Raw genomic sequence first — 55,216 nt, 5'->3', positions numbered from 1 at the left:
GTCCCAGCTCGTAATGAACTAAGACATTATGCGGTATTAGCCGTCGTTTCCAACGGTTATCCCCCTCGTCAGGGCAGGTTCCCAGCCGTTACTCACCCGTCCGCCGCTCGACGTCCAGCAAATCCACCGAAGCTTCAATGCTGCCGTTTCCGCTCGACTTGCATGTGTTAGGCCTGCCGCCAGCGTTCAATCTGAGCCATGATCAAACTCTTCAATTTAAGTTTGGTGTTTCCGTAGAAACTGCTCAATGAATACTGATTACTGTTTATCTCCGAAGAGACAAACGAATTGACTGTGCCGAACAACTGTAAAAGTTGTCGTTTGGTCACTCAGTTCATCGAATAAATCTTTTTGTCTATTCTTAACGAGTGCCCACACAGATTGCATAGGTCAAATTGTTAAAGAGCGCGTTGACTTCGTGGTCGGCATTTCGTGACTTGCGTCTCGTTGCCCCGTCAACAGGAAGCGCATTATAGAGATCTCAGTTTTTCCCGCAACCCCCAAATATAAAAAAAAAGCGCCTCGCTACCTGTTTGCTCACAAAACAAGCAAAGGTAGCCAAAAGGCGCTTTTCTTGGTGGCGAGCGCATAAGGTGGCTGGTCCTCACGCGCCCTTGTGTGCTCAATCGTTAGTGCGAGTGTGATTGCCGTCTTTCTTCCGCGCGCTCTTTAGCTCGGCAGTAGCGTACTGAGCCCCACGCCATCAGCAAAAGAACAAAAGGGATCGCTCCAGCTGTCCATTGTGCCCAAGTATAGTAGGCAAGTGTTTCTATGATGATGACATGGCCAAGGATCAATAAAGCCGCGCAAATTATCGCAACGACCATCATACTGAGTTCTGATTTCATCCTTTCCCCCTTAATGTTGTGCACGCATTGAGTCTATCGAGGGAGACACGCTGAGGATTAGTACAAATAGTTCAGTATTCAGCTGTGACAGTTGATGGCACAGATAAAGCTGAGAGCGATGTCGCAATCTGTTTGAGCCCCTCCAAGCTTTGAGGATTATTTAGCGCCCCTGTGTTTTGCCTACCCACAACCGACACATTGAGTCGAAAGCAGTGATTGAAGCGTCCGTCACTGGCAAACAGTGCCCCCGGTGCGATAGTCACGCCATATGGCCTCAAAGCTTGAAAAAGTACATGCGTATCGACGCGCTTATCGAGCTCAACCCATAAAAAGTAACCCCCTTTAGGCTGACTAATCCGTGTAGAGGCCGGTAGTAATGCCTTAAGTTCTGCTCGAATCAAGGCTTGACGGGCAAACAAGGTTTCGCGCAATCGCCGTAGATGCGAATCATAACCACCTTGCTTTAAATAATCGGCAATCGCCAACTGGTTGGGCGCGCCCACAGCCAAGCTCGAGACAGACTGACGCTTCTCTATTTGCATCGCATAACACCCTGCCGCTATCCAACCAACACGGAATCCGGGGGCCAGCTGTTTCGAAAACGAGCCACAGTGCAGTACGCCGCCCTGTGTATCATACGCTTTAAGCGGCATCGGTCTGGCTTCGGCGAAGAAAAGCTCCCCATAGACGTCATCTTCTATTAACGGCACTTGATACGTTGCCAATAAGTTGACGACATCAAGCCTACGTGGAGCAGGTATCGATGCACCGGTGGGGTTATGGAAGTTGCTCATCAACCAACACGCACTGATCGAGTGAGACGCAAGCGCATGTTCCAGTGCATGGATATCGACCCCTGTTTCAGGGTCAACCGTAACGGGAACGGCTTCAAGCTGTAAACGTTCGAGTGTCTGCAGCACCCCGTAGAAGGCGGGGGCTTCAATAATCACTTTATCACCTGGCTCGGTCACTGCCGCTAAAGACAGACTCAATGCCTCTATCGCCCCATTAGTAATAATGATTTCATCAATACTGACTTTAATTCCCTGACGAAGATAGCGCTGTGCAATCAGTCGACGTAAACCACTATCGCCCGGCGGTAAAATGGTAAAGTGATCGGGATGAGAGGATTGACGCAGCACGCGCGCCATCGCACGGCCCAGCGCTTGCATAGGAAATAGTTGAGGATCAGGAAAAGCGGAGCCAAATGGATAATACGCGCCTTTATGGCTAGCACTGATCACATCAAACACATCTTGATGGGTGTCAAGCCATTGAGATTGCGCTTGTGGCCGCGCCAATGCATCTACCGCGAGCTTGTTATAATGAGGACGGACAAAAAAGCCAGAGCGCGGGCGCGCCTCAACCCACCCATCGGCTTCTAATTGCTCATAAGCTCTCATTACCGTCATTGGGCTGACATGTTGAAGCCGACTCATCTCCCTCACCGAAGGGATCCGATCACCGACTTGCCAAACACGCTGCTGAATTTGTGTTTCTATCCAGCTGGCAATGTCTCGATAACGCATTTGCACACTGCTACTCCCTGTTATTGCCCTGACGGCGATCATACCTTGGCAAGTAACAATTGACGGGATGGAATGTAGCGGAGTGTGACCTGATCAGCGCTAATCTTTACCCACAACGAAAAAAGCCCCAGTCTTTCGACTGGGGCTTTCTTAGGATTTGGTGCCGAGAGAGGGACTTGAACCCTCACACCCGTTAAGGCGGCGGATTTTGAACTAACCGCACATTGACAGACACCACTAAATACAGTAACTTAAGCGCTCTTTTTAACAGCTATAAAGGAAACTATAAAATGAGCGACAATTATGAATACATTAGACTGAGAGAAGGTCTAGCTATCTATAAGCAGAAGCAATCAAAGAACTTCTATGTCTATTTGAAGACTGAAGACAGTGACTTTAGACGCTCTTTGAGAACTGATGATAAAGAAGAGGCTACAACGCTGGCTTACTCTTATTACTTCTCTTACACAAAGAATTTAACTCCAGAGATTTTTGAACAATCTAAATCTTCTGTTTCAAAGATATGTGATGCTCTCATTGAGAAGTTTACCAAGCACATTGAGCAAACGAAAAACAAGAAGAGTCAGCAGGCAGCACATGCAGCAATTCTAGAAAAAGAAATAAAGCCATCTTTTTCTAAGCTCAAAGTCAAGCAGCTTGACGTACAAGAGATGAGAAAAGTTATTGATACGGCAAACAGTAAAACAAAGCTTGCTAACTACAGAAAGTGTTTCAAGCATATTTTTGATTACGCAGTTGAAAATCGTTTAATGAAGTCTTTTGAAGTTCCCGACATTCCATCGACTGATGTTAAAAAGTCAGACTCGCGTGCTAGTTTTAGTGACGAGCTTCTCTTGAAGATTAAGGATTCTTTCCCCTCTTTTATTGATGCTGCAAACGGTAGAAAGGCTCTAACTCGACAGTATAGATTGATTCTTCGTGAGATGTGCTCATTTATGCTGCTAACAGGTGTTCGCCCAGGCGAAGAAATTCTGAGCTTAAACTTCTCGACATTAGAGCGAATATCTAAAAATGATTCTTATGCTTATAGCATAAAAATTGATGGCGGTAAGACTAAGAATCACGAAAAAGGCTTGAGAAGAATCTCAATTTGCTCTGATGCTTTCTCTATTCTTCAGAAGCTTGCTAGAGATATCCATTGTATTGATGATGTGGGATTTAATGATTTAAAGAAAAACAATATCTATGCATTCAGACCTTCTGATAACAGCAAAAAGCCTGACTTCTCGAAGATTTTTGAACAATTTGTTGAGCATAGTAAGATAGACTCAATTTACACGTTGTATTCGTTTCGTCATACTTATATTACGAATAAGCTTCTCAATAAGACTGATATCTATCTGCTAGCAAAGCACTGCGGCACTAGCGTTGCGATGATTGAGCAATACTACGACAAGTTAGAAACTACATTACGTGCAACTGAGCTTGTTTCTTTCACTCACCTTGTTAAGATAGACATGTCAAAGTCGTAAGTCATTGATTTATAAGGGTTTTTTTCAAAAAAAGTCGCCTATAATTGCTATCTCACTTCTCGCAGAGAAGTGTAACCTATTGATTTATAAGGACTTTTTAGACATGCAAAAAAAACACCAGTAAAAACAATAACTTAGAAATAAAATTAATTATATATAAATCAATAAGTTACTGGTTGTTTTCTATTATACATATCTAATGCGCAGGTCAAGCGGGGTAGGCACGAAGTGCCGAAGGGGCGTAGCCCCTTACTTGAATGACTATGCTTAAGTGTGAGATTTAGCTTTCGTAGCGCAGCGAAGATTGATAAATCCACGCGACGTAATCAGACTAAGCCCATGAAATATATACACTTAAAGCGCCCTTACTATAAATAAATGCAACTACTTCAAAAATTGATACTGTTCATTTTTTAACCAACCCAAAAAAAACAAATGGTTACATTTTAACCAATTAAAAAAATCACCGCTAAGCGGTGATTCATAATTCAATTTTTCATGACTCGCACTGTCTTTATCTCATCTAGATTTACACTTGCTCTTCTCACGTTGATGTCCGTGTTTACTTTTACTTCTTCACCGTACTTGTTCGTTTTTATTTCTTTTGTGTAATCTATTTCATCAGCTCTTAGTATAAATTCATTCATTTGTGATTGGTTCTTTTTCTTTTTCGATGCGAAATCAATCAGCTCTTGCATTCTGTATGCATCTTCAAAAGCTTTTTTCATCTCTCTTCTTGCTTTTAAATCATAAAAAATTGTTTTCTGATTATTCTCATTCACTGTCTCTGATGTCTTGATTTCGTCTAGATATCTTCTTGTGCTTAAGTTAATCAGTCTAAATTTTTTGTATTTATTTAGCTTTACTTTTTTGTTTATGTAGTTAGCCACTTTTCTGCAATCATCGTATTTTGTTTTCGCGCTCTTAATTCCCAATGTTGAAAAGCTTCTTATTCTATTTGCAGATTTCCAAGCGTTCACTGCATCAATTTCATTGAATTCCACTTTTTCTTTTTTATTATCCAAGTCTTTAAGTTTATTATTTTTTAAGCAATACTTCATTAAATATGATGCGACAGATGATTTTTTCTTAAGCTCTTTTTTATTTTTATCAATGCCTTCCTCTACAATTAAGCAGCCTGTTTTCATTTTACTTTTCTTAAATCCAATCTTTACTTCAATCTCTCTTTCAAAGTATTTTTCAAAAACTCTCCTGTAATAATCAATATTGTATTTTGATGTAAAGAGTACGATATGATAGTGGACTGTCCCGTCTTTTTGCGGTTCAGCAACTCTCATTCCAAATCCATTTTCTAGATTAAATTCCATTTTATCTTCTTTAATTTTCTTCCTAAGAAGATTCATTTTTTTCTTTAAGAAATCATTACCGTCTCTCACGCTTGCGCCATTCCAGTTTTTTTTGCCTTTGGATGGGTTTGAGTGAAACTCTGTCGGCAGTGTTAAAGTTATAAACAACCATTTAAAACACTTTTGTTTAGCGATATCTTGAAATGCTTTTGTTGTTAAATAGAGTTCAATTAGCTTATTTTTGTCGCTTTTTTTCATGTCATATGCTGTTTTTCCGTTCGTCAATTTGACACTTTTAAGATACTCGTCGCTCGCTTTGATTCGCTCCTCTCTCAACTCCATTGACTCGACGGGGGCGTACTTATTAGCTGATTTATTTGAACCAACTTTCGCATATTTTTGAGCTTCGTAGTATTTCATTTCGTCAAGATAGTTGTAGAACTTTCTTCTTACGAAATTAATATCAAAATATCTGTCGAAGTTTGCCTTGTGATTCTTAACCAATCCGCGCTTTTTAATTATTCTGGGCATCATTTCTAGAAACTTAGCATCAAAGAAGTTACTTAAAACTCTTTCAAATGCTTTATATTGCGCTTCTAAAAATTTATTATTTACCACTTCATTATCTTCTATGTGTGCTATAACATTAATTCTAATGTCACCAGCAAGAAGCGTAATGAGTTGATAAGCATCGCTACCTGCTGCCTTCATTGATTTATACGAGTGATTTTGACAGTATTTGTAAGTAACTTTTTCTTTAAGTTGTTTTATTAGTTGTTGTATTTCTTGCTCTGCAATGTCAGAAATATTTATGATGTGCTGATTTGATAAGGCATTTGCCTCATTGATTTGATTATTCATAGCTAAGATTTCCAGTAAACAAAAAAAATAAAAATATAAAATATTAAAGCATTTCGCTAATGCTAAAAATACTACTACACAAAAAAAGAGCTTGCAATACTATCACAAGCCCTAAAATATTATCTATCAATCACCATTTTCAGCCAATCAAATATTATATTTATAATATTCAATCGTTTTTAATTTTAGCTGTAATCATTATGCTAAGCTCTTTTTTTTGCTCTCTATTATCTTCAACACTAAATAAATACTTTAATATCGGAATTTCTTTTAACACGGGTATCCCGCTTCTTTCTTCAATCTCTTGAGTTGTTATAACTCCACCTAGATTAATCATTTCATCTTGTTTTATAATAGTTGTTGTGTTAATTTTACTTGTTTTTATTGTTGGATTTATGCTTCCGCTGTACTCTTCAACTGACGACATTTCGCCAGAAATAGTAAGCTTCACTTTATCTTCTGATACAATCTCTGCATAAACATCAAGCATCACACCGACACTTTTGTATTCTATATTTGTTTTCTCTTTATCATTGTCATCATCGCGCTCTGTAGATGTTGCAATAGGAACCTGACTAACTGCGTTTATGCTTCCGCTTTGTTTGTCACTAATTAGAATTGTAGGTCTTCCAACCGTTTTGATTTTGTTCTCTGACTCAGAAAGCTGTATGAATGCTGAAAACTTATCTACAACCAATGAGGCTTCTAGACTTTGCATTGCAGCGTCTAATATGCCCTTATCAAGCTTATATGTAATCCCTGCATTATCTGTCTTTAAGCCATATTTCATTCCGATGTTCGTGAAGTTTCCGTCAGTCGTCTCTGTTATATAAGCTTTTACTAATATTTGTTTTTCGATACCTAGAAGCGGCATTACTCTTCTGTTTACTAGCGAAATTACATCAGCGGGACACACGGCGTTTACATTATTTGTTTGTTCACTTGTGAACTTGCAATTATATCCGTACTGTTTTTCAACCCAATCGAATTCCTTTTCTAAGTTCTCAGCTACGACTTTTGCATCGCTTTTTACTTTGTATGTTATTGTTTCATAATCGAAATTCACTTCATCATTTCTTCTTATAATTACAATATTATTTGTTGCTTCTAGCTTTAGTTTGTTTGCTTGAATAACTGCTGCAAAAATTTCTTGTGTTGTTTTATTTGTATTCGAACCGAAAATTTTTACATTCTCTTCTTCGATTTCTTTATCGATTATGATGTTTAATGATAAATCATTACTTACTAAATTAACGAAATCATTTAATGATATAACTTCGTTTGGTGCATCAAATGCGAAAGATGAGCTAGATGCAGTAACGATTATTGCTGCTAGTAATGATACAATTACCTTTTTCATTTTTATTATCTTCTATTATTGTGTTAGTTTTTTCTAATATAGCGCTGTCATTTTTTGTTTCAATGTTTTTAGCTAAATCAAAGTTATATAAACCTAAAAATGTATTTATTGAAAAGTAGATAGCAATAAGCAAAACGGGAACTACATAGAATAATTTTTTAATCATCTGCGGCATTTTGTACTTATGCGTATGAAGCTCTGCACTGTAGTAACTTCCGTAAAATTTGGAATCTCTTTTTATTACTTGCTTAAAGTCACACGCTCTTCTTTCTGTAGATGAATGCACATTAAAATGACTATTATGCTCCAATCTTGAAACTTTATCCCCGCCATTTAAATTTTTATAATGTATATGTTTATTAACACATGCTTTTAACTGGTAATCAATTAATGACGAGTCTTGAGTTATTAATATTAAATCAAAACCTTTATGTCTGTGTGTGTTAAATTCTTCAATGTAATCAGGTGCTTTTGATGAGGCACTTCTCTTTCCGAAGAAATTCTGTACTTCATCAATGACTATTACGCTACCCGCTTCAAGCTTGAACCATTCATGAGGATTTTCTAATCTTCTCCAATCTAGATTGAATCTTCTAATGTGCTTTGCTCTGATTTTGTAGTTATGCCTTCTGCATACATCTATGAATCTTTCTAGTTCACTAAATCTCTCTTTTTTATACAGTCTTTTGCACCAGTACAAAAATTCATCAATATAGTTATACTCTCTGAATTCAGAACCTAGAAACGGAACATCATTCATGCTTACTAATCTGTTGTTTCTATGAGCTTCTTTTACAATATCTTTGATTGCATTCTTTTCTTCATCGCTACAACCTCTCAAGTATTTAGAGTAAAAGAACCCCTCAAATGAATTTAAGAAATTCAAATCTAACACTAAGCACTTAATGTTGTTGTAATAAATAGGTCTTTTTGAAAATGCATCATTCTCACAAACCTCTTTAATAGCGTTCAGGGTTTTTGAAGCCCCTGGCGTTCCTGTCACCAGATGAATCATTACTTAACCACTTTTTCTGTAATTGTTAGCGTCACAAGCATTGTCATATATGCGATAAGAATGTTAATTATTTCAGCGCCCCCTGCTATTGCAAAAAGTGAATAGAGGTCAGAATCCAGAGCGCCAAACTCACTTGATATTAATGAAGAAACTTTCGCTGTAATATCATCACTAACTGAGTATGTTAGCGCTCCCACACTTAAAGCTGTACCTGCTTTGATAAGTATCTTATACAAACCCTCCCCAAAAAATTTAGCAATCAGCGTATATATTAACTGTAGAATCGGCATTTTACTTTCTCACTCTTCTAATAAAATCAATTGACAACATCATAATAAATAGCGCGATATATATATCTTTATATTTTGATGAAAAATCACAAAACAGCTCATAGCTAAATTCAAATTTCTTTTCTATGTGCTTACCTGCGAAGACAACATTTTCAAACAGCACGATTTCTTTTGGCGCTGGACATGTTCCGCTTTCACTTAATATCTTGTCATGATTTGTCAGCGATTCACCAATATCTATAAGGCTTTCGCCTTCACCTTCTTCATCTTCTGAGAATGGGTCTTCCCCGACATTGTCATAATCTATTAAATATTCCCCATTTCCTCTTAATAGACTCTCAATATCGTTAACACCGCTTAATACGTTTGAGTTGCCTACATCAATGCTTCCACCTGCGTTGGGGTCTTTATCGCAATTACTTCCTGTGAAACCATTAGCGCAAATGTTTGGATTATATACACCCTCAGGGTATTCAATTACTAACGCTGGTCTTTTATACTCATCATTTTCTCCGTACACATTGCATATTGTCTCTTTCTGCATACCTTCTATTTTCGGATATTCATCACACTGAACGTATTCACCCTCTCCTAAATTTCCTCCTGCAAGATCATCAGGGTTTGTATTCTCGTAATTATCAGGGTCTTCGGGGTTTTCGCTTTTTTCGTCATCTTCAAGCTCGGGCTTTACGCATACGTTGTATTCTTCATTTAGCACTGCACCATGTTCGCATTTTACTCTTTCGTGAGTTTCGCATCTGTCGCTATCTTTTATCTTGTACATATATTCAAAGCTTTTATTTCCTGTTAGCTCAAATTCTATGTACAAGCATTTATTTTCATCGACAGAGTTTAAAACTTTTAAATCTCCACTTTGCTTTGCTTCACATCCGTTGTAACTTATTAAATTTACTTTGCTTTTTGGGTTTAGCGTTTCTGATATTACAACCCCTTTTTTGCAAGACTCTGACGCAACAGGCTCTGGAAATTCACACACTTGCTTATCTTCATTAAACTCTTGCCCTGCCTTACATGATCGCTCAGCTATTTCTTTTGTTTCTGCATCTACATTCATATACCCGTAAAAAATTGCACCTCTTTTCGATTTTTTATCTTTATTATCATGTGTTCCTGCGTACTCAAAAATACAACCCAGCCCGCTAGTAGAATCTTCTCCGCCTAATGATTTATCTATTACATAACTACCCTTGGGGTTAAAAATCTTTAAATATGGGCTTGAAGAGTTCGCTGAAAAAATTCCCGCTTTTGCTTTTTGAACTATCTTTTCACATAGTTCATTATTAGTTTTCGCATGTAGTCTGTATGTTTCATTCCTTTTTTTATCTTCAAAAATTATGCTTTTAAGTTGATTATTAAAAGAATAATCATTACCCGTAAACCCCCAATATGACACTGCATATTTTCGATTAAAGTCATCATAGAATGCCGTACAAGTTCTCCATCTAGTTTTATCGTCACACTGAACTTCACAATAAACATCACTTTTATTAATGTGCTTAGCAAAGCTAATACTGCTTCCTCGTGTAATTATTCTTTTCTCTTTATTGCTTGACGCATACTTACCCGCAATATCTCTACAGAGGCTTTCTGTGCTTGCACTTGCACTTGCATTTGCATTTAAAGAAAAAGCAAATACAAAGAATATTGATATCATTAAGAAAACGCTATAGTTACACTTATTATAAAACATACGCAAAACATCAACTCTAAAATTAAATTACTATCAACAAGAATCATTTTGAAACCTTTCTACAAAAAAGCCCCGAAGCTTCGGGGCTTATTCGAATTAACTAAATGTTAATTTGTTGCTGAGCGTTTAACCCATCGCAAGATACCAATCACAACTGCAATACCGACAGATACGACACCAAGCGCAATGATTGCACTCAATCCCGCCGCTGATAATTCAGTGCCAGTGCTCACTAAGTTATCAAGCCCCGCCTGCACTGTCGGGTCAACTTCTGCAAAAGAGCTAGCTGATGCTAAAGCTGCTGCTGTTGCTGCTGATACTGTTACGATTTTATTTTTAGTTAGTTTACTCACGACAATTTCCTCTTCTAATTATATTGATTGTCTTATTTTTTTAATTATAAAAGCTGCAACTATCATCAAAACCAGTGCTGGCATAATGTGTACAATACTTCCACTGCTTTGTAATTCAGTTGAGCTTATTAGTTGCGCATTCACGCATTCATTTTCAACAAGCTCTGTGCATGTTAAAAAATTCATATTAAATTACTTTAAATTATTACTTTAAATTCTTGTTTAACTTCGGGAACTTCAATAAAGAAAGGCAGTTCTTTTTCTTTTACTAGTTCATACTTTTCTTTTGTGATAAACATTGTATTTTTGTCTTTATTTTTATCACCTTTATCCTTCGGGATATAAAACCCTCTCTGTTTTGCATCTTTGCTTTCATTCAGATAATGCATAATGTAGAAAGTCTCTTTTTTTCGTTCGCTAAAAATTTCTTTTACACTGTAGATTAAACGTTTCATAAATTTCTCTTCTGTTTTGTTTTTATATTAGTTGTTGCTAATTTAGTTTTATCTTATTTTCGTTTTTTTATTATTTCAAGTATTTTTTACAAAAAAAATCCAGCCAAATGGCTGGATTCAATTAACTCTTTTGATAAATAAAGGGAATTTTAAATTAATTTTTTTAGCATTTTTCTTGATTCTTTCATTATAAATTCAGCGTCATCTCTAAATACGATTTCAAAGCATCTCTTTTGCTCTTGATACATTATTGATGTCTTCTTAAACGCGTCATCATCATCACTCAACCTTAAGTTATCAGCTCTTTCTGCAACTATCATTGCTGTTCCTTTTGCTTTAATTGTTGCTATAACTGTTTTCTTAAAATCAACTTGCTCATTATCTAAAACAATCTCTCTTTCAATCTTTATCTTCATTTTAGAATACTCAAATTCATAACATTTGATTTTATTATAAGCAAAAAAAGCCGCTTTGAAAGCGGCAACTGGAATAGCTATGTTTTCTTATTTTTATTAATTCAATGATATCAAAATTATCTAGTTATTACAATAAAACTTCATTTCTAATTTTTAATGACCATTATTAGATCTTACATGTAATAATAAACACGATACACATAGCACACATTGAGCGAAGCGGATAATGAGTGCATTGTGTAGCGTGTTATTTATTGTGTGATAATTAAGATGGTGTTAATATATAAATATAGGCACGAACATACACTTAGTGACCGACTAAGCGTATTCGTTCCTCATACAGCTGTCGGCAAAGGGACTGCATCCCTTTTGAATCCCTGCCATTTTCATTTTCAAATAAGACTTCGTCTTACTCGAAAATAAAAATAAATAAAAAACCAGAGAGGTGATATTACGATTTAAAACTAAGAGAATATATTATGTATCAATTTTTGCATATTGAAACTTATTCCTTGCACTCTAAATATAATAAGAAGAGTCCAGAAAAAAGTTCAAAGTCATTTCATTCCGTTTCGCGTGAATTAATGCGTCATCCTGATGCAATTCCTCATGTACCCAACCCTTTGCCTCCGTCGGTTTTGTACGGCTATGACGCTTATGTCGCCTTACAGCTTGCTCAAGAGCGCGTCAACGCATCAACTGACCAGCTCGGTCGCAAGATTCGCAAAGACGCTCAAGTCGTTTTGAGCGGTGTTATTTCATGCCCTTCTGATTTCAAAGAAGAGTCAGACAAGACTTATAAAGAGTGGTTAGCTGACAATATCAAATATCTTCAAAGCAAGTACAAAGGCGAGCTTATAAGCGTCATTCTTCATGAAGATGAAAGTCACCCTCATTTGCACTTTATATGCATCCCAAAGCAGACGGATGATTGTAAACTTCATATAAAGAGCATTCACGAACCGATCAGGGCAAGAGAAGAAACAAGTGGCGGAAGGAAGGCTAAATATGAAGCGTACAAGAAAGCGTTTAGGGAGCTTCAAGACGAGTATTACTACTCTGTTGCATCAAAGTATGGCTTTCTCCGTGATGGCGCTAGAAAGCAGCGTTTAACTCGCTCTGAGTATATGAAAAGAAAAGAGTCAGCGAAGAAGCTATTTGTTGTTCATCAAGATTTGTCTGACAAATTTGAGCAACACAAAAAACAGAAAAATCACATAATGTTAGAAAAATCTAATATAGAAAAAGAGAGGGACAGCTTTAAAAAACAAGAACTTGAAGTTATTGAATCGAAAAAAGACTTAGTTGAAATTACAAAAATAACAAAAGAGAGAGAAGCAGATATGTTGTGTTTATTCAAAAGAAGAAAAAGCAAAAGTGCAGAAATTGAGTTTTACAAAAATGAGGCAAAATCTTTGCGCAGCATGCTCACTAGATTTAAAAGAAAAGTTTTAGAGCTAAAAGCACTTGTCAAAGATTACAAAGACAAGATTCATCAGCAAGCGTTTGAGATTGACTGCTTGAGAACTAGAGTTAAAGACCTAGAAAGAGAAAAGGCAATGGGTGCTTACAAGACTGCTATTCAGAAATATTCTGACTCAAACGTTTTAACGCCACGCCAAGAGTTTTTTAAAGGTGAAGGCAAGGAAAGCAGAGCTGAATTAGTCTCTGAAAAAGAGACTAAGATTAAGCGCTCAAAATCTAAATCATTAGACTATGAGCCTTAAAATGGTACCTGCGGGCGGACTTGAACCGCCACTCCCGAAGGAAAGGGATTTTGAATCCCTCATGTCTACCAATTCCATCACGCAGGCATCTTTGAACTATAAAACACTATAAAGCATTTCTTCGGTATCAGTCAAGAGTTAAATCATTTTAAAAACAATGGTTTAGCTCTTTTTTATTGGTATACGCGTTGAATTTTGAATCCGCTGCGTCTACCAATTCCGCCATCTCGGCAAGTGGGGGCAATTATACGTACCGGCCTTTGGAGTGCAAGCAATAAAAATAAAAATCCGTTCGTTCGCACTATTTTTAACCAATTCAAGTCATTCATCCACATTGATGCTGAATTTGTCCCCAAAAGACATCGCAAAACCGAGGTAGAAGCTTACTCACTGTCAGCCAGTCTATGCTAGGCTAGCTGCGAATTGAGGACTGGGATGTGAACAATCAAATGCAAACTTCTTCTATCGCTTGCCCAACCGCAGGCTTTTTCCGGCGTTTAGCCGCTTGGCTTTATGATCTCCTCGTCGTCGCGGCTTTGCTGATGCTCGCGGGAGGGGGAATGATGGCCATACTCGCACTGGCACAGGTGCTAGGCATGTCGATTGCGCCTTACCAAGACATCAGTGACTTCCTAACCCATCATCCGATTGTCAATCCGCTTTATACCGCGTATCTGGCCTGTGTCATCGGTGGTTTTTATGGCTACTTTTGGTGTAAGGCCGGACAGACGCTGGGTATGCGCGCGTGGCGACTCAAGCTACAGAACACCGATGGCAGCAATATCCGCCCTACCCAAGCGGTAATTCGTTTAGCCACTGCCTGCTTTGGTCTCGGTAATCTGGTTGTCATCTTTGATATTAATAACCGCGCATTTCAAGACCACTTCGCCGAATGCGACATGATTGTGCTCCCCAAGCCGGTTAAGAACAAAAAAAACTAATCACCTCTTTCGATTGGGCACCTGCTGCGTGCCCTGCCCTACCTACCGGCTCACCGTTATAAATTGATATAAGACAATAAATAGGTTGATTTTTACCTATTCATCTATCCGCTATATTTTGATTTTTATTCACCACATGCAAAGCAGCTAATTGACTAAATAATCACAACTTGCACATAAACTCATCTTTAAATCAACCTTCAGCACCGTAAAAGAAGTGCACCCAAGGTTATTTAATCCATAAAAATCCAAGCAGCACAAAAAAAGAAAGTGATAGCTACGCATAAATAACAGTGCTGCATTCATTTTTATTAAAAACATCTGTTTGGTTACTTATTAACCGCCTCGTCTTTTGTGAGATATCACTAAGAAGTAAAAAGGGAACCACTTTTACAATGAATACAAAGCCATGTACCACGGCATAAGAATAATAAATAACGTGATATTAACGGAATTACCTCAACACGTGTAGCGCACTATAGATGCTAATAAGAGGTATGAGGAGAAAGTATGAGTACTCACAGTGTTCCCAAAAAAAAAGGCTGGCTCTCGAACTTAAAGTTCCCGTCTGCCTATACCATTCTATTCATTCTTATCGCCGTCGTCGCCGCCCTAAGTTGGGTGGTGCCCGCCGGGCAATACGACCGCACTCTTAACGAAGAACTGGGTCAACAAGTGCCAATATCAGGTACTTACCAGCAAGTTGAAAGTAATCCGCAAGGTATCGTTGATGTCCTTTTAGCCCCCATTGATGGCTTTTATAACCACCAAACGTATGAAGCCGCCGCCATTGATGTCTCGCTGTTCATTCTGATCATTGGTGGCTTTTTAGGGCTGGTCACCAAAACCGGTGCCATTGATGCGGGGATTGAACGCGTCACTAAACGCCTAGAGGGACGCGAAGAGTGGATGATCCCCATTTTGATGGGCTTATTTGCCGCCGGGGGCACTATTTATGGTATGGCGGAAGAGTCATTGCCTTTTTATACGCTACTCGTGCCTGTGATGATGGCCGCGCGTTTTGACCCTGTGGTGGCAGCGGCAACGGTACTGCTTGGGGCAGGGATAGGTACGTTAGGCTCAACCATTAATCCCTTTGCGACCGTCATTGCCGCCAATGCAGCAGGGATCCCTTTTACTGATGGTATCCTGCTTCGCCTTGCCATCCTCGTCATTGGCTGGTTTATCTGCGTCGCTTATGTCATGCGATATGCACGTAAAGTGCGCGCCGATCAGAGTCAATCGATTGTTTATGATCAGTATGAAAGTAATAAAAAACACTTTCTTGGCGAGCATGATGACAACCAAAGCCTCGATTTTACGGCTACACGCAAAGTGATACTCACTATCTTTGCCGGTGCCTTTGCTGTGATGATCTATGGCGTATCTTCACTGGGATGGTGGATGGCAGAGATCTCCGCCGTCTTCCTGGGGGCTGCCATTATTATTGGCCTGATTGCACGCATGAGCGAAGAAGAAATCACCACCAGCTTTATTGATGGGGCAAGAGATCTGCTCGGTGTGGCGCTGATCATCGGCATTGCCCGTGGGATCGTGGTGATTATGGATAAAGGCATGATTACCGACACCATCCTGAATAGTGCCGAGAGCTTAGTCAGCGGTTTATCTTCTTTCGTCTTTATTAACGTGATGTATTGGCTGGAAGTATTACTGTCATTCTTGGTGCCTTCCTCATCTGGCTTGGCAGTGCTCACCATGCCAATTATGGCGCCATTGGCCGACTTTGCGAACGTCGGGCGTGAATTGGTGGTAACCGCCTATCAATCGGCTTCGGGGATCGTCAATCTCGTTACACCTACCTCCGGCGTAGTCATGGGGGGTTTGGCCATTGCCCGCGTGCCTTATGCGAAATGGATAAAATGGGTCGCCCCCTTGCTTGGCATTCTTACCATTATGATCATGGCCATGCTTAGCCTTGGCGTCATGTTATAATATCAGTCATCAACTTAGCGTAGCGCGCACTGCTATCAAGCAGTGCGCTTTTTTATATCTATCACGTCCCCCGCTATCCGCGCACGCTTCCCCACTCCGTTCACACTGAGATTACATTATTAACACAAAGCGATTTAATACCGATCGTCATCACAAATAAAAACAAAAATAGGTCGGCATTTGTTAAATATAAAAACCACTACAGATAATCATTCATTTGATCCGCATAAGGTGAAAAGAGAACAAAATAAAAAAGGCATAAAAAGTATAAACCCACCGCTAAAAACCTAGCACTTTAAAAATAATACCACTAAGCACTCAGTAAAAGTGACTAAGTATTAAAAACCATTTTTTAATACTGCCATAAATACCATTAACACAGGGTAAAAACCCCGAAACGTAGGCAGTGGTTTCAATGTGATCTAACTTCAAGTTCAACCGGCTCACCGCGTTAGAATAAATCTGTACCCAATAAGAAATCTGCACTTTTTATTTCCCTTCCGATAAAAAGCCAAGCAGAGATATACGGAGAAAGAAAGATGAACAACTTCTATGTCGGCTCTGAAATTGGTCAATTACGCACCGTGATGTTGCACCGCCCCGAGCGTGCTTTAACCCACCTGACCCCCTCAAACTGTCATGATTTACTTTTTGACGATGTTCTGTCAGTGGAACGGGCGGGGGAAGAGCATGATAAATTCGCTCAAACGCTACGCGATCAGGGCGTTGAGGTGTTATTGCTGCAAACCCTACTGGCCGAAACCCTGGATGTCCCCGAAGCCAAAGCCTGGCTGATGAATCTTAAGATCTCGGACTATACCTTTGGTCCGTCATTTGCGAACGATATTCGCTGCTACCTCAATGATCTCCCCCACCACGAACTCGCCTCCATGTTCTTAGGGGGGCTGGCCTATTCCGAGCTACCGATTGCCTCGACCTCGATGTTACAAGCGATGCACGCCCCATCCGACTTTATCATTGACCCCTTGCCTAACCACTTATTCACACGTGACACCTCGTGCTGGTTATATGGTGGTGTGTCGATTAACCCCATGGCCAAGCCCGCACGTAAGCGTGAAACGAACCACTTGCGTGCCATCTACAAATGGCACCCTCGCTTTGCGAACGGCGACTTTATTACCTACTTCGGTGGCGAGAACATTGATTATGACAATGCCACCATTGAAGGCGGCGATGTCACTGTCTTAGGGAAAGGCGTGGTATTGATTGGCATGTCTGAACGCACTACGCCACAAGGGGTGGAAAATCTCGCATCCAGCCTGTTCAAACACGGCCAAGCCAAGCAAGTGATTGCCATGGAGCTGCCAAAACATCGCTCCTGCATGCATCTGGATACCGTGATGACTCACATGCGTGAAGACACCTTCTCGGTGTACCCCGAAGTGATTCGCAAAGACATCCAATGTTGGAGTCTGACCGGTGACCGTAGCGGCCACCTCAATGTGCGCGAAGAAGACTACTTCCTCACCGCCATCGAAAAAGCCCTCGATGTCGGCCCACTGAACCTGATCACCACGGGCGGCGATAGCTTTGAAGCGGAACGTGAACAGTGGAATGACGCCAACAACGTCTTGACCGTTCGCCCAGGTGTGGTCGTCGGCTACGAGCGCAACACTTATACCAACGAGAAATACGACAAAGCCGGGATCACTGTTCTCTCCATCCCGGGTGATGAGCTGGGTCGCGGCCGCGGCGGCGCACGCTGCATGAGCTGCCCGATTCATCGTGATGGTATTTAATCCTCGCATGGGCTGAGCGCCTGGCTCAGCCCCCACCGACTGTAGAGAGTATGATTATGAATAAACCCACTGTCGTCGTTGCATTAGGTGGCAACGCCCTCCTGCGTCGAGGCGAGCCTTTAGAAGCCGACATTCAACGCGCCAACATTGCCAAAGCGGCGAAAACCATCGCGGCAATTGGTGAGCAATACAATGTAGTGCTTGTCCACGGTAATGGCCCCCAAGTTGGCTTACTGGCCCTGCAGGGGCTCGAATACAAATCCGTTACTCCTTACCCTTTAGATGTACTTGGCTCTGAAACCCAGGGCATGATTGGCTATATGCTGATGCAAGAGCTACATAACTTAGCACCAGAGCAACACGTATCTTGCATGCTCACGCAAATGACGGTGGATCCCAAGGATCCGGCATTCGCCAATCCCACCAAACCAATTGGCCCTGTGTATGACCAACAAGAGGCGAATCAGCTTGCTGACAAGTATGGCTGGGATATTAAACCGGATGGCCAATATTTCCGTCGGGTGGTACCTAGCCCGCAACCCACTGGCATTATTGAGGATGATGCCATTGCCAGTTTGATCAAACAGGGGCATTTAGTGATTTGTACCGGCGGTGGCGGTATCCCAGTCATTCAAGAGGAGGGGCAACTCAAAGGTATTGAAGCGGTCATTGATAAAGATATGTCTGCAGCGTTTCTCGCCCGACAAATCAATGCCGATGCGCTGCTTATTTTGACCGATGCCGAAGCGGTTTACCTAAATTATGGTGAGCCCAATCAACGCGCACTCGCCGACACAACGCCCGATACTCTCAGCCAATATACCTTCGATGCCGGCTCTATGGGGCCAAAAATCGATGCCTCCTGCGAGTTTATTCGCCAAGGCGGCAAGCTAGTAGGGATTGGTGCCCTCGAAGATGGCCTTGCGATTTTGGCAGGCCAAGCCGGCACACGTATTCGTCCACATTCAGTCAATAACAACAATATTTCTCACGGCCAACCTGCGCCTGCACAAGCCTGAGACCCATAACAAAGAGGATTGCCCATTATGGCTTTTAACCTACGCAACCGTAACTTCTTAAAACTGCTGGACTTCACACCTCGTGAGATCCAACACTTTATCGACATGGCGATTGAACTCAAAAAAGCCAAATATAACGGTTATGAAACACCGCGTCTGAAAGGTAAGAACATTGCTCTGATCTTTGAAAAGTCGTCAACACGCACCCGTTGTGCCTTTGAAACCGCTGTGTTTGATCAAGGCGGCCAGGTGAGCTACATCGGCCCAACAGGCTCACAAATTGGCCACAAAGAGTCGATGAAGGACACCGCTCGCGTATTGGGGCGGATGTATGACGGCATTGAGTACCGTGGCTTTGGCCAGGATATTGTCGAAGAGCTGGGTGAGTTTGCCGGCGTGCCAGTGTGGAATGGTTTAACCACTGAGTTCCACCCCACCCAAATTTTGGCTGACTTAATGACCATGCTCGAACATGGCCGCGGCAAGCAGTTACACGAAATGCGCTTTGCATACCTCGGCGATGCCCGAAACAACATGGGGAACTCCCTGATGGTCGGTGCCGCGAAAATGGGAATGGATATTCGCTTAGTGGCTCCGAAAGCATTCTGGCCGGAAGAAGATCTCGTCGCACAATGCCGCGAAATCGCAGAGCAAACCGGCGCACGCATTACGCTCACCGAAGACGTACAAGAAGGCGTGAAAGATTGTGACTTCTTGTACACCGATGTCTGGGTGTCGATGGGAGAGTCTAAAGAAGCGTGGGACGAGCGCGTCGCGATGATGAAACCCTATCAAGTCAATATGGATGTCGTGAAAGCCACTGGCAACCCGCACGTGAAATTCATGCACTGTCTTCCTGCCTTCCACAATAACGAGACCACAGTAGGGGCAGAAATCGAAGAAAAGTATGGGTTAAAAGGCCTAGAAGTCACCGAAGATGTGTTTGAGTCAGACTGTTCGATTGTGTTTGACGAAGCAGAAAACCGCCTCCACACCATCAAAGCGGTGATGGTTGCCACCCTTGGCGATTAACGCCATCTGACTCTGGGCGCCGCTCGGCGCCCTATTTCTCAATATTGATACCACCCAGTGACACCCATCAAAGTTTCATTTAAAAGCAACTGATAGCATATTCGATTGAATCACGCATTATTAGCTTTATGCGCTGATAATGACGTGAAATGCCGTTTATTATAAGGGGTTGCCCGTGGTTAATGATGCAATTCTATCGGTAGAAAACGCCACACCAGAGGACGATATCCTCTCTGCGTGTCGACACCTGCTGCAAACACAAAGCTTTACCACCCAAGACGCCGTGCGCCAGCAATTGGTTCAACTTGGCTATCTTGATGTCAGCCAGTCGACCGTTTCACGCCTACTATCCAAGCTCGGGGTCGCCAAAGTGCCCAATGCACATGGGCAAAAGGTTTACGCGCTCAGCGGAGACATGGAGCCTGTGTACGCGGTGTCTTCTGTCGGTTCACAAATCGATGACATCATCTGTAGCCAAGCCATGGTAGTCGTGAAAACCCACCCAGGCGGCGCACAGTTGATCGCTCGCTTACTCGACTTGCACCGACATCCTTTGATCTTAGGAACGGTTGGCGGGAACGACACTGTCCTGGTGGCCCCCCGCCAGCTCAATGAGCTTGCCGCCTGCGAACAAGTGGTTCGAGACCGCCTCGCCCCTGAGTAAACGGCTTTACGTGGCAAGCTAACCGTTGCAGACTATAGGTGTCGCTTTTTATAACAAAGGAACTAACAATGACCCAAGTACTGCAAACCGAGCAGGCACCAGAAGCTATTGGTCCGTATTCGCAAGGCGTTGACCTTGGCAACATGGTGCTGACCTCAGGTCAAATTCCCGTCAACCCAGTGACTGGCCAGATCTCGCCTGAAATCACCGCACAAACACGTCAGTCTCTCGACAACGTTAAAGCAGTGGTTGAAGCTGCTGGGCTTAAAGTGAATGATATTGTTAAGCTCACTGTGTTTGTCAAAAACATGGAAGACTTTGCCGATGTCAACAAAGTGTATGGTGCGTTCTTCGATGAGCACGGTGTGGAAAGCTATCCTGCTCGTTCATGCGTTGAAGTCGCACGCCTGCCCAAGGATGTTGATATCGAAATTGAAGCGATTGCGGTGCGCCAAGCCTAATTGGTAAGCGACGGCAACGAAAAGCTATTTCAGCGAAAAGCTACTTCAACCAAAAGCTAACGCAAAACCGGCGCCTCCAGGCGCCGCTTTTTTATCTCGTGGTTGCATGGCACACGCTTATCAACAGCGCGCCATCACATCGATACGTGATAAAACGTCAGCAAACCAAGCGGTGAAGCGCTCGGGAGCATCCACCATCGCCTGCTTGACTTCCCCTTCAGACCACCAGCGGCAGTCTGCTACTTCATCTGGGTTAGGGATCATGTCGACATGGCTGACTTCACAGGCGATGACTTGGTCCCATTCATGCTCTATCAACCCGTTATCCAACTCGGCACGGTATTCAAAACACGGGCCCAGGGTAAAATCAAGCGGGCGCGCAATGCCTAGCTCTTCGTATAAACGCCGTTTCGCCGCCGCTGCAACCGGCTCATCTTGTTTGGGGTGCGAGCAGCACGTATTGGTCCACAGCCCGCCACTGTGATACTTGTCCAACGCGCGACGCTGCAGCAAGTACTCACGCTCACCCTGTTCGTTGCAACGAAACAACATCACTGAGAAGGCCAGGTGCAGCCATCCTTGCTGATGGGCCTCCAACTTTTCAGCGATCCCTTGAGGTTCACCGCTCGGTGACACCAAAACCACATGGTGGCGCTGGGTTGAAGTCATAAACCTATCCTCAATTAGCGAACGCCTTGGTTGCGCTCCGCCACTTCTGCATCAAGCTGTTCGAGCTTGTTTTTCATCACCTGATGGCAATGCTTAGCGAGGTCACGGACATTGTCTTTATCGTAGCCCGTTGACGAAATCGGCGCCATCACTTCAACAATCACATGGCCGTTGTTCCAACGGTTCGCTTTTAGGTGATGTGTCGAGCTACATACGATTGGAATCAAGGGGACGTTCGCGCCAATAGCAGCATGAAATGCGCCGGTTTTAAAAGGTAACAAACCACGTCCACGTGAGCGTGTCCCTTCAGGAAATAACCATACGCTCAATTGTTTGGCTCGGATTTTCTCTGTCACCTGTGCAATGGTGCCCATGGCTTTACTGCGATTGGCACGATCAATCAACACGTTGCCCGTGAGCCAATACAGCTGGCCAAAAATGGGGATCCATAACAGGCTTTTCTTCCCCACGGTGACCGCGCCAGGCATCAACGCATTCGATAAGGTCACCATATCCCAATTACTTTGGTGGTTGGCAATACACACGCTAGCGCCAGGCTCACGCGGGGCCCCTTCCGCGAAGCGCAGTTCAAGGCGAATCCCGAACAAAACAGAGAGGCGTCCAAACCACTTACTGATATGGTAGCAATTACGAGGATTGCGAGGGCTTAACAAGCAATACAAACCACCAAAAACAAACAGCAAAACAGCGACAATCAATAAAGCCAGCAGTCGCACGACAAAAATCATTTCTCTCTCCAAAGAGCAGGCGTGAAAGGCGAGTCAGTATACCGATTCAGCGCAAAAATGCACCCACACCGCCCCTGGGTTCAGGGGCGGTAGCAACTTAGTGTTCGGGCAGGATTTCGATTTGATCGACGCGCTGGAGACCACGCGGCAGCATACTGCCTCGTCGACCTCGCTCGCCACGATAATGAGTGAGATCATCCGGTTTTAAGGTCAGTTTGCGCTTCCCAGCGTGCAAGGTCACCCCGGCATTGGCTGGCACCACATACAGTTGGCTTAACACCTCTTCACGTGACTTGGCGCGTGCGCCAGGAATATTAATGATCTTATTCCCTTTCCCTTTACTCAGTTGCGGAAGCTCATGGACCGGGAACACCAACATGCGGCCTTCATTGGAAATCGCGACAATCAAATCGTTTTCCAAATTACCCACTTGGCGCGGTGGCATCACTTCCGCCTGATCAGGCACCGTCAGCAAGGCCTTACCGCTGCGGTTTTTGGATAACATATCCGCTTGCTTGCACACAAAACCATAACCGGCGTCCGAGGCCACCAAGGTGAGCTGCCCCTCATCAGCCATTAATACATGACGAATAGACGAGCCTGGGGTGATATTAATTCGCCCGGTAATCGGCTCACCTTGGCTGCGCGCGGATGGCAAGGTGTGCGACTCTATGGCATAGCTGCGACCATCAGACCCCAGGAAAACCGCGGGTTGGTTACTTTTACCCGGTGCTGCGTCGAGGAACTTATCGCCTGCTTTGTAGTTAAGGCCAGAGGCATCCACATCATGCCCTTTGGCGTGGCGGATCCACCCTTTATCTGAGAGCACCACAGTGATGGGTTCGCTGGGGACCAAGTCACGCTCGGTTAACGCTTTGGCCTCTGCTCGCTCAACCAGCGGGGAACGGCGGTCGTCCCCGTATTTTTCCGCATCCGCGAGGATTTCTTTTTTGATTAAGGTATTCAAGCGACGATCGGAGCCAAGCAGTTTCTCGAGCTTATCGCGCTCTTTGCTCAATTCATCTTGCTCACCACGGATCTTGATTTCCTCAAGCTTGGCTAACTGGCGTAATTTGATCTCAAGGATCGCCTCTGCCTGTTTCTCGCTCAAACCAAAACGTGCAATCAGCTCGGCTTTTGGCTCATCCTCACTGCGGATGATTTCAATCACCTCATCAATATTCAGGTAAGCGGCGAGTAAGCCCTCCAGAATATGCAGGCGAGCGAGGACTTTTTCCAGCCGATGCTCAAGGCGACGTCTCACCGTCTGGCGGCGGAACGTTAACCACTCAGATAAAATGCCCTGTAAGCCTTTGACTTGCGGGCGTCCATCCAGGCCAATCATATTGAGGTTAACGCGGTAGTTCTTCTCTAGATCGGTCGAGGCGAACAAGTGATCCATCAGTTGATCACAATCGACACGGTTAGAGCGCGGCACAATCACAATCCGGGTAGGGTTTTCATGATCCGACTCATCACGGAGATCGTCCACCATCGGCAGCTTTTTCGCCCGCATTTGATTGGCGATTTGCTCTAGCAGCTTAGCGCCCGACACTTGATGAGGCAGCGCAGTGATCACGATTTCATTGCTTTCTTTATGCCACAGCGCGCGCATTTTGATAGAGCCACGGCCGCTCGCATAGAGCTTTTTCAAATCTGACTTCGGCGTGATCACTTCCGCTTCGGTGGGGTAGTCAGGCCCCTGCACATGCTCTAGTACACCGTCTAAGTCCAGGCTCGGCTTATCGATCATTGCGGCCAAGGCATTAGCAAGTTCACGCGCATTATGTGGCGGAATATCTGTCGCCATCCCCACCGCAATCCCGGTGATCCCATTGAGGAGAATATGCGGTAAGCGTGCCGGCAAGGTTTTAGGCTCTTTCATGGTGCCATCAAAATTAGGCCCCCATTCAACCGTCCCTTGCCCGAGTTCTTGCAGCAACACTTCAGAGAAGCGTGATAAGCGTGATTCCGTGTAACGCATCGCCGCAAACGATTTAGGATCGTCAGGTGCCCCCCAGTTACCCTGACCGTCCACCAGCGGATAACGATAGGAAAACGGCTGAGCCATCAATACCATGGCCTCGTAACACGCCGAGTCGCCATGAGGATGGTATTTACCCAATACATCCCCGACAGTACGCGCCGATTTTTTATATTTTGCCGTGGCAGATAGCCCCAGCTCTGACATCGCGTAAATGATCCGGCGCTGCACTGGCTTTAAGCCATCGCCGATAAACGGCAGTGCGCGATCCATGATGACGTACATCGAGTAATTGAGGTATGCGTCCTCAGTGAACTGGCGCAGAGCAAGCTGCTCTACCCCATCATAAGTCACCTCTGTCATGCGAATTAGATCCCGTTATAGTAATTTAGATATCGATAAGCTCGGCCATATCGCCTTTTTGCTGCAACCAATGACGGCGGTCCTCTGCCCGTTTTTTACCCAGCAGCATGTCCATCAGTTGCTGCGTCTGCTCATCATCATCAATGGTGAGCTGAACCAGGCGACGGGTATTGGGATCCATGGTGGTTTCACGCAGCTGTAATGGGTTCATTTCCCCCAAGCCTTTAAAGCGTTGCACATTGATTTTGCCGCGTTTATTGCTCAAACGCTCAAGGATCCCTGCTTTTTCATCTTCATCCAAGGCATAAAAAACCTCTTTGCCACAATCAATGCGGTAAAGCGGCGGCATCGCCACGTACACATGGCCAGCCTGAACCAAGGATCTAAAGTGCTGCACAAAGAGTGCACATAGTAAGGTCGCAATATGTAGGCCATCGGAGTCCGCATCGGCGAGGATGCAGATTTTATCGTAACGAAGGTTGCTCAAGTCCCCGGAGTCAGGATCAATGCCCAACGCCACTGAAATATCGTGTACTTCTTGGGAGGCCAGCACTTGATCGGCGGAGACTTCCCACGTATTGAGGATCTTGCCTCGAAGCGGCATCACCGCTTGAAATTCGCGATCCCGAGCCTGCTTAGCTGACCCACCTGCCGAGTCCCCCTCGACCAAAAATAGCTCGGTGCGACTCGAGTCTTGCATCGCACAATCTGTGAGCTTTCCGGGTAGCGCGGGGCCTGATGCCACCTTCTTACGCACCACCTTTTTCGCGGCACGCATGCGGCGATGGGCACTGGCAATACACACTTCCGCCAAACGCTCAGCAAGGTGGGGACGCTCATTGAGCCACAAACTAAAGGCATCTTTGACCACCCCAGACACAAACGCCGCACATTGACGAGAGGACAAGCGCTCTTTGGTTTGCCCCGCAAACTGTGGGTCTTGAATTTTAACCGAGAGCACGTAGGCACAACGCTCCCAGATATCGTCGGCGGTCAGCTTAACGCCGCGCGGGAGAAGGTTACGGAACTCACAGAATTCGCGCATCGCTTCCAGCATCCCTTGGCGCAAGCCATTCACATGCGTGCCACCTTGTGCCGTTGGGATCAGGTTGACATAGCTTTCTGTGGTTAGCTCACCCCCTTCAGGTAGCCAAATGACGGCCCAATCCGCCGCTTCGGTCTGACCACTGAATTCGCCGATAAAAGGTGTTTCTGGCAGGACTTCATAACCTTTAACACTGTCAGCCAGGTAGTCTTTCAATCCATCTTGGTAACACCAGGACGTGGTCTCGTCGGTGTTTTTATCAGTGAGGTTGACCGTCAATCCCGGGCACAGCACCGCCTTGGCTTTTAAGATGGTTTTAAGGCGAGAGAGCGAAAACTTGTCAGAGTCAAAAAACTGGCCGTCTGGCCAAAAATGCACGCGTGTGCCACGGTTGCGACGACCACAGGTACCGGTCACGGTTAAATCTTGTACTTTGTCGCCATTTTCAAAGGCAATGTCGTAGACTTGACCATCGCGCTTAACGGTAATCTCTACCCGATGAGACAACGCGTTGACCACGGAGATCCCCACCCCGTGTAAACCACCGCTAAATTGGTAGCTTTTGTTGGAGAACTTACCGCCTGCATGCAGTTTGCATAAAATCAGCTCAACCCCAGAGACGCCCTCTTCGGGGTGAATATCAACCGGCATACCACGACCATCATCAATCACTTCCAGTGATTGGTCGGCATGGAGAATCACATCAATCTTGCTGGCATGGCCGGCTAACGCTTCATCGACACTGTTATCGATGACTTCCTGCCCAAGATGGTTAGGGCGACTGGTATCTGTGTACATACCGGGGCGTCGGCGCACGGGCTCGAGCCCATTGAGGACTTCTATCGATCCTGCGTTATAGTTTTGTTCTGTCATAATCGATTGGCTTAATAAATGTGATGACATGGTCAGCAAGGGGGATCCGCTTGTCAAGCGCGGCGCCAGATTGCCACAAGTTTCTGTGAGCTGCTATCCGTCTGCTGTGACGTAGCGGCTAAGATAGCACGAGCTTGCGTCTGTGTGCGTCTGTTTCAATGCCTCTAGCCTGATGGCGCGCTAGATACCAAGAAATTGGAGAATATCCCCACAGTAACGTTCAAAGCCGACAAAGCTATGATCGCCTCCCGGCTCAACCGTTTGTTGACTGGCACTGAATTTTGCCACTGCTTGGCGATAGTCCAGCACTTCATCACCTTCCTGTTGCAATAACCAAAATTGCTCAGGATGAGATAAGACCGGCACATCAATCTCACGCAAGGCGTTGATATCGGCAGCCTCGAGGGTGTAGCGTTCTTGGGTGTAAGGATTAACTTGTTCCCCAACATAATCTTGCAAGAGTTCGTAAGGGCGAACGGCGGGATTAACCAGCACAGCGGGCAGTTGATAACGCTCACTCAGCCAGGTGGCCAAAAAGCCCCCCAACGAACTTCCCACCAAACCCAGCCGATGGGTTTCGCTAAAGCGCGTGATCAGTTCTGTCAGCAACTGCACGGTGGGCTCAGGGTGACTGGGCAGTTGTGGCACCAACACCTCAATATCACCACGATGTTGGGCGCAATAGGCTTGCATCTGTCTCGCCTTTAACGATTGCGGCGAGCTGTTAAAGCCATGAAGATAAAGCAACGCTGATGGCATGATTAATATCCGCTGGAATCGAAGTCTGGCCGAAAATGCTGACCGGTTATACGCACCACTTGCGTGTCTACGCGTCCGTCGTCATACAGCTCAAGCCAGCGCCAACCTGGGTTCTGGTTGTCGAGCGCAAAGTCGTGTGAGTCCGGCATAAACTGGATACAGGTGGAGGGTGCCGCCATCACACGCGTGCCTTGATAACCCACATCCAATGCCTGATGAATATGCCCACACACCACAATTTTCGCTTGAGGGTGACGCACCATCACTTGCCAGAATGCCTCTCGATTAGCCAGTTTGTGCTGATCTAACCAGGTGCTTCCTGCATCCAACGGATGGTGGTGCAGCAACACCAACGCATGACGTTCAGGGTGCGCGCTTAAGTGTGTATCCAAAAGGTTCAGTTGCACTTGTGATAACTCACCGTGCGGCACACCGGCCACCTGACTGTCGAGCAGCACCATTTGCCAGTGCTCCCCCAACAGGACTTGCGAGCAAGAGCGAAGGGTATTTGACTGTAATACCGCGCTCATTTCTGGCTGATAATCATGATTCCCCGGAAGCCAAAAGCAAGGCTGTGACCACCGGGCGATACCGTCGACAAAACGACGATACGATAAGGCAGAGTGATCTTGGGACAGATCCCCCGTGGCAATAATGGCGTCGAACGTCGGGTCAGTGGCACTGATGGCATCCAGCACCGCATGGTAGCTGCGAAGCGTATTAATACCCAGCAAGCTACCCTGCTCACTCGCGAACAGGTGTGTGTCGGTGATTTGCAAAAGACGAATACAATCGCCGTCGGCGTTATCTATCTGGCAAGACTGCAACGTTGAAAATACCTTTGCTGGTTTAGTTTAACGATGATTTATACATAGGATCAGACGCCACCACGCCACGACGTAAGCAGTGGCCAAGCCAATCCGATAAAAATGCATTAACCTGATGTTTTTCGTCGCGCTGATGCATACGCGGATTCGGGTAATCATAACGTGGTTTTAAGCGTGAAATCTGCTGCGTGGTACACACTTCCGCGACCCGTGCATCGTGATACAAGCGCACTGTCAGGTTAGCACGTAAGTAATCGGGTGCGGCGCCTGGGCTCAACTGCGCAATATCCAGTAAGGTGGTATAACGGGTTGACTCACGCACGACCAAGGCATATTCCTGCCCTTGGATATCGTATCGACACACCTGTCCCACCTCGTCACGCTTGGGCATCAAACGGACAAGTTTGGCATAGTTGGTTTCATACAAGCGCATCATCGCTGGCAAGTCGACGCGATATTCTGTTTTCACACGCACCTACTGTCTATTTACTGTTTTGTTCATTATAGCTTTGACGTAACCGACTGGCATTGAGTTCCAACCATTGCAACGCAATGATTGAGGCGGCGTTTTCAATCTCGCCATCAACCACTTTTTGATAGGCGTGTTGGCGAGACAATCGATGCACCAAAATGTCTTCGTTTTCACTGTCGAGGCCGTGTACGCCTTCAGCTTCCGAGGCATCAACAATCGCGACAAACACATCCAACTGTTCAGAGCAGCCACCAGAGCTGGATAAATAACGGGTAACACGCTCCATTTGATGCAGTAATAGCCCCGCTTCTTCTCTCGCTTCACGGTGGGCAACCTGCTCGGGGGATTGGTCTTTGTCTATCATCCCAGCCACAATTTCCAGTTGCCATGGTGTCGCGCCTGCTGCCATCGCCCCCACGCGGATTTGCTCAAGCATCACCACTTCATCACGTACGGGATCATACGGCAAAACAGCCACCGCGTGGCCACGTTCAAACAACTCCCGCACCACAGAGCCACTCCAGCCGCCTTCAAACAAACGATGACGAAACTGATAGCGCTGAATGGAAAAGAAACCTTGATAAAGCGGCGAAATATCCTCGATCACAATATCGTCGCGATCGAATTGTCCGGGCGGATAGTCTGACATGCGGGCTCCTTATTCTCGCTGACACGAGCTGACGAACTGAAGTGCTGAGTCACGCCTAGACCCGCTGGCCTGTGCCGATCGGCAACGCGCGTCTTTCTCGCACCCCACAAACTTAACTTTTTTGATAAAAGTTACAACTATTTTTCAGTCCCATTTGCAAATTGGATAGTTTACACTCAATGTCCTAACAAATTGTCAGTTTCACGCAAGCATAATTGCGGTAAGCTAGTGGACGTTTATTTATCCAATCGCACAGATTCAGGGATTCCATCTATGAAAAAATTGCTCCCTTTGGCGTTAAGCTTGGCACTCGGCAGCGTAAGCAGTGCAGCCCTTGCCGATGATCTCGCCCAAATTTATCAACAAGCGAAGCAAAGCGATCCCACTCTTAATCAAGCGGCCGCCGAGCGCGACGCAGCGTTTTCTGCCGTCGATGCGACCCGTGGCACCTTGCTACCACAAATCGCATTAAATGCGGGATACGCCATTACCCGCAATGACAGCGACGATCAGCGTGACGTCAACACCACCAGCGCCGATATCAGCTTAAGCCAACAGCTTTTCAAACGTGATAGCTGGGTCAACCTGGATATCAGCGAAATGCAGGCGCGCCAGCTAGATGCGACCTATGCTGCCCAGCAGCAAGGGTTAATGCTACGCGTGGCACAAGCCTATTTTGACGTGCTCCGCGCCATGGACAAGCTTGAGTTTATTCAGGCAGAAAAAGCGGCCGTGGGCCGTCAGCTTGAACAAACCAAGCAACGTTTTGAAGTGGGCCTTTCGGCAATTACCGATGTGCATGACGCTCAAGCGCAGTATGACGCTGTGCTCGCCGATGAAATCTTGGCCGAAAATGCGCTCACCAACAGCTATGAAGGCTTGCGTGAGATCACCGGCCAAGCCCCGAGAGACTTACGCGTACTGGACACTGACCGCTTTAGTGCCAGTAACCCGCAGCAGCAACCGGCCGCACTGGTCAAAGTCGCCGAAGAGAAAAACCTCGAGTTGCTCGCCAACCGCATTGCCCGTGATACCGCCAAAGAGCAGATTAAGCTGGCCAAAACCGGCCACCTGCCCACGCTGACCTTCAGCGCACAATACGGGATGACGGATAACGATAATCAGCACAGCGATGTCTATTCCTCTGATTACAACCAAGGCACTGCCAGCCTCGATTTTAGCTTGCCACTGTTCACTGGCGGCAGCACCTCGGCCAATGTGGAAAAGGCGCAGCATGAGTATGTGGCCGCGTCACAAAGCCTGGAAGCCAAATACCGCAGCACGGTAAAAGATGTGCGCGCCTTCTATAACGACATCAATGCCTCAATTGGTGCCCTGCGTGCCTATGAGCAAACCGTGGTTTCTGCGCGCTCTGCGTTAGAAGCGACAGAAGCCGGCTTTGAAGTGGGTACACGTACCATTGTCGATGTTTTGGATGCCACGCGTCGCCTTTACGATGCCAACCGTAACCTCTCCAATGCACGCTACGACTATATTCTCAGTCATTTGCGCTTACACCAAGCGATGGGCACCTTGTCTGAGCAAGACTTGCTCGATATTAACCAAGGGCTGGTGAAGCAAGATTGATTCACGCTGAAGGCTCGAGAACGCAAAAAGGTGCCGACGGGCACCTTTTTTATTGTCTTCAATTGATAGGGAAAGAGGCGCTATTGACCACGCCGAATCGACTCAATGATTTCTGTGGTGGAGCAGCCATCTTCAAAGTTAAGCACCTTGACCTCTCCCCCGTTGGCGAGCACCGCCTCGGCACCGGCAATCTCGTTGACCTGATAATCACCGCCTTTAACCAGCATATCGGGCAAAACTTCGCCAATCAGGCGCGCGGGGGTTTCTTCGCCAAAAGGAACCACCCAATCGACCGCGCCCAGTCCTGCTAGCACCGCCATCCGCCGATCAGTTGGATTAACCGGGCGGCCAGGCCCTTTCAAGGCCTGTACCGATGCGTCGGTGTTCACCGCCACAATCAAGCGATCGCCCAGTTTGGCGGCCTCATTGAGGTACGCCACATGGCCTGCATGCAAAATATCAAAGCAGCCATTGGTCATCACCACTTTCTCACCTCGTCCTTGAGCGACATGCACCGCATCAATCAGCTGCGCTTCGGTCGTGACGCCAAAACCAGACTCGTGCGATCCGTGTACCGCTTCGGTTAGCTCGATAGTGGAGAGGGTTGAAGTACCCAACTTGCCCACCACCACACCGGCAGCGGCATTAGCCAGTGCACAGGCTTGCTCTATCGGTTTGCCCGCGGCCAAAGATGCCGCCAGTACCGATATCACCGTATCGCCAGCCCCTGTGACGTCGTACACTTCTTTGGCAAGCGTTGGCAAGTTCAGCGGCGCGGCATCTGGGCGCAGCAATGTCATCCCATGTTCACTACGGGTGACCAACAAGGCACCAAGCTCGTACTGCTTAATCAGCGCCAAGCCTTTTTCTTCCAAGCTTTGATCGTCCGTCACTGTGCCTGCTACGGCTTCAAATTCAGTTAGGTTTGGCGTCAGCAGACTGGCGCCACGGTAACGTTCAAAGTCTGTGCCTTTAGGATCCACTAAGGTGGTGACACCCGCTTGTTTGGCGGCCTGAATCAATGTTTGTACCTCGGCCAGCGCGCCCTTGGCATAGTCCGATAAGATCATCGCCTGCGTCTTGGGCAATGCCGCTTCGACTTTGGCCAGCATGGGTGCCACATCCACCCCCGCAAATCCCTCTTCAAAATCCAGACGAATCAACTGCTGGTTACGGCTCATGACTCGAAGCTTAGTAATGGTGGGATGCGAGTCCAGCGCCACAAAATCACAGTTAACATTTAACGAGTCGAGGGTTTGCGTGAGCGCGTCAGCCTGTTCATCCTTGCCCGTCAGACCAATCAGCTGAGTCTGTCCACCCAAGGCTGCGATATTCATCGCCACGTTTGCCGCGCCACCAGGGCGTTCTTCCGTTTGATTGATTTTCACTACGGGGACAGGCGCTTCTGGGGAAATGCGTCCAGTCGGTCCATACCAATAGCGATCGAGCATTACATCGCCGACGACCAGAACATTGGCTTGGCTGTAGTCAGGAAGGCTGAGTTTCATCTGGATCTCCGAATACTGTCGTTACCGAGCGATAGTAGCATAGCCATAGGCTAAATGGGGCGCTCTCAGGCGTGTGCTGCGCACAATCTCAACACTCACTGCGCACACTCGCGCAGGACAGCGCCAAGAATTTACTCTACAATGGCGCGGGCCTTACGGCTCTTTCTGGTTTGGTTTTCATGAGTCATTAACGCTATGAGCGATTTTTCAGCCCCCACTTTTCGCCTTGGGTTTCTTCACCCTCGCTATCTTCATACCTGGCTCGGCGTCGGGTTAATGTATCTGGCTAGCTGGCTGCCTTATCGCGTCCAATTCTATGTAGGCCGCGGCTTGGGTTACTTGATGCATACATTGATGAAACGCCGCGTTAAAATTGCCGACCGTAACCTGGCGTTGTGTTTCCCTGAAATGAGTCCAGCCTCGCGTCAAGCGATGGTGAAAGAGAACTTCGCCAACTCCGGTTTGGCCCTTTTTGAAACCTGTATGGCATGGTTTTGGCCCTCTTGGCGCATCAAAAAACATATGGTCTATGAAGGCCTAGACCAACTAAAACACTTAGAAAGTGAGGCGCAAGGTGTGCTCTTAATCGCTGTCCACTCGATGAATTTAGAACTCGGCGCGCGTGCCTTAGGCGAGGTCACGCCGGGCGTGGGTGTGTACCGCCCTAACAATAATCCTGTTTATGATTGGTTCCAGCACCGTGGCCGGACGCGACACAATGGCGCTATCGACCGAAAAGACGTTAAAACCATGATTCATCACCTCAAACAAGGCGATAGGATGTGGTATGCACCGGATCATGACTATGGACGACGCCGTTCAACCTTTGCGCCATTATTCGCCGTTAGTAAAGCGTGTACGACCACAGGGACACACTTACTCGCGCATGCCGGCCGCGCCACCGTGGTCCCGTTTTCGATTGTGAGAGATCGACGCGGTGGCCAGTACCGGATAACCATTCATTCTCCGCTGCAAGATTTTCCCAACGACGCCGATGCGGCTGCCGCTGTGACCAATCGCGCGGTTGAGCAATTAATCTTACAAGCCCCTGAGCAATACATGTGGTTGCATCGCCGTTTTAAAACTCGCCCAGAGGGTGAACCTTCCTTATATGAGGGAATATAGCCCCATACAGGCCGCCAATCGCGGCCTGATGGTTGAGGCAAGGCGCGCTACTTCACTTACCCATCAAACCACTGTTGCCAAGCTTGTTGCACGGCTTCGCGCTCATCGATAAAGGCATCAGCCTCCACGTTGCCACTCTCACCCGCCAAATGGCTGCGATGAAGCGCATTGCGCATCCGCGTATAGGCCGACTTTAACCCCGCCGCCTGCGCCAGTGGCATCACCTCCAGCTCTCCGGCTTGCTCAAAAATGCGCGCATTATCGCTGTAACGGGTTAACGCAGGTTGTGTGGCACTGTTGCCGAGTACCAGGTACTGGGCTAAGAACTCGATATCAGTGATCCCACCGGCATCTTGTTTGATGGAGAAAGTCTCTTTTTGTCCTGTCGCTTTATGCTGACGCATTTTTTCTCGCATGCCACTGACTTGCTCTCGTAATGTCTGTGTGTCTCGCGGCGCAGCGAGAATATGATGGCGCACCTGGGTAAACGCCGATTCAAGCTGAGGATCACCATATATCATGCGCGCACGCACCAACGCTTGGTGCTCCCATGTCCAGGCTTCGTTTTGCTGGTAATCCGCGTAAGCGTCCAGTGTACTGACTAGCATTCCAGAGGTGCCAGAAGGGCGAAGGCGCGTGTCTATTTCATAGAGTACCCCAGAAGGTGTACGCGTAGAGAAAAGATGGACGATGCGCTGGGCCAGACGCAGATAAAACTGCCGACCATCAATCACTTTGCGTCCGTCAGTCTCAACATCCGCGGGGCAATCATGGAGAAAAACCACGTCGAGATCGGAATTATAACCCAGCTCCCATCCGCCTAACTTGCCGTAGCCAATCACCGCAAAGCCACGTCCCTCTCGCTCGCCTAAGTGTGTCGGTTGGCCATATTTTTCCACCATTTGGTGCCAGGCCTGATTAACCACCGCCTCCACAATCGCTTCGGCCAAGTAAGTCAAATGATCACTGACGCGCATCACGGGCAGCACACCCGCGATATCCGCCGCGGCAATTTTTAATAACTGAACTTGCTTAAACTGACGCACCGCTTCCATTTGTTGCTCCATATCCTCAACCGGGATACGGGCAAGATAATCGCGTAATTCGCTGCGATAGGCATCGGGCGCTAAAGGTTGATACAAATGGGTTAAATCGAGCAGCTCATCCAGTAGCAAAGGATAACGTGCTAACTTCTCTGCTACCATCGGGCTGGCCGTACAAAGCCGCAACAGCTGATCGATCGCCCCGGGGTGCTCATCCAACAGCTCTAAGTAGGTCGTCCGTGTCGAGATATTGAGTAACAGGTGGGTGATATGTGGCAACACCTGCTGCGGTTGCGGTAACGTCAGTAGCTTGCTTAACATTACCGGCATCAGACGGTTGAGCACCTCACGTCCTCGCGGCCCCACTGTGCGCTTAGCCAGCTCTTGTTTAAACGCCAATAACTGCTCAGCAATATTGGTGTCCGGTAGATCTAAGCCCGCTAAGATCAAGTGGGCGTTTTCTACATCGCGCGCCATCGCCCATAGATCATGATATTCAGTGTCGACATCCGTCTCTGTTTCTTGCTCATCTTCGCCAATCAAGCCGGAAAATACCTGATTAACCGCTTGCATATGCTGGGTGATGTCGGCCTGTAAGCGCGTCCAATCATTGACCCCCATGGCGTGACAAAGCCGCTCACGATCAAGGTCGTTATCGGGCAGGGTCTGCGTTTGGTTGTCATCAATCGCTTGTAGGAGGTTTTCTACCCGGCGCAAATAGCAATACGCGGCCTTTAATTGGCTTACCTCAGCGGTGGGCAATAATTCCAGTTCCGCAATCGCATCTAAGGTGTCGAGTAAGCCGCGCTGGCGCAAACTGGGCTCTCGGCCGCCACGAATAAGCTGAAACGACTGAGCAATAAACTCAATCTCCCGAATGCCTCCTGCACCCAGCTTAATATTGTCGGTTAAGCCACGCCGGCGTACCTCTCGTTGGATTAACTGTTTCATCCGCCGCAACGCTTGAATGGCACTAAAGTCGATATAACGACGGAAGACAAACGGGCGTAGCATCTGGCGTAAGGTTTGATAGCAGTCATACTGATCTTTCCCCATGACTCGCGCCTTCACCATCGCATAGCGCTCCCAATCACGCCCTTGCTCTTGGTAGTAATCTTCGAGTGCGGAAAAACTCATCACTAAAGGGCCACTATCGCCAAAGGGACGAAGACGCATATCAACCCGATAACAAAAACCGTCCACCGTGGGTTGATCAAGCGCTTTGATCAAGCGCTGCCCTAGCCGGGTAAAGAACTGGGCATTGGCGATGCTTTTTCTCGCCCCTTGCGTCTCCCCAGACTCCGGATAGGTGAAAATTAAATCAATGTCGGAGGAAAAATTGAGCTCACCGCCCCCGAGTTTGCCCATACCCAAAACGAGCATTGGCTGCGGCTCCCCCTCCGGGCTCATAGGCGTGCCCCAGTCGTGACAGCCGCGCTGATAGAGCCATTGATAAGCCGATAAGATTTGCGCTTCCGCAAGGGCTGACAGGTGCTGTAAACCTTGCTCAACCGGCCATTGGTTGTGGATCTCTTGCCACGCTATCCATACGAGCTCACGCTGGCGATGCCGACGGAGTTGGCGGTGAAACTCGCTCTCATCCGTTACCGCTTCCAACATCTGACTCAGCTCAGCTTGGTATGTTTGCTCACGCGAGGCTTGCTGACGATGCTGATACAGCCAGTCGAGAAGCCCAGAGGTTTGGGTTAATGCCTTGGCGACAAACTCGCTACACGCTAAGGACTGCTCGAGTTGCTCACGCGCTGTGCCTTGCCACTGCGGCATGGCCTCAGGGGCAAATTCATTTAGTCGTGTCCAGTGCTGATGCAAGCAAGCGGCAAGAGAGTCAGAGAGTACCATGGGCAGTCCTTTTGATATCGTCCTGTATCGACACTAACAAAAACGGCTCACCGATGCAGCGAGCCGTTGTTGATTACGGGATAAAACCTCAAACGTGATTAAACCTTAAAGGCCTCAATTTTATCTTTGAGTGATTGCGCACTTTGTTCAACCATCTCTGCCGTTTCATGTAGCTCAGACGCTACCGTCACCGATGCCTGAACCAAATCTTTAACATTGGTGAGATTTTGGTTCATCTCACCGGCCACTGACGCTTGTTGTTCTGCCGAGGAGGCAATTTGGAAGTTCATGTCATTGAGCGATTGGATTTGCGTGACGATTTGCTCAAGCTCTCCGCCTGCTTGGCTGACCGACTCGACACCAGTGTTGGCCTCGGAAACACTGCGATCCATCAAGCCCACCGCTTTTTGCGCACTTTGCTGCAACTGGGTGATCATGTCTTGAATTTCTACCGTGGCTTCTTGGGTGTGTTGCGCCAGCTTGCGTACTTCATCAGCCACCACCGCAAAGCCGCGCCCCGTGTCGCCCGCTCGCGCCGCTTCTATCGCGGCATTTAGCGCCAGAAGATTGGTTTGCTCTGAAATTCCTTGAATGGTGACCACGACAGTACCGATTTTCTCCACCTGGGCATCGACCTGCCCCACCACCTGGGATGACTCGCTGATATCATTGGACAGCTCATTGATGGTTTGGATGGTACTGCTCACGTGCTCTTGGCCGCTGTTCGCCTGCTGGCTAGAGGTTTCCGTCGCTTTGGCCGCCTCTCGCGTGTGCTCAGCGACGGTTTGCACGGTTGCACTCATCTCACTCATCGCCGAGGCGAGCTGATCCATCTCAGAGAATTGCTCTTGCGATGACTCTTTGGTTTCCGACATGCTGATCGTCATAATCTCAGCTAGAGAAGAAAGATCATCCGACGCTTGGCGCTGCGCGTTAATCACATCCACCAATTGCTGACGCGATCTTTCCAGCTCACGGGCTAAATCACCGAACTCGTCTTGGCTATTCATTTCAATCGGCTCGCTCAAATCGCGATTCGCCAACGCACGAATCCTATCGGTCAAATAGTTGATTTGCCGTAGCATAATATTAGAGCCGCCCAGCAAAATAACCATGAAACAGACAATCATCAGCGCGGTTTGCCACGCGACCTGAATCATATAATCTTGGTAATATGCCTGCGCCTCAGACGTCGGTTGTGATGCTACAAGCCACCAATCACTACCGCCGACGGGCACGGCATAGCCATGACGGCCACCGTCATAAACGGTATAGCTAAACGCACCTGACTGATTGAGAAATAAGTCAGCGACATCGGTGCCAGTGCTTTCATCCGGCACGCGTAACGCGTCAAACTGGCGCATTGAAGGGTGAGACCAGACTTGGCGAGTGGTGCCATTGACCAAATATAAATACGCCCCTTCGCTGAATTCGGCGTTCATGGTATCTACCGCCTCTCGCATCAAGCGTTCCCCATCCGGCTGATCGATGAGGGTGCCGGTCATGGCCGCACTCGATTGTGCAAGCTCTTGGGTCTGACTCAGAGTAAAATCAATCACGGACTGGCGAAACGTGTTCGCATCCCACATCTGCTTACCGACCAGAATAATGGTACTAAAGACCATAAGAATCACGAGTTTTGGGATCAAGCGCAGATTGGTAACGGGTTTTTCCCACGCATAGAAGGTATGTTTAGCCATAATCCTGAAAGCTCCATGTCCGTTATCAAGCCAACTGACTGCAAAACGGGCGGTTATTAATACTGAGTGATGTTATATCGGCAAACCTCATCCTCACTGAATCCTTGTTTACCGTATTTGTGAAATTTGCCCATAAACAATGCCCATAATGATAAGTTAATCAAATTATCATCATGCACCTTGCCTGTCTATAACGTAAAAAAGCGCCAAAAATATTGATCCCAAAGGCGGTTTTACCGGATCGACTTAGGCAGTGCGACTGGGTACTCAAGCAAGGTAACCGCATAAAGGCACGCATAAAAAAAGCAACCTCCAGGTTGCTTCAGATTGCTGACGAACCCCGCCTTTTTAGGCGGGGTTCTTTTTGATAAGCGGCCGTAGGCCGCGATCGCGATATTTTTTTGTTAGAGAGTGGTCGCTACCGACCAACGCCCAAATTGGCGGATAGAAGCCAGTATTTGCCTTATATCCGCCATGTTAAAGCCACATTTTCTTAGATAGCTCACCACTAACGCTATCTTCTTGATGTTTTGAGCAGCCGCCGCCAGCCAGCATTGCATTTGCACATTTGCAAGCCCTCGGAAGCGTGCGTAGCGGTGTCCATGATGCTGCTTGGCGTCGGCGAAGCTTCGCTCCACAGTCTCACTTCGTCGCTTGTATATCTTTTTGCCATAACGAGACAGTCGCATTTCATTGGCACGCTCTACTGCATCAGTGTAAAGATGACGCGTGATGACCTTTTGCATGGTCTTACTTTGCGTACAGTCGTTTCTAACCGGACAGAACGCACACTGCTTTGGGTCTGAGTGATAAGTACGATAGCCGGCTCTTGTGGTTGTTTTATAGATAAGCGTTTGCCCTTTGGGGCAGCGATATGTGTCGGTTTTCTTATCGTAAGTGAAGTGTTTTTTCTTGAACGTGTTCTTCGTTCGAGAAGGGCGACGATAGCCGAACACGCCAAGAATACTGCGACGCTCTAAGGATTCGGCAACCGGTGCCGTGAAGTAGCCAGCATCGATGCCCACGGCGATAGGATTGAGGTTAAATTGCGCGAGTGTGTGGTCAAGGCGACGGATATACGGTTGTGAGTCGTTGACATTCCCTGGGGTTGTATACGTATCAACGATGATACCGTGCTTGCCATCAACGGTCCTATGGTCAAGATAGAAGAAGCCTTGGGGCTTATTATCTCTGGTCATAAAACCACTTTCAGGGTCAGTCGTACTCACTTTTGTGTTTTTGACGTCCGTCTTTAATGGCGCGTCCTTGAACGGCTTTTTTCCTTCTGCTTTGCGGTCACTGACGATGTCTTCATCCAACATCTCTAGGTAAGCGCCGGCGCTTACCGGGCGCAGTTTATTCACATGCTTATTTTTGTTCGCACTGGCTTTAAGGTGCGTACTGTCGGTATACAACTCTTGCCCTGCGACTAAGCCCTTCTCCATGGCTTGAACCACAACATGGTTGAATATGCGTTCGAAGACATCCGTGCCATTAAAGCGACGAATACGATTTTGGCTCAGCGTAGACGCATGGATGACCTTCTCTGTCAGCGACATACGCAAGAACCAACGATAAGCAACGTTGACTTCAATTTCTTTAACAAGCTGACGCTCGCTTTTGATGCCGAAGAGATAGCCAAGCAGGATAATTTTAAACAAGCGAACGGGGTCAATCGGTGGTCGGCCATTGTCTTTGCAATAAAGGTGGGCGACTTCATCTCGAATAAACTCGAAGTCGATGGCACGGTCGATTTTACGAACAAGATGGTCTTTGGGAACAAGTTGTTCCATCGTCACCATTTCAAGTTCATATTGGTGTGGAGAAGGTTCTTGAAGCATACCGGAGCATCCCTATTGCGACACTCCTATTAGATCAAAGGTCTAGCTCGAAAGCTAGACCTTTGTCAGCAGTCTGAAGCAACCTCCAGGTTGCTTTTTATCACTCTCGTTCGCTTACTCTTGCCAATACGGGGTGAGACGTAATCCTGTTTGACGGCTTTGCGTCATGGCATGAAACAGTGACTCTTCTTTGCGGGCCAACCATTTCTCTGCCTGTTTTTTGTCCTCTTCATCGTCAATCTCGACCACGCGCTCACGTACCGGTTCGAGCAAGCGTAGCGCCTCAATGCCTTGCAACATATCGAGCCAAGGCAGGCGGAAGGCTTTACGCCGACTTTTGTCATACAAAGAGGCCAAGCAGGTGCCTAGTAACAAATTGCGTTGCAAGCGAGGGTATTGATCAAAGTAATCATGCCGCGTCAGTGTCTTCGTTTCATCAAATGCGTCAAGCAATTCATGCCAAGATTCAGGGAGCGCTTTATCGGCCAAACGTTGAATCGGTTGGGCAAGCTTATCCGCCGCTTTATCATCTAAAAACGGTTGCCAACCTTTCGAAAGGATCCAACGACTTAAATCGAGCAGTAAATTACAATACCGCGATGTATGTAGCAGCGAGACAATGTCCTCACGCTCAGGCAATCGTGCTTGTTCAGCCTTCAAACTTTTCACCAAGGTTTTTCGCGCATTTAATTTACGCAGATATTGGCCTTTTTCTTCACACAGCCGGGCATTGGTCCGCGCGTCATCGAGCCACGCCAGCTCACCTTCAAACCATTGCAGCTCTTGACGAAGTAGACTGCTTGCTCGGCGCGGCACCACACCGCCGAATAAGACAAACGCTTGTCGGATCAACAAGACGGCATAGCGAATTTCTTGCAACGCCTCGAGTGATTCGCGTTCAATATAAATCTGCTCATGATAGTGCCAGTGGCTCAGTGCGTGTTCGAGGATCCGAATCAGGGCTTTTTCTTGGCTATCATCCGCGCCGAGTTTAACGATGGATAAGGCTTTCACCGGATCGCCCTGATAGCCTGTCGCTAAACGATAGCCACGCGCCGCCTTGCTCAAATTACCGAGGCGCAGGCCGCCTTCATCCGCCAGACTGCGTGCCAGCGAGAACAAGGCATCGGTTTGCCCGGAAATCAGCTCCAGCTCCACCTCAGAAATCACGTCCTTATCGCCGGCTTCGGTAGAGACCTCGCCTTGATCGCTCGCCAATTCGATTTGGCTACCGTCATCCGTTGCTAACAGCCATTGCTGACGCACAAAATCGGTGGAAAACAACGGCTGGAGAGCTTGGCTGAGTGCATCAACATCCAGATCATCGGGCCATGCATCGACTGGGATCAAAGAAAGATCAGGTTCAGGTCCGTTAAGCTCGGCATTGTACTCTGGGCGCTGATGCAGCCCCGCCACCACCCGACCTGCCGTTTTGAGGGTTTGAATGTACACACCATCAAAACGACGCACCCGCAAACCGATATCGTGTTTACGTAGGGTAAAATCTGGCGTATCGAAGTAGATGTTTCCCAGCTCACGCTGGCTTTGCTGTAGCTGTTTTATACTGACAATTTTATCGCGAATGCGATGAGAAAAGTCAGAAGAGACAAAAAATTTGAGCTCTATCTCAGTGTCCATACGGGTACCTATAGCCAATTGCCTGACAAGGATATGAACAATTGATCCTGTCGGCAAGCGCTATCACTACCAGGCTTGATCATGCGCACTGAGGCAGAGATCACAAAAGCTATTTCTTTAGCCTATGTTCTGCGCTACCATCGCCGCTCCGATATACCATCGTTGAACGTTTGGCCTCTCTTTTTTGCCCACTGGGCTCGAGGCAACCAGGTAGATTACGGCTATGCCAGTCAATACAATTGTCGGGCTCTTTGCGAAGAGCCCCATTAAACCACTGCAGCGTCACGTCAATCGTGTAAACGATTGTTGTGAACTACTGGTCCCCTTCTTTCATGCTTGCGAGCAACAAGATTGGGACAAAGCAAACCAACTCCGCCATCAAATCTCTGAGATAGAGAAAGATGCTGATACCCTGAAACGCAATATTCGGCTTAAGTTACCTCGAGGCCTCTTTATGCCCGTTGATCGTACGGACATGCTCGAGCTCCTCACCCAGCAAGACAAGCTGGCAAATTTAGCCAAGGATATTGCCGGCCGTGTGATAGGCCGTCAGCTGCGTATGCCCCCCTCCATGAATGATGCTTTTATCGCCTATGTGCAGCGATGCTTAGATGCTGCCGCGCAAGCACGCCGCGTGATCAACGAGCTTGAAGAGCTGCTTGAAACGGGCTTTAAAGGGCGCGAAGTCACCTTAGTCGCCGAAATGATTCATCAGTTGGATGTGATTGAAGACGATACCGATTCTATGCAAATCCAACTTCGCCAAGCATTAATGGCCGTTGAGCAGGAGTACAACCCTGTTGACGTCATGTTCTTGTACAAAATCCTCGAGTGGGTCGGTGAAATTGCTGACCAGGCGCAACGTGTGGGTGCGCGCTTAGAGGTCATGCTTTCCCGTTCCTAACCGAGTGATGTAACAACAAGGTATTACAATGGAAATCCTGATGAATCACGGGACCATACTGATCATGGTCGCCGCGGCTTTTGGTTTTTTAATGGCAATTGGTATTGGTGCCAATGACGTCGCGAACGCGATGGGCACCTCCGTGGGCTCAAAAGCACTCACCGTGAAGCAAGCCATTATTGTGGCGATGATATTTGAATTCGCCGGCGCGTATTTAGCCGGTGGCGAGGTCACAAATACCATTCGCAAAGGCGTGATTGACACCAGCTTGTATGCTGACCAACCACTAGAATTGGTCTTTGGTATGATGTCGGCCTTACTCGCCGCGGGCACTTGGTTACTTCTGGCCTCATTTATGGGTTGGCCCGTCTCCACTACCCATTCCATCATTGGTGCCATTATTGGCTTCGCCTGCCTATCGGTTGGCGCAGATGCCGTCGATTGGCACACGGTGCAAGGTATCGTTGGCAGTTGGATTATCACCCCTTTTATCTCTGGCTTGTTCGCTTACTTTATATTCTTAAGTGCACAACGACTGATTTTTGATACCGACCGTCCTGTCCTGAATGCCAAACGTTTCGTCCCGCTTTATATGTTCCTCACCGCGTTTATTATCGCGATGGTCACCATTAAAAAAGGGCTCAAACATGTTGGTTTACACTTGAGCACGCTAGAGTCGGTGAGTGCCTCAATTGTCTTGTCTGCACTGGTGATGTTTTTTGGTGTTTATTACATTTCTAGAAAGTATCGCGGCGATGAAAATCAGGGATTTCAGGGCGTTGAGCGGATATTTAGCCTCCTGATGGTCGTCACTGCCTGTGCCATGGCCTTTGCTCATGGCTCAAACGATGTGGCCAATGCGATTGGTCCACTATCGGCCATTGTGGCCACGGTGCAAAACCTTGGTGCCGTAGCGGAAAAAGCACAAATCGCCTGGTGGATTTTACCGATGGGTGGCGCGGGAATTGTACTCGGCCTTGCCACCATGGGACATAGAGTCATGGCGACCGTGGGCTCGGGCATTACTGAGCTTACCCCAAGTCGTGGTTTTGCCGCGCAACTGGCGACCGCAAGTACGGTTGTGCTCGCCTCAGGCACTGGCCTCCCTATTTCGACCACCCAAACCTTAGTCGGCGGCGTATTAGGCGTGGGCTTTGCTCGCGGTATTGCCGCACTCAATTTGGGCGTGGTACGTAATATTGTTGCCTCGTGGCTGATCACTCTACCCGCGGGAGCCTTGTTGGCTGTGATCTTTTACCAAGTGATGACCTCGCTGTTTGCGTAACAAGCGCCGATGATGTCAAATCACAGTCAAAAAAAGGGGGGCATGGCTCCCCTTTCTTTTACGCCTATGGCACTATGCCCAGCAAAGCCGATGTGTCCCACACTGAAATTATGCAAAGGACCCCAGACGTGAAACACCTGTATTCTGCTCTCGTATTGCTGTTCGTTCTCGTTGCCGCGCCTCGAGCGATGGCAGAAAACTATATTTCTGATGATTTGTTTACTTATATGCACGCTGGCCCGGGCACACAATATCGCATTATCGGCAGTGTTGATGCGGGTGATAAAGTCACTGTGCTAAAACGTAATCGCGATGAGGGCTATACCCAACTGGTTGATAGCCGTGGCCGCAAAGGCTGGGTAAAAAGTGACTACGTCACCACGCAGCCGGGCTTAAAAGAACGAGTGCCTGCCTTAGAAGCTGAACTGAAAGAGGTTAAATCCGCCTTGGCCAGTGCAAAAGATGATGCCAAAGCACAGCAAAAAGGCTTGGCTGAGTCGCTTAAACAGCGTAACGCGCAGATCGAGAAGCTCGAAGCACACAGCAGCGAACTCAATAAAAAATTGATTGATGCGCAAAGCGAAATCCGTGCCTTACGCGCCAAAATAGACACCCAAAAAGATGATCTTCTGATGCGTTGGTTCACCTACGGCGGCATGGTGGCTGGCGGAGGCTTACTGTTTGGCCTGATTCTCCCACACCTTATCCCACGCAAAAAACGTCGCCGCGACGGCTGGGCATAATCGTTTATGAAAGGCTGCATTGGCAGCCTTTTTTATTGCGATCCTTATAGCGTCCTTTTAAGCACACGGTAGGCGTGCTGCTAGGCTGTATGTATACTTCAATCATTCACGGAAAAACGTGATTGTCTCTTCTCTGTGTCATTAAGGAGTCTGGTGTGAAACATTATCTTGTCGGCGGTGCTGTACGTGATGCGCTATTAGGCTTGCCGGTCACAGATAAAGATTGGGTGGTCGTCGGTGCCACCGTCAAACAAATGCAAGCAGCCGGCTACCAGCAAGTCGGCCAAGACTTCCCCGTGTTTTTACACCCCAGCACACACGAAGAGTTTGCCCTCGCCCGTACCGAGCGTAAGTCTGGCCAAGGCTACACGGGGTTTATTTGCGACTTCTCGCCAGATATTTCTCTGGAAGCAGACCTTCAGCGCCGCGATCTCACCATCAACGCCATCGCCCAAGACCAAGATGGCAGCTTGATTGACCCATATGGCGGTCAGCAAGATTTACACAACCGGATTTTGCGCCATGTCTCGCCCGCCTTTAGCGAAGATCCCTTGCGGGTACTCAGAGTGGCACGATTTGCCGCCCGTTTTGCCCCGCTCGGCTTTACCCTTGCCGACGATACCTTAGCGCTGATGAAAACGATGGTCGCCAAGGGCGAGCTCGCCCACCTTACCCCTGAGCGGGTTTGGCGAGAGTGGGAGAAAGCGCTCGGCATTGATTGTCCCGATGTGTTTCTTGCTGTGCTGCGCGATTGCGGTGCCCTAGCGGTGGTGCTTCCAGAAATCGACGCCTTGTACGGCGTGCCGAACCCAGCCAACTGGCACCCTGAAATCGACACCGGCATCCACACGGAAATGGTCAGCCGTTATGCCGCCTCATTGACCGACGACAAAGCCATCCGCTTTGCCGCACAAGTCCATGATCTCGGTAAGGCCCTCACCCCAGCCTCTATTTTGCCCGGCCATCGCGGCCACGGCGATCGCGGGCTGCCCGTGATTAAAGATCTGTGCAAGCGACTACGTATCCCCAACAGCTATCGAGATTTGGCTTTGGTAGTCAGTGCCCACCACTCCAAAATTCACAAGTGCGATCAACTCAGCCCTGAGCATTGGGTGGCGCTGTTTAATCAAATCGACGCGTGGCGCAAACCCGAGCGGATCGAGCAATTGGCCTTGGCGTGTTTGGCCGATGTGCGTGGCCGCAAGGGACGTGAAAACTATCACTATCCACAAGCCGATGCCTTACGCGAGCGCTTTGCCTGCGCGCAACAGGTTGAGGTTAAACCCATTGTCGACGCCGGCTTTAAAGGCGCGGCGATTCGTGATGAGCTGCATCGCCAACGTATTCAAGCGGTGGCTGCGTGTCCGGCGGCCCCCGTCAATCCCGACGCAGTCAGCGCGTCGCGTTAACGAAATTCACGCGCGGCGACCGACAAGGTAGTGAGCGTCGGGGTCAGGTCAATCAACTTACCGGCAATCACATGCACCACCTCGCCCTGGCGCTCGACAATGCCTTGCACTTTCAACACCTTGGCTTGCATAAAAGCACGGGATTGCGCCCGTGCCGTCCCCGCCCAGACCACCACATTGATATTGCCCGTATCGTCTTCCAAGGTGACAAAGGTTACACCGCTGGCCGTACCGGGGGATTGCTTGCCCGTCACCACACCTGCCACCGCGACCCAACTTTGCGGCGCACACTGTGATAACTCAACACCACGAGTAAAACGGCCCAGCGTGCCGGCTTGCGCCATCAAACGAATAGGATGATCGGTGATCGACAGTCCCATGGCCGCATAATCTTCAATCACGTTCTGCCATTGGGAAGGCGAGTGAGACAGCTCGACGGCATCGTCACTGGTGGCCAGTAGCGGCAGTTGCCGCTGCTGATCCATCAGTGCCCAGCGCGCCTGATAGCGATTGCCAGCCAGCGCCGCCAATGCGCCACTGCTGGCTAGGGCTTGATAGGCATCGCGGTCAAGATTTATCCCTTGCAGTGCCGACAAAGACGCAAACCCCGACTCTGGGCGATGCGCCAGCAACCGGTCTATCGCTGCCACGCTCAATCCTTTGACTAATCGCAACCCCAGCCGCACGCCCCACTGTTCGCCGACCTTTTCTAAACAATGATCCGCTTCCGAGTGTTGCACACAAACCGGTAACACAGGCACTTGATGGCGCGTGGCGTCTTGCATTAGCTGTGATGGTGAGTAAAACCCCATCGGCTGGCTATTAAGCAAGGCGGTATAAAACGCGGCGGGATAATAATGCTTTAGCCACGCTGATACATAGGCCAAAACCGCAAACGACGCCGAGTGGCTCTCTGGAAAGCCATAATCACCAAATCCACAGATTTGCCGGTAAAGCTGCTCGGCAAAGTCAGCGTGATAGCCACGCGCAGTCATCCCGGCAATCAATTTGTCGCGAAACGGCCCCAGTCCGCCCTTTTTCTTCCAGGCCGCCATCGCGCGACGCAGCTGATCCGCTTCACCACCGGAAAAACCGGCCGCCACCATTGCCAGCTTGATCACCTGCTCTTGAAAAATGGGCACCCCAAGCGTACGCGCCAGCACTTGCTCAACCGCTTTGGACGGGTAGCTCACCGCTTCTTCCCCGTCGCGGCGCTTTAGATACGGATGTACCATGTCACCTTGAATCGGACCGGGGCGGACAATAGCAATTTGGATTACCAAATCATAATAACAAGCCGGTTTGAGCCGCGGCAGCATACTCATTTGTGCCCGTGACTCAATTTGAAATACCCCCACGGTATCGGCGTGCTGAATACGGGCAAATACCGCCGGATCGTCGCCTTGTTGGGTGATCGCCGCCAAACTCAAGCGAGGACCGCCGGTTTGGGCAATCAAATCAAAGGTGCGGCGAATCGCGGTGAGCATCCCCAGCGCCAGTACGTCGACTTTCATCAGATGCAGCGTTTCCAGATCGTCTTTATCCCACTGGATCACCGTGCGCTCTGCCATCGCCGCATTTTCCACCGGCACCAACTCATACAAAGGTCCATCTGCAATCACAAAGCCGCCGACATGCTGAGAAAGGTGGCGCGGAAAGCCGATCAATGTCTGGGTCAGCGACAGCCATTGTTGGCTTTTCGCGCTTTTAGGATCGAGGCCCAACTGCTGAGGTTGCTGCCCCCAAGGCTGGGTTTTATCGCGCCGGTTGAGGTTTTGAATAAAAAAATCAATCTGGCTGGCGGGGATCGCCAACGCTTTGCCCACATCGCGCAATGCGCTTTTAAGCCGATAACGGATCACGGTTGCCGCTAAGGCGGTCCGCTCACGGCCATATTTTTGGTACAAATACTGGATCACTTCTTCTCGGCGCTGGTGCTCAAAGTCGACATCAATATCCGGCGGCTCGTCGCGCTCTTTGCTAATAAAGCGCTCAAACAGCACATCGACTTTGCACGGATCCACCGCAGTGATCCCTAAGCAATAACACACCACCGAGTTCGCCGCCGAGCCGCGCCCTTGGTATAAGATCCCACGCGATTGGGCAAAGCGCACCAGATCGTAAATGGTCAAAAAGTAATACGGGTAATCCATTGCCTCGATAAGCGCGAGCTCTTTTTCAATGGTGGCTCCCACGTCATGGGGCACGCCCTTTGGGAAGCGTTGCTGTGCCCCTTGCTTGACCGACTCACGCAGATAGGCCATCGCAGGCTCACCGGTTGGCACCACTTCTTTGGGATAGCTGTATTTGAGGCTTGCTAAGGAAAACTGACACTGAGCGGCAATCTTGGCACTTTCCGCCAGCCAATCAGGGGGAAATAAAGTGTGTAATTTGGGTAACGGGCGCAAGGCGCGCTCCGCATTGGGCAATAACGTCCTTCCTAATTCAGCGACAGGCTGGCGATGCCGAATCGCCGTTAAGGTATGATGTAACGCCAGTCGCTCAGGATGATGCATCAACACATCACCACACGCGGTCACACGAAGCTCATACTGGCTTGCTAGCATGCGACAGTGTGCCAGATACGGATGGTCGTTATCCGCTAGATCGCGCCGCACGGCCAGATACAAGCGCTCGGCATGATAACGTAACAGCCATTTTGCCCAGTGATGATCGCTCTCTGCGCCACTGGGGAGCCATAGCACCAAGCCATGACGCACCGACATCAGATCCCATTCGCTCAGCTGGTAATCGCCTTTGTGACTGCGCCGCCGCGCATTGGTGATAATCCGACACAGCTCTTGATAAGCCGCTTGGGTGGGACACAGTAGAACAATATCTAACGCGTGCAGGCGAAAGCGACTGCCAATGATCAGCGAAAGCTGCGGATAATCACGCTGAGCTTGATACGCTCGCACCACCCCTGCGACCGAGCATTCATCGGTGATCGCAAGCGCTTGATAGCCCAATGTTGCCGCTTGTGCCACCAGCTCTTCTGGGTGTGAGGCGCCCTCAAGAAAGGAAAAATTGCTGCAACATACCAGCTCGGCATACGTACTCATCGATTCACCCCTAACTAAACCAACCGTGTAAAAACCAAGTTTGCTCTGGCGTGCGGAACACCCACAGCCATTGTTGCTGGGCATTTTGGGCAATAAAGTAATCGCGCTGGATAGGCGCACCTTCCCACCAACCCGTGACAATCCGCTCTGGCCCCTCGCGTAAGGTGACCTTACCCACCAGTGGTGTGGGTTGCGGCAGTAGTAAGCTTGGGCGTGGACGCGTGGGGGCCGAGGCCGTCGACGTGGCGCGATGGTGATGGGGGACATGTTGGCTGGCCGCCTCGGGACGGTGATGATTCACATACGCTAACCGCATAACCGCCTCCTCCCCTAATCGAGCCGCCAAAGTCGCGACCAACTCATCGCGATTTTGCTCACCTTGCTGGGCGCTAAACAGATCGGTTTGTCCGGGCTGATGACAATCGATTTGCGAAGCCGCCACACTGACCGCAGTCACCGGCTGGCTCACTTGCCATGACGCCAGCCGTAAACGCACTAACGCCATCCAGCGCTCGACGTCTTTCTCGCCATGCGCGGCCATTATCGGCAGGGTTTCTTCACATCCATCACGCAAGCTAAAGCCCAACGTCAGCGCAGGCGTGCAGGCACTACGCTGCTCAAGAAAGCGGCACAGCGCCGAGACGAGATTCTCGATAATGGGCAATAAATGGGCTTGCTCACTAAGCTCAAACAATAAAACCCGTTGCTGAAAAAATTGCAGCGGTGGCTGAAAATAATTCAGCAGCGTCGGCTTATCGCCACGCACTTCGGCAAGATAATCCACCACCGAGCGGGGAAAACGTCGCGTGAGCGAAGCGGTGGGCAAGGCGATAAGCTCACCTAATTTAGAGAGGCCCAGACGCGTAAACTGGGTTTTCACCGTCTCCGGTAAAGGGGCAGCAGCCAACGGCAATTGCTGCAACGCTGCCTGCAAATGTTCGGGGTCGGTGCTGATCTTACCCGCGTGGCCATACGCCATCAGCTCGGCGGCACGCGGCGTTTGGCCCACCCCAGCCTGATAACGGATACCACTTTCAACCAGCGTGTGAGTCACCGCCTGCCATAGCGGGGTAAACCCTTGATATAGTGCCAACATCGGTGAAACGTGTAGCCATAAACCTTTAGGGGGATTAAGGCTGATTTCCGCGACCAGCGGATAAAGCTGTGCGGCAAGCTGCTCAAGCGCAGACTGCTCTTTCACCGCGCAATAAGGATAGACCGCGAGCTGATGACACATAAGCGCTGCGGCTCCTAATCCCATACCGATATTCAGGCCGTGCGTGTTCGCCGCCACAGAGAGCTGCACTAAACGGCCTTCTTGCTCGCTAACCAGCCCCACCGCTTGCGCCGATGACGGCGCATAAAGACTATCTAACAGCAAGCTTGGGCAATGCAGATACAGCCACAATGACATCACGCTTGCTCCCGCTGTTGCCGTGAGGGAAAGGCAAGCAAATTCTCAGCATTGCTCGGCCAGGTCACCAACGCGGGCCATTGCTCGCGCCAATCGAGGGTAAACGGGGCCGGCGGCCATTGGCCGCGACAATAACGTACCGTGACCGTCACGCCACATGCAGAAGGCGCCAGCGCCACGCTTAAATCGACTGGCAAGGTCAATGAATACGTCTGCTGGCGGCGCAACAGTACCACCGCACATTGGCCATGTTCGGCCGCCAGTTTTAGACGCTTCACTTGCCCCACTGTGAGCGAAGATGGCCATAACACTACCGCCTGACACGCGCCACTGCGCGCCGCTTGCTCGGCCGCCCACAGCGCATCCTGATCGCTTTTGGGAGACACCAACAAGGTGTTGTCGGTTGAATAGCCTTGCTGATGCAACATTGCCGCATTAATGCCGACCGGAGGACGGATCCAGGCGATCTCTTTACCGGTGGCGCGATACAGCGCAGGCAATACTAACCGCAGCTCACCAACGCCAAAATCACTGATGATATCCGTTACCCCTGGCGTAGGGATCCCACCCAGACGCTGATCAAACGCGGCATAACCGGTCGCTTGCTTATCGGGTAAGTCAGCCATTAGCGGACGCTGACTAGCACGCCATAGGCCGTGTTGTTGGGCTAATTGGTCAAGTGTTTTCATCATCAAAATACCTGTATATATGTACAGTATATTTAATGATAAAAACGCTGCAAGAAAAGAAAACGAAAAAAGCAGAAAAGAGGAGGCTGGTGTATCAAAGAGAAAAAGACATGCGTGACACCGCAGCAGCTTTGGGACCGGTGGCGCGCAATCATTAGCCATTGCGGCTAGGGAATAAGTAGGCGCTTTCCCCAGCGTAAAGTATTACCCACTTTACCCGACAGTAAACGGTATTATATTTCGACGATGGGGGTCTTAACGGATTGCGAAGAAGCGAGCATCACTTGGTTGCGGCCACGGTCTTTCGCGCGATACATGAGAAGATCAGCGGCATGGATCAACGCATCTAGCTCTAGCTGCTTTATCTCCTCCACCACATCACTGGAAACAATGGCACCAATGCTCACAGTGACACGAATATCGGCGCCGCCAAATTCAAACACCGTCTCCGCAATATCGCAGCGAATGTGGTTAGCCATTTCAATTAAGGCATCTAAATCTTGGGTAGGACATAAGATACAAAACTCTTCCCCGCCTAAACGCGCCGCTGCCCCTTTTTTAACAAACCGCTTCAGGTAACTTGCCAGGTGTACCAGCACTTTATCGCCTTGCATATGCCCGTAGGTATCGTTGACCTGCTTGAAATGGTCAAGATCAATCAAAATCAAACCCATTTCCTGTTGACGGCTCAGCTTGGGTTTTAAGCGGGTAAAGTAGGTTTCGAGTCCACGGCGATTTAATAACTGCGTCAAAGGATCGGTGTTAGCAAACTCTCGCAAACGGGCATTGGCTCGGCGTAATGCGACCGTGCGTTTATACACCATGCGTTTCAGAATAAAGATATAGGTCACCGCGCCTAACAGCATCACCAATACAATGCTAGGAATAAGCCAAGCTGGATAAGCCTCGACGCGCTCGGTATTGATCCACTTTTGCTTGATGCGTAACAGCTCTTCCGCCGGTATGTTACTCATTCCCTCGCGAACTTGCGCGAGCAAGGCTTGGTTGCCTTTGGGCACCGCCGCATAAATCGGGCGTGTGTAAAGGATTTGCTCTGCGACAAACGTCAATGGCTTATCAAAGGTGAGCATATAAAAATTAGCGACTTGGCTATCCGCCACTAGCGCATCAATCTCACCACTGAAAGCGGCGTCAAATAACCGCTCATTATTGGCGTAAGTCTGTTGTTCAACGTCCGGATAATGCTCGGTGAGATAGCTTGACTCATAACTGCCTGCAACAACACCGACTGCCTTACCGCCGACAAGCGTATCTGTTTTGGTGCCGCGCGCTTCATTGCGGATGTATAACGAACCATCAATATTAAAAATAGGCGCAACAAAATCGAGGTAGTCCTCGCGTTCGGTGGACTTCAATAACCCCGCATGAACACGGTTACCGCCTTCTTTCATATAAGCGAGCGTGTCGGCCCAATCGAGTAACACAAATTGTACGGGCTCATGATTATATTGGCCGTAGGCTTGCCAGAAGTCGACCAACAAGCCTTTTGGTTGGCCATCATCAGACAAGTAGCTGTAAGGCTTCCAGACCGAAGAATGAGTGGCGACTAAAATGTCTTTTTCTTCTGACAGATAGGCGTCGTCAGCCCATGCAAACGTACTCACATACGTGCAGGCCAGGAGCAGCATCCCTGTCAAAAGTCGAAAAGTGCGCGCAAACATTATTAGACAGTCCATTCAAAGAGTCTTGATGGTAGATAAATTCTAAGGGAACGCAAAAGACTTAATAAAAAAGCATGATCCAGTTCAAATTGGAAGCTAGATCACATCATAAAGCGTGCAAATGGCCACTAATGGCTGATAAAAGCAGCAAAACGGAATACGTCGTATGGTAAAGATAGCAACATCAACAGATAGCGTAATCATGATAAAAATATCTTGATTCGCTGGTGCGCTGTCACCAGGTTGTAATGATTTAAATCATCAGCTGTGGTAAATTTACACGCCCCAAAGGGAGGGAAGACTCATGAGACAGGTGCACTATTGAGTGCTTTATTGTCAATGAAGCCTTTATTGCCCGTGATCAACACAGATCACGGCAGACAATCTATACTCACGTTCGATAAACAGTGACGTCACCACAGCCACCCTAGCTGCGGTAACGTCATTGAAAAATGCAAAAAATTCGCTTTCACAGCCACTTAAGTCGTAAAAGTGCGTGGTAAAATTACACTTTTGGTGTGTTGTGAGAAAGCATCAGGCTTATGTTTCAATTTTTGACCGGAGAAATGTGTCGATGAAAAAGACCAAAATCGTATGTACGATTGGCCCAAAAACCGAATCTGAAGAGATGCTTACTCAGCTTGTTGAAGCTGGCATGAACGTCATGCGCCTTAACTTCTCACACGGCGATTACCAAGAGCATGGTACGCGTATCGCCAACTTGCGTAATGTGATGAAGCAAACTGGCAAACAAGCCGCTATCTTGCTGGATACCAAAGGTCCTGAGATCCGTACGGTAAAACTGGAAGGTGGCGATGATGTGCTACTAAAAGCCGGTCAAACCTTTACCTTCACCACAGATACCTCTGTTGTGGGCAATAAGGAGCGCGTTGCCGTGACCTATGCCGGTCTGCCGCAAGATTTAAAAGCGGGTGATACAGTACTGGTTGATGATGGCCTGCTTGAGATGGAAGTACTAGAAACGACTGAAAAAGAAGTGGTTTGTAAAGTACTCAACAACGGTGAGCTGGGTGAAAACAAAGGCGTTAACCTGCCAGGCGTTTCTGTCAGCCTGCCAGCGCTGGCTGAAAAAGATAAATCGGACCTGAAGTTTGGTTGCGAGCAAGGCGTTGACTTTGTTGCGGCCTCATTTATTCGTAAGAAAGAAGACGTAGAAGAAATCCGCGAGCTATTGGCGCAAAACGGCGGTAGCGACATCAAGATCATCTCTAAAATTGAGAACCAAGAAGGTGTCGACAACTTTGACGCTATCTTGGAAGCGTCTGACGGCATCATGGTTGCTCGTGGTGACCTAGGGGTAGAGATCCCCGTTGAAGAAGTGATCTTCGCCCAGAAGATGATGATCGAAAAGTGTAACCGTGCACGCAAGATGGTTATCACAGCAACACAAATGCTGGATTCAATGATCAAAAACCCACGCCCAACCCGCGCAGAAGCTGGTGACGTGGCCAATGCCATCATGGACGGCACAGATGCAGTAATGCTGTCAGGTGAGTCGGCAAAAGGGAAATACCCATTAGAAGCGGTGAGCATCATGGCACAAATCTGTGAGCGCACAGACCGTCAAATGTCTCCAGCCCTCGGCTCTCGCCTTGATAGCGATCGTCTGCGTATCACCGAAGCGGTCTGTAAAGGCGCGGTTGATACCTCTCAAAAACTCAGTGCCCCGTTAATTGTGGTGGCGACTGAAGCGGGTAAGTCAGCGCGCTCAGTGCGTAAATACTTCCCAACGGCCAATATTGTCGCGGTCACCACGAACCCGAAAACAGCCGCTCATCTGTGTCTGACTAAAGGGGTGACACCAGTGATGATCGAAAGCATCGATAGCACCGATGAGTTCTACCGTCGTGGTAAAACCATCGCGCTAGAGTCAGGCTTAGCGAACAAAGGCGATATCGTCGTCATGGTGTCAGGTGCGCTCGTGCCATCTGGTACGACTAACACGGCCTCTGTGCACGTGCTGTAATTTAAGCACCGATAAGCAACACCTGCGCCTCGACACTGTCGGGGCGTTTTTTTATCCCCCGTTTAGTGGCATGATAAAAAAGGGACAGCAGGAAGCGCAATGAAACCAACCAAAGCACAAGAAGCCATGGCACATATTTGGGGAGCTATATTAA

Annotated in this window: 45 protein-coding genes, 1 tRNA gene and 1 rRNA gene (1 of these 47 running past the window's edge); 18 read left to right on the top strand and 29 right to left on the bottom strand. The window is 48.1% G+C overall.

Features of this window, described 5'->3' with window-relative positions; translation table 11 throughout:
- The 3 genes from BGL48_RS05690 to BGL48_RS05680 all read right to left on the bottom strand — a co-directional run.
- Positions 1 to 218 (bottom strand): 16S ribosomal RNA (locus BGL48_RS05690); the annotation flags it as partial.
- A gap of 411 nt (positions 219 to 629) precedes the next feature.
- Positions 630 to 848: a hypothetical protein gene (locus tag BGL48_RS05685; protein WP_069361744.1), complete on the bottom strand. Its 219-nt coding sequence runs from the start codon at positions 846 to 848 to the stop codon at positions 630 to 632.
- A 71-nt stretch (positions 849 to 919) separates the two neighbouring features.
- Positions 920 to 2,377, bottom strand: coding sequence for a PLP-dependent aminotransferase family protein (locus tag BGL48_RS05680; protein WP_255377333.1), 1,458 nt, complete (start codon positions 2,375 to 2,377; stop codon positions 920 to 922).
- Between the two features lie 290 nt (positions 2,378 to 2,667).
- Between BGL48_RS05680 and BGL48_RS05675 the strand changes: the two genes are divergently transcribed.
- Positions 2,668 to 3,870 (top strand): site-specific integrase, encoded by a 1,203-nt coding sequence (locus BGL48_RS05675; protein ID WP_069361742.1) that lies wholly within the window; start codon positions 2,668 to 2,670, stop codon positions 3,868 to 3,870.
- Positions 3,871 to 4,358: 488 nt separating this feature from the next.
- Here BGL48_RS05675 and BGL48_RS05670 read toward each other — a convergent pair whose 3' ends face one another.
- From BGL48_RS05670 to BGL48_RS05635, 8 genes are all read right to left on the bottom strand, one after another.
- Positions 4,359 to 6,038 carry a replication endonuclease gene (locus tag BGL48_RS05670; RefSeq protein ID WP_069361741.1) on the bottom strand — a complete coding sequence of 560 codons (1,680 nt, stop codon included), beginning with the start codon at positions 6,036 to 6,038 and terminating at the stop codon, positions 4,359 to 4,361.
- Positions 6,039 to 6,207: 169 nt separating this feature from the next.
- Positions 6,208 to 7,398 (bottom strand): type II secretion system protein GspD, encoded by a 1,191-nt coding sequence (locus BGL48_RS16115; protein ID WP_069361740.1) that lies wholly within the window; start codon positions 7,396 to 7,398, stop codon positions 6,208 to 6,210.
- Complete coding sequence (locus BGL48_RS05660) at positions 7,346 to 8,401, bottom strand: zonular occludens toxin domain-containing protein (RefSeq protein ID WP_176719641.1); 1,056 nt, start codon at positions 8,399 to 8,401, stop codon at positions 7,346 to 7,348. The genes BGL48_RS16115 and BGL48_RS05660 overlap by 53 nt, the downstream gene beginning before the upstream one ends.
- 11 nt (positions 8,402 to 8,412) lie before the next feature.
- Positions 8,413 to 8,703: a DUF2523 family protein gene (locus tag BGL48_RS05655; RefSeq protein ID WP_069361738.1), complete on the bottom strand. Its 291-nt coding sequence runs from the start codon at positions 8,701 to 8,703 to the stop codon at positions 8,413 to 8,415.
- Between the two features lies 1 nt (position 8,704).
- Positions 8,705 to 10,378, bottom strand: a complete 1,674-nt coding sequence (locus tag BGL48_RS05650; RefSeq protein ID WP_069361737.1) for a hypothetical protein — start codon at positions 10,376 to 10,378, stop codon at positions 8,705 to 8,707.
- A gap of 143 nt (positions 10,379 to 10,521) precedes the next feature.
- On the bottom strand, positions 10,522 to 10,767 hold the full coding sequence (locus BGL48_RS05645; protein WP_069361736.1) for a hypothetical protein: 246 nt from the start codon (positions 10,765 to 10,767) through the stop codon (positions 10,522 to 10,524).
- Between the two features lie 197 nt (positions 10,768 to 10,964).
- Positions 10,965 to 11,222 carry a hypothetical protein gene (locus BGL48_RS05640; RefSeq protein ID WP_069361735.1) on the bottom strand — a complete coding sequence of 86 codons (258 nt, stop codon included), beginning with the start codon at positions 11,220 to 11,222 and terminating at the stop codon, positions 10,965 to 10,967.
- Positions 11,223 to 11,371: 149 nt separating this feature from the next.
- On the bottom strand, positions 11,372 to 11,638 hold the full coding sequence (locus BGL48_RS05635) for a hypothetical protein (RefSeq protein ID WP_069361734.1): 267 nt from the start codon (positions 11,636 to 11,638) through the stop codon (positions 11,372 to 11,374).
- A gap of 479 nt (positions 11,639 to 12,117) precedes the next feature.
- Here BGL48_RS05635 and BGL48_RS05630 point away from each other — a divergent pair, with 479 nt between their 5' ends.
- Positions 12,118 to 13,365 (top strand): plasmid recombination protein, encoded by a 1,248-nt coding sequence (locus BGL48_RS05630; RefSeq protein WP_069361733.1) that lies wholly within the window; start codon positions 12,118 to 12,120, stop codon positions 13,363 to 13,365.
- Between the two features lie 2 nt (positions 13,366 to 13,367).
- On the opposite strand, the gene BGL48_RS05625 is transcribed toward BGL48_RS05630, so the two are convergent.
- A tRNA-Leu gene (locus tag BGL48_RS05625) sits at positions 13,368 to 13,452 on the bottom strand.
- 362 nt (positions 13,453 to 13,814) lie between these two features.
- Here BGL48_RS05625 and BGL48_RS05620 point away from each other — a divergent pair.
- The 7 genes from BGL48_RS05620 to BGL48_RS05590 all read left to right on the top strand — a co-directional run bounded on the left by BGL48_RS05620 (position 13,815) and on the right by BGL48_RS05590 (position 21,195).
- Complete coding sequence (locus BGL48_RS05620) at positions 13,815 to 14,306, top strand: RDD family protein (protein WP_069361757.1); 492 nt, start codon at positions 13,815 to 13,817, stop codon at positions 14,304 to 14,306.
- 510 nt (positions 14,307 to 14,816) lie between these two features.
- Positions 14,817 to 16,259, top strand: a complete 1,443-nt coding sequence (locus BGL48_RS05615; RefSeq protein WP_069361732.1) for a YfcC family protein — start codon at positions 14,817 to 14,819, stop codon at positions 16,257 to 16,259.
- A 539-nt stretch (positions 16,260 to 16,798) separates the two neighbouring features.
- Positions 16,799 to 18,019: an arginine deiminase gene (gene arcA, locus BGL48_RS05610; protein ID WP_069361731.1), complete on the top strand. Its 1,221-nt coding sequence runs from the start codon at positions 16,799 to 16,801 to the stop codon at positions 18,017 to 18,019.
- 56 nt (positions 18,020 to 18,075) lie between these two features.
- Positions 18,076 to 19,038 carry a carbamate kinase gene (arcC, locus tag BGL48_RS05605; RefSeq protein ID WP_069361730.1) on the top strand — a complete coding sequence of 321 codons (963 nt, stop codon included), beginning with the start codon at positions 18,076 to 18,078 and terminating at the stop codon, positions 19,036 to 19,038.
- A gap of 27 nt (positions 19,039 to 19,065) precedes the next feature.
- Positions 19,066 to 20,070: an ornithine carbamoyltransferase gene (gene argF / locus BGL48_RS05600; RefSeq protein ID WP_069361729.1), complete on the top strand. Its 1,005-nt coding sequence runs from the start codon at positions 19,066 to 19,068 to the stop codon at positions 20,068 to 20,070.
- Between the two features lie 175 nt (positions 20,071 to 20,245).
- A complete protein-coding gene (locus tag BGL48_RS05595; protein WP_255377331.1) occupies positions 20,246 to 20,734 on the top strand; it encodes an arginine repressor in 489 nt (162 codons plus the stop codon).
- A 68-nt stretch (positions 20,735 to 20,802) separates the two neighbouring features.
- On the top strand, positions 20,803 to 21,195 hold the full coding sequence (locus BGL48_RS05590; protein ID WP_069361728.1) for a RidA family protein: 393 nt from the start codon (positions 20,803 to 20,805) through the stop codon (positions 21,193 to 21,195).
- A gap of 120 nt (positions 21,196 to 21,315) precedes the next feature.
- Here the strand turns inward: BGL48_RS05590 and idi are convergent, their stop codons facing one another.
- From idi to nudF, 8 genes are all read right to left on the bottom strand, one after another.
- Positions 21,316 to 21,864 carry an isopentenyl-diphosphate Delta-isomerase gene (idi, locus tag BGL48_RS05585; RefSeq protein ID WP_069361727.1) on the bottom strand — a complete coding sequence of 183 codons (549 nt, stop codon included), beginning with the start codon at positions 21,862 to 21,864 and terminating at the stop codon, positions 21,316 to 21,318.
- Positions 21,865 to 21,878: 14 nt separating this feature from the next.
- Positions 21,879 to 22,613, bottom strand: coding sequence for a 1-acylglycerol-3-phosphate O-acyltransferase (locus BGL48_RS05580; protein ID WP_069361726.1), 735 nt, complete (start codon positions 22,611 to 22,613; stop codon positions 21,879 to 21,881).
- Positions 22,614 to 22,710: 97 nt separating this feature from the next.
- Positions 22,711 to 24,960 carry a DNA topoisomerase IV subunit A gene (gene parC, locus BGL48_RS05575; RefSeq protein ID WP_069361725.1) on the bottom strand — a complete coding sequence of 750 codons (2,250 nt, stop codon included), beginning with the start codon at positions 24,958 to 24,960 and terminating at the stop codon, positions 22,711 to 22,713.
- A 25-nt stretch (positions 24,961 to 24,985) separates the two neighbouring features.
- Positions 24,986 to 26,878: a DNA topoisomerase IV subunit B gene (gene parE, locus BGL48_RS05570; protein WP_069361755.1), complete on the bottom strand. Its 1,893-nt coding sequence runs from the start codon at positions 26,876 to 26,878 to the stop codon at positions 24,986 to 24,988.
- 180 nt (positions 26,879 to 27,058) lie between these two features.
- On the bottom strand, positions 27,059 to 27,646 hold the full coding sequence (yqiA, locus tag BGL48_RS05565) for an esterase YqiA (RefSeq protein WP_304441058.1): 588 nt from the start codon (positions 27,644 to 27,646) through the stop codon (positions 27,059 to 27,061).
- Entirely contained in the window at positions 27,640 to 28,464 is an 825-nt protein-coding gene (gene cpdA / locus BGL48_RS05560) for a 3',5'-cyclic-AMP phosphodiesterase (protein ID WP_069361723.1), read from the bottom strand. The genes yqiA and cpdA overlap by 7 nt, the downstream gene beginning before the upstream one ends.
- A 22-nt stretch (positions 28,465 to 28,486) precedes the next feature.
- Positions 28,487 to 28,933 carry a DUF1249 family protein gene (locus BGL48_RS05555; RefSeq protein ID WP_077459426.1) on the bottom strand — a complete coding sequence of 149 codons (447 nt, stop codon included), beginning with the start codon at positions 28,931 to 28,933 and terminating at the stop codon, positions 28,487 to 28,489.
- Positions 28,934 to 28,946: 13 nt separating this feature from the next.
- Positions 28,947 to 29,585 (bottom strand): ADP-ribose diphosphatase, encoded by a 639-nt coding sequence (gene nudF, locus BGL48_RS05550; protein WP_069361722.1) that lies wholly within the window; start codon positions 29,583 to 29,585, stop codon positions 28,947 to 28,949.
- 273 nt (positions 29,586 to 29,858) lie between these two features.
- Between nudF and tolC the strand changes: the two genes are divergently transcribed.
- Positions 29,859 to 31,172, top strand: coding sequence for an outer membrane channel protein TolC (gene tolC, locus BGL48_RS05545; RefSeq protein WP_069361721.1), 1,314 nt, complete (start codon positions 29,859 to 29,861; stop codon positions 31,170 to 31,172).
- Between the two features lie 80 nt (positions 31,173 to 31,252).
- Here tolC and hldE read toward each other — a convergent pair whose 3' ends face one another.
- The gene (gene hldE, locus BGL48_RS05540) at positions 31,253 to 32,680 is read right to left on the bottom strand and encodes a bifunctional D-glycero-beta-D-manno-heptose-7-phosphate kinase/D-glycero-beta-D-manno-heptose 1-phosphate adenylyltransferase HldE (protein WP_069361720.1); all 1,428 of its coding nucleotides are present in this window, start codon (positions 32,678 to 32,680) and stop codon (positions 31,253 to 31,255) included.
- 195 nt (positions 32,681 to 32,875) lie between these two features.
- On the opposite strand from hldE, the gene lpxL reads away from it, so the two are divergent.
- The gene (lpxL, locus tag BGL48_RS05535) at positions 32,876 to 33,805 is read left to right on the top strand and encodes an LpxL/LpxP family Kdo(2)-lipid IV(A) lauroyl/palmitoleoyl acyltransferase (RefSeq protein WP_069361719.1); all 930 of its coding nucleotides are present in this window, start codon (positions 32,876 to 32,878) and stop codon (positions 33,803 to 33,805) included.
- 56 nt (positions 33,806 to 33,861) lie between these two features.
- Here the strand turns inward: lpxL and glnE are convergent, their stop codons facing one another.
- The 4 genes from glnE to BGL48_RS05515 form a co-directional block, all read right to left on the bottom strand.
- Complete coding sequence (glnE, locus tag BGL48_RS05530; RefSeq protein WP_069361718.1) at positions 33,862 to 36,708, bottom strand: bifunctional [glutamate--ammonia ligase]-adenylyl-L-tyrosine phosphorylase/[glutamate--ammonia-ligase] adenylyltransferase; 2,847 nt, start codon at positions 36,706 to 36,708, stop codon at positions 33,862 to 33,864.
- A gap of 98 nt (positions 36,709 to 36,806) precedes the next feature.
- Positions 36,807 to 38,408 carry a methyl-accepting chemotaxis protein gene (locus BGL48_RS05525; RefSeq protein ID WP_069361717.1) on the bottom strand — a complete coding sequence of 534 codons (1,602 nt, stop codon included), beginning with the start codon at positions 38,406 to 38,408 and terminating at the stop codon, positions 36,807 to 36,809.
- A gap of 404 nt (positions 38,409 to 38,812) precedes the next feature.
- A complete protein-coding gene (locus BGL48_RS05520) occupies positions 38,813 to 40,249 on the bottom strand; it encodes an IS1182 family transposase (RefSeq protein ID WP_069361716.1) in 1,437 nt (478 codons plus the stop codon).
- 114 nt (positions 40,250 to 40,363) lie between these two features.
- Positions 40,364 to 41,887 carry an inorganic triphosphatase gene (locus BGL48_RS05515; RefSeq protein ID WP_069361715.1) on the bottom strand — a complete coding sequence of 508 codons (1,524 nt, stop codon included), beginning with the start codon at positions 41,885 to 41,887 and terminating at the stop codon, positions 40,364 to 40,366.
- Positions 41,888 to 42,110: 223 nt separating this feature from the next.
- On the opposite strand from BGL48_RS05515, the gene BGL48_RS05510 reads away from it, so the two are divergent.
- From BGL48_RS05510 to BGL48_RS05495, 4 genes are all read left to right on the top strand, one after another.
- A complete protein-coding gene (locus BGL48_RS05510; RefSeq protein WP_069361714.1) occupies positions 42,111 to 42,791 on the top strand; it encodes a TIGR00153 family protein in 681 nt (226 codons plus the stop codon).
- 28 nt (positions 42,792 to 42,819) lie between these two features.
- Complete coding sequence (locus tag BGL48_RS05505) at positions 42,820 to 44,076, top strand: inorganic phosphate transporter (RefSeq protein ID WP_069361713.1); 1,257 nt, start codon at positions 42,820 to 42,822, stop codon at positions 44,074 to 44,076.
- A 128-nt stretch (positions 44,077 to 44,204) separates the two neighbouring features.
- Positions 44,205 to 44,819 carry a TIGR04211 family SH3 domain-containing protein gene (locus BGL48_RS05500; RefSeq protein WP_069361712.1) on the top strand — a complete coding sequence of 205 codons (615 nt, stop codon included), beginning with the start codon at positions 44,205 to 44,207 and terminating at the stop codon, positions 44,817 to 44,819.
- 155 nt (positions 44,820 to 44,974) lie between these two features.
- Positions 44,975 to 46,228, top strand: coding sequence for a multifunctional CCA addition/repair protein (locus BGL48_RS05495; RefSeq protein WP_069361711.1), 1,254 nt, complete (start codon positions 44,975 to 44,977; stop codon positions 46,226 to 46,228).
- Here the strand turns inward: BGL48_RS05495 and BGL48_RS05490 are convergent.
- Genes BGL48_RS05490 through imuA form a run of 3 tightly spaced genes read right to left on the bottom strand, consistent with a single transcriptional unit; the run spans position 46,225 to position 51,396 of the window.
- Positions 46,225 to 49,290 carry an error-prone DNA polymerase gene (locus BGL48_RS05490; RefSeq protein ID WP_069361710.1) on the bottom strand — a complete coding sequence of 1,022 codons (3,066 nt, stop codon included), beginning with the start codon at positions 49,288 to 49,290 and terminating at the stop codon, positions 46,225 to 46,227. The genes BGL48_RS05495 and BGL48_RS05490 overlap by 4 nt on opposite strands.
- Positions 49,291 to 49,300: 10 nt before the next feature.
- Positions 49,301 to 50,704, bottom strand: a complete 1,404-nt coding sequence (locus BGL48_RS05485) for a Y-family DNA polymerase (RefSeq protein WP_069361709.1) — start codon at positions 50,702 to 50,704, stop codon at positions 49,301 to 49,303.
- The gene (gene imuA, locus BGL48_RS05480) at positions 50,704 to 51,396 is read right to left on the bottom strand and encodes a translesion DNA synthesis-associated protein ImuA (protein WP_069361708.1); all 693 of its coding nucleotides are present in this window, start codon (positions 51,394 to 51,396) and stop codon (positions 50,704 to 50,706) included. Before imuA ends, BGL48_RS05485 begins: the two co-directional genes overlap by 1 nt.
- 32 nt (positions 51,397 to 51,428) lie before the next feature.
- Between imuA and BGL48_RS16475 the strand changes: the two genes are divergently transcribed.
- A complete protein-coding gene (locus BGL48_RS16475; RefSeq protein WP_255377329.1) occupies positions 51,429 to 51,551 on the top strand; it encodes a hypothetical protein in 123 nt (40 codons plus the stop codon).
- A 75-nt stretch (positions 51,552 to 51,626) separates the two neighbouring features.
- Here BGL48_RS16475 and BGL48_RS05475 read toward each other — a convergent pair whose 3' ends face one another.
- Positions 51,627 to 53,018, bottom strand: coding sequence for a transporter substrate-binding domain-containing diguanylate cyclase (locus tag BGL48_RS05475; protein WP_176719639.1), 1,392 nt, complete (start codon positions 53,016 to 53,018; stop codon positions 51,627 to 51,629).
- 631 nt (positions 53,019 to 53,649) lie between these two features.
- Here BGL48_RS05475 and pykF point away from each other — a divergent pair.
- Both pykF and BGL48_RS05465 read left to right on the top strand, forming a co-directional pair.
- Complete coding sequence (gene pykF, locus BGL48_RS05470; RefSeq protein WP_069361707.1) at positions 53,650 to 55,062, top strand: pyruvate kinase PykF; 1,413 nt, start codon at positions 53,650 to 53,652, stop codon at positions 55,060 to 55,062.
- A gap of 99 nt (positions 55,063 to 55,161) precedes the next feature.
- Positions 55,162 to 55,216: the beginning of a hypothetical protein gene (locus BGL48_RS05465; protein WP_069361706.1), read on the top strand. It continues 623 nt past the right edge of the window; the window shows 55 of its 678 coding nt (coding positions 1–55); the start codon lies at positions 55,162 to 55,164; the stop codon falls past the right edge of the window.

Origin of the sequence: Salinivibrio sp. SS3 (assembly GCF_001722105.1) — a bacterium.
GTDB classification, from domain to species: domain Bacteria; phylum Pseudomonadota; class Gammaproteobacteria; order Enterobacterales; family Vibrionaceae; genus Salinivibrio; species Salinivibrio kushneri.
Note: the sequence above shows the minus strand (reverse complement) of the source record. Positions and strands in the feature narration are given on the sequence as shown.

Bases quoted from the DNA above. Each gene is read 5' to 3' on its own strand.
- BGL48_RS05685 (WP_069361744.1), bottom strand. From the start codon at position 848: ATGAAATCAGAACTCAGTATGATGGTCGTTGCGATAATTTGCGCGGCT.
- BGL48_RS05680 (WP_255377333.1), bottom strand. From the start codon at position 2,377: ATGCGTTATCGAGACATTGCCAGCTGGATAGAAACACAAATTCAGCAG.
- BGL48_RS05675 (WP_069361742.1), top strand. From the start codon at position 2,668: ATGAGCGACAATTATGAATACATTAGACTGAGAGAAGGTCTAGCTATC.
- BGL48_RS05670 (WP_069361741.1), bottom strand. From the start codon at position 6,038: ATGAATAATCAAATCAATGAGGCAAATGCCTTATCAAATCAGCACATC.
- BGL48_RS16115 (WP_069361740.1), bottom strand. From the start codon at position 7,398: ATGAAAAAGGTAATTGTATCATTACTAGCAGCAATAATCGTTACTGCA.
- BGL48_RS05655 (WP_069361738.1), bottom strand. From the start codon at position 8,703: ATGCCGATTCTACAGTTAATATATACGCTGATTGCTAAATTTTTTGGG.
- BGL48_RS05650 (WP_069361737.1), bottom strand. From the start codon at position 10,378: ATGATATCAATATTCTTTGTATTTGCTTTTTCTTTAAATGCAAATGCA.
- BGL48_RS05640 (WP_069361735.1), bottom strand. From the start codon at position 11,222: ATGAAACGTTTAATCTACAGTGTAAAAGAAATTTTTAGCGAACGAAAA.
- BGL48_RS05635 (WP_069361734.1), bottom strand. From the start codon at position 11,638: ATGAAGATAAAGATTGAAAGAGAGATTGTTTTAGATAATGAGCAAGTT.
- BGL48_RS05630 (WP_069361733.1), top strand. From the start codon at position 12,118: ATGTATCAATTTTTGCATATTGAAACTTATTCCTTGCACTCTAAATAT.
- BGL48_RS05620 (WP_069361757.1), top strand. From the start codon at position 13,815: ATGCAAACTTCTTCTATCGCTTGCCCAACCGCAGGCTTTTTCCGGCGT.
- BGL48_RS05615 (WP_069361732.1), top strand. From the start codon at position 14,817: ATGAGTACTCACAGTGTTCCCAAAAAAAAAGGCTGGCTCTCGAACTTA.
- arcA (WP_069361731.1), top strand. From the start codon at position 16,799: ATGAACAACTTCTATGTCGGCTCTGAAATTGGTCAATTACGCACCGTG.
- arcC (WP_069361730.1), top strand. From the start codon at position 18,076: ATGAATAAACCCACTGTCGTCGTTGCATTAGGTGGCAACGCCCTCCTG.
- argF (WP_069361729.1), top strand. From the start codon at position 19,066: ATGGCTTTTAACCTACGCAACCGTAACTTCTTAAAACTGCTGGACTTC.
- BGL48_RS05590 (WP_069361728.1), top strand. From the start codon at position 20,803: ATGACCCAAGTACTGCAAACCGAGCAGGCACCAGAAGCTATTGGTCCG.
- idi (WP_069361727.1), bottom strand. From the start codon at position 21,864: ATGACTTCAACCCAGCGCCACCATGTGGTTTTGGTGTCACCGAGCGGT.
- BGL48_RS05580 (WP_069361726.1), bottom strand. From the start codon at position 22,613: ATGATTTTTGTCGTGCGACTGCTGGCTTTATTGATTGTCGCTGTTTTG.
- parC (WP_069361725.1), bottom strand. From the start codon at position 24,960: ATGACAGAGGTGACTTATGATGGGGTAGAGCAGCTTGCTCTGCGCCAG.
- parE (WP_069361755.1), bottom strand. From the start codon at position 26,878: ATGACAGAACAAAACTATAACGCAGGATCGATAGAAGTCCTCAATGGG.
- nudF (WP_069361722.1), bottom strand. From the start codon at position 29,585: ATGTCAGACTATCCGCCCGGACAATTCGATCGCGACGATATTGTGATC.
- tolC (WP_069361721.1), top strand. From the start codon at position 29,859: ATGAAAAAATTGCTCCCTTTGGCGTTAAGCTTGGCACTCGGCAGCGTA.
- hldE (WP_069361720.1), bottom strand. From the start codon at position 32,680: ATGAAACTCAGCCTTCCTGACTACAGCCAAGCCAATGTTCTGGTCGTC.
- lpxL (WP_069361719.1), top strand. From the start codon at position 32,876: ATGAGCGATTTTTCAGCCCCCACTTTTCGCCTTGGGTTTCTTCACCCT.
- glnE (WP_069361718.1), bottom strand. From the start codon at position 36,708: ATGGTACTCTCTGACTCTCTTGCCGCTTGCTTGCATCAGCACTGGACA.
- BGL48_RS05525 (WP_069361717.1), bottom strand. From the start codon at position 38,408: ATGGCTAAACATACCTTCTATGCGTGGGAAAAACCCGTTACCAATCTG.
- BGL48_RS05520 (WP_069361716.1), bottom strand. From the start codon at position 40,249: ATGCTTCAAGAACCTTCTCCACACCAATATGAACTTGAAATGGTGACG.
- BGL48_RS05515 (WP_069361715.1), bottom strand. From the start codon at position 41,887: ATGGACACTGAGATAGAGCTCAAATTTTTTGTCTCTTCTGACTTTTCT.
- BGL48_RS05510 (WP_069361714.1), top strand. From the start codon at position 42,111: ATGCCAGTCAATACAATTGTCGGGCTCTTTGCGAAGAGCCCCATTAAA.
- BGL48_RS05505 (WP_069361713.1), top strand. From the start codon at position 42,820: ATGGAAATCCTGATGAATCACGGGACCATACTGATCATGGTCGCCGCG.
- BGL48_RS05490 (WP_069361710.1), bottom strand. From the start codon at position 49,290: ATGAGTACGTATGCCGAGCTGGTATGTTGCAGCAATTTTTCCTTTCTT.
- BGL48_RS05485 (WP_069361709.1), bottom strand. From the start codon at position 50,704: ATGTCATTGTGGCTGTATCTGCATTGCCCAAGCTTGCTGTTAGATAGT.
- imuA (WP_069361708.1), bottom strand. From the start codon at position 51,396: ATGATGAAAACACTTGACCAATTAGCCCAACAACACGGCCTATGGCGT.
- BGL48_RS16475 (WP_255377329.1), top strand. From the start codon at position 51,429: ATGATAAAAACGCTGCAAGAAAAGAAAACGAAAAAAGCAGAAAAGAGG.
- pykF (WP_069361707.1), top strand. From the start codon at position 53,650: ATGAAAAAGACCAAAATCGTATGTACGATTGGCCCAAAAACCGAATCT.